This is a genomic window from Streptomyces sp. NPDC050738 (genome assembly GCF_040654175.1).
In the GTDB taxonomy this organism is placed as follows: domain Bacteria; phylum Actinomycetota; class Actinomycetes; order Streptomycetales; family Streptomycetaceae; genus Streptomyces.
This window is the reverse complement of the sequence record NZ_JBFAHN010000001.1, coordinates 698,389-754,756: the sequence shown is the minus strand read 5'-3', so window position 1 is coordinate 754,756 and position 56,368 is coordinate 698,389. Positions and strand designations below refer to the sequence as shown.

General features: G+C 70.2%; 52 protein-coding genes and 4 tRNA genes (2 of these 56 running past the window's edge). 30 read left to right on the top strand and 26 right to left on the bottom strand.

The window, feature by feature from the left end; all coding sequences use genetic code 11:
* Positions 1-776, bottom strand: partial view of a DUF2797 domain-containing protein gene (locus AB0H78_RS03715; RefSeq protein WP_363232575.1) — the 5' portion only. Its footprint begins 82 nt before the window's first position; the window shows 776 of its 858 coding nt (coding positions 1-776); the start codon lies at positions 774-776; the stop codon falls past the left edge of the window.
* 40 nt (positions 777-816) lie between these two features.
* Here AB0H78_RS03715 and AB0H78_RS03710 point away from each other — a divergent pair, with 40 nt between their 5' ends.
* Both AB0H78_RS03710 and AB0H78_RS03705 read left to right on the top strand, forming a co-directional pair.
* Positions 817-1,368: a putative glycolipid-binding domain-containing protein gene (locus AB0H78_RS03710; protein ID WP_363232574.1), complete on the top strand. Its 552-nt coding sequence runs from the start codon at positions 817-819 to the stop codon at positions 1,366-1,368.
* A gap of 122 nt (positions 1,369-1,490) precedes the next feature.
* Positions 1,491-2,429 carry a VCBS repeat-containing protein gene (locus tag AB0H78_RS03705; protein WP_363232573.1) on the top strand — a complete coding sequence of 313 codons (939 nt, stop codon included), beginning with the start codon at positions 1,491-1,493 and terminating at the stop codon, positions 2,427-2,429.
* A 137-nt stretch (positions 2,430-2,566) separates the two neighbouring features.
* Here AB0H78_RS03705 and AB0H78_RS03700 read toward each other — a convergent pair.
* Positions 2,567-2,639, bottom strand: a tRNA-Arg gene (locus AB0H78_RS03700).
* 152 nt (positions 2,640-2,791) lie between these two features.
* Positions 2,792-2,882, bottom strand: a tRNA-Ser gene (locus tag AB0H78_RS03695).
* 194 nt (positions 2,883-3,076) lie between these two features.
* Here AB0H78_RS03695 and AB0H78_RS03690 point away from each other — a divergent pair.
* On the top strand, positions 3,077-3,499 hold the full coding sequence (locus AB0H78_RS03690) for an SSI family serine proteinase inhibitor (RefSeq protein ID WP_363232572.1): 423 nt from the start codon (positions 3,077-3,079) through the stop codon (positions 3,497-3,499).
* A 143-nt stretch (positions 3,500-3,642) separates the two neighbouring features.
* Positions 3,643-7,101: a PAS domain-containing protein gene (locus AB0H78_RS03685; RefSeq protein WP_363232571.1), complete on the top strand. Its 3,459-nt coding sequence runs from the start codon at positions 3,643-3,645 to the stop codon at positions 7,099-7,101.
* A 110-nt stretch (positions 7,102-7,211) separates the two neighbouring features.
* Here AB0H78_RS03685 and AB0H78_RS03680 read toward each other — a convergent pair whose 3' ends face one another.
* The 9 genes from AB0H78_RS03680 to AB0H78_RS03640 all read right to left on the bottom strand — a co-directional run bounded on the left by AB0H78_RS03680 (position 7,212) and on the right by AB0H78_RS03640 (position 15,734).
* The gene (locus tag AB0H78_RS03680; protein WP_363232570.1) at positions 7,212-8,861 is read right to left on the bottom strand and encodes a long-chain fatty acid--CoA ligase; all 1,650 of its coding nucleotides are present in this window, start codon (positions 8,859-8,861) and stop codon (positions 7,212-7,214) included.
* Between the two features lie 115 nt (positions 8,862-8,976).
* The gene (locus AB0H78_RS03675) at positions 8,977-9,555 is read right to left on the bottom strand and encodes a SigE family RNA polymerase sigma factor (RefSeq protein WP_363232568.1); all 579 of its coding nucleotides are present in this window, start codon (positions 9,553-9,555) and stop codon (positions 8,977-8,979) included.
* A gap of 133 nt (positions 9,556-9,688) precedes the next feature.
* Positions 9,689-10,558 carry a DUF1906 domain-containing protein gene (locus AB0H78_RS03670; protein ID WP_363232567.1) on the bottom strand — a complete coding sequence of 290 codons (870 nt, stop codon included), beginning with the start codon at positions 10,556-10,558 and terminating at the stop codon, positions 9,689-9,691.
* A 52-nt stretch (positions 10,559-10,610) separates the two neighbouring features.
* Entirely contained in the window at positions 10,611-11,777 is a 1,167-nt protein-coding gene (locus AB0H78_RS03665; RefSeq protein ID WP_363232566.1) for a lipid-transfer protein, read from the bottom strand.
* The gene (locus tag AB0H78_RS03660) at positions 11,774-12,166 is read right to left on the bottom strand and encodes a MaoC family dehydratase (protein WP_363232565.1); all 393 of its coding nucleotides are present in this window, start codon (positions 12,164-12,166) and stop codon (positions 11,774-11,776) included. The genes AB0H78_RS03665 and AB0H78_RS03660 overlap by 4 nt, the downstream gene beginning before the upstream one ends.
* A complete protein-coding gene (locus AB0H78_RS03655; RefSeq protein ID WP_363232564.1) occupies positions 12,163-13,206 on the bottom strand; it encodes an acyl-CoA dehydrogenase family protein in 1,044 nt (347 codons plus the stop codon). The genes AB0H78_RS03660 and AB0H78_RS03655 overlap by 4 nt, the downstream gene beginning before the upstream one ends.
* Before the next feature lies 1 nt (position 13,207).
* Complete coding sequence (locus tag AB0H78_RS03650; protein WP_363232563.1) at positions 13,208-14,074, bottom strand: bifunctional MaoC family dehydratase N-terminal/OB-fold nucleic acid binding domain-containing protein; 867 nt, start codon at positions 14,072-14,074, stop codon at positions 13,208-13,210.
* Between the two features lie 14 nt (positions 14,075-14,088).
* Positions 14,089-15,252 carry an acyl-CoA dehydrogenase family protein gene (locus AB0H78_RS03645; protein ID WP_363232562.1) on the bottom strand — a complete coding sequence of 388 codons (1,164 nt, stop codon included), beginning with the start codon at positions 15,250-15,252 and terminating at the stop codon, positions 14,089-14,091.
* 176 nt (positions 15,253-15,428) lie between these two features.
* Entirely contained in the window at positions 15,429-15,734 is a 306-nt protein-coding gene (locus AB0H78_RS03640) for a hypothetical protein (protein WP_363232561.1), read from the bottom strand.
* A 297-nt stretch (positions 15,735-16,031) separates the two neighbouring features.
* On the opposite strand from AB0H78_RS03640, the gene AB0H78_RS03635 reads away from it, so the two are divergent.
* The gene (locus tag AB0H78_RS03635; RefSeq protein ID WP_363232560.1) at positions 16,032-16,931 is read left to right on the top strand and encodes a bifunctional DNA primase/polymerase; all 900 of its coding nucleotides are present in this window, start codon (positions 16,032-16,034) and stop codon (positions 16,929-16,931) included.
* On the opposite strand, the gene AB0H78_RS03630 is transcribed toward AB0H78_RS03635, so the two are convergent.
* The gene (locus AB0H78_RS03630; RefSeq protein WP_363232559.1) at positions 16,919-17,374 is read right to left on the bottom strand and encodes a DUF6344 domain-containing protein; all 456 of its coding nucleotides are present in this window, start codon (positions 17,372-17,374) and stop codon (positions 16,919-16,921) included. The genes AB0H78_RS03635 and AB0H78_RS03630 overlap by 13 nt on opposite strands.
* Positions 17,375-17,576: 202 nt before the next feature.
* On the opposite strand from AB0H78_RS03630, the gene AB0H78_RS03625 reads away from it, so the two are divergent.
* A complete protein-coding gene (locus tag AB0H78_RS03625; RefSeq protein WP_363232558.1) occupies positions 17,577-18,734 on the top strand; it encodes a phosphodiester glycosidase family protein in 1,158 nt (385 codons plus the stop codon).
* Between the two features lie 57 nt (positions 18,735-18,791).
* Here the strand turns inward: AB0H78_RS03625 and AB0H78_RS03620 are convergent.
* Both AB0H78_RS03620 and AB0H78_RS03615 read right to left on the bottom strand, forming a co-directional pair.
* Positions 18,792-18,878, bottom strand: a tRNA-Ser gene (locus AB0H78_RS03620).
* 20 nt (positions 18,879-18,898) lie between these two features.
* Complete coding sequence (locus AB0H78_RS03615; protein WP_363232557.1) at positions 18,899-20,353, bottom strand: trypsin-like peptidase domain-containing protein; 1,455 nt, start codon at positions 20,351-20,353, stop codon at positions 18,899-18,901.
* Positions 20,354-20,525: 172 nt separating this feature from the next.
* On the opposite strand from AB0H78_RS03615, the gene AB0H78_RS03610 reads away from it, so the two are divergent.
* The 3 genes from AB0H78_RS03610 to AB0H78_RS03600 all read left to right on the top strand — a co-directional run bounded on the left by AB0H78_RS03610 (position 20,526) and on the right by AB0H78_RS03600 (position 23,022).
* Positions 20,526-21,332: a glycerophosphodiester phosphodiesterase gene (locus AB0H78_RS03610; RefSeq protein ID WP_363232556.1), complete on the top strand. Its 807-nt coding sequence runs from the start codon at positions 20,526-20,528 to the stop codon at positions 21,330-21,332.
* A gap of 95 nt (positions 21,333-21,427) precedes the next feature.
* Positions 21,428-21,994: an ATP-binding protein gene (locus AB0H78_RS03605; protein ID WP_363232708.1), complete on the top strand. Its 567-nt coding sequence runs from the start codon at positions 21,428-21,430 to the stop codon at positions 21,992-21,994.
* A gap of 68 nt (positions 21,995-22,062) precedes the next feature.
* Positions 22,063-23,022, top strand: coding sequence for a DUF5926 family protein (locus AB0H78_RS03600; RefSeq protein ID WP_363232555.1), 960 nt, complete (start codon positions 22,063-22,065; stop codon positions 23,020-23,022).
* Positions 23,023-23,207: 185 nt separating this feature from the next.
* On the opposite strand, the gene AB0H78_RS03595 is transcribed toward AB0H78_RS03600, so the two are convergent.
* Both AB0H78_RS03595 and AB0H78_RS03590 read right to left on the bottom strand, forming a co-directional pair.
* Positions 23,208-23,744 carry a hypothetical protein gene (locus AB0H78_RS03595; protein ID WP_363232554.1) on the bottom strand — a complete coding sequence of 179 codons (537 nt, stop codon included), beginning with the start codon at positions 23,742-23,744 and terminating at the stop codon, positions 23,208-23,210.
* A 72-nt stretch (positions 23,745-23,816) separates the two neighbouring features.
* Positions 23,817-24,470 carry a bifunctional DNA primase/polymerase gene (locus AB0H78_RS03590; protein ID WP_363232553.1) on the bottom strand — a complete coding sequence of 218 codons (654 nt, stop codon included), beginning with the start codon at positions 24,468-24,470 and terminating at the stop codon, positions 23,817-23,819.
* A 477-nt stretch (positions 24,471-24,947) separates the two neighbouring features.
* Here AB0H78_RS03590 and AB0H78_RS03585 point away from each other — a divergent pair, with 477 nt between their 5' ends.
* Together AB0H78_RS03585 and AB0H78_RS03580 are read left to right on the top strand one after the other, a co-directional pair.
* Complete coding sequence (locus AB0H78_RS03585; protein WP_363232552.1) at positions 24,948-26,300, top strand: PP2C family protein-serine/threonine phosphatase; 1,353 nt, start codon at positions 24,948-24,950, stop codon at positions 26,298-26,300.
* Positions 26,301-26,388: 88 nt separating this feature from the next.
* Entirely contained in the window at positions 26,389-27,843 is a 1,455-nt protein-coding gene (locus AB0H78_RS03580; RefSeq protein ID WP_363232551.1) for an aminopeptidase P family protein, read from the top strand.
* Between the two features lie 45 nt (positions 27,844-27,888).
* On the opposite strand, the gene AB0H78_RS03575 is transcribed toward AB0H78_RS03580, so the two are convergent.
* The gene (locus AB0H78_RS03575) at positions 27,889-28,365 is read right to left on the bottom strand and encodes an ATP-binding protein (RefSeq protein WP_363232550.1); all 477 of its coding nucleotides are present in this window, start codon (positions 28,363-28,365) and stop codon (positions 27,889-27,891) included.
* A 226-nt stretch (positions 28,366-28,591) separates the two neighbouring features.
* On the opposite strand from AB0H78_RS03575, the gene AB0H78_RS03570 reads away from it, so the two are divergent.
* From AB0H78_RS03570 to AB0H78_RS03525, 10 genes are all read left to right on the top strand, one after another.
* Positions 28,592-29,401 (top strand): hypothetical protein, encoded by an 810-nt coding sequence (locus AB0H78_RS03570; protein WP_363232549.1) that lies wholly within the window; start codon positions 28,592-28,594, stop codon positions 29,399-29,401.
* Between the two features lie 155 nt (positions 29,402-29,556).
* The gene (locus tag AB0H78_RS03565; protein WP_363232548.1) at positions 29,557-30,282 is read left to right on the top strand and encodes a YcnI family protein; all 726 of its coding nucleotides are present in this window, start codon (positions 29,557-29,559) and stop codon (positions 30,280-30,282) included.
* 37 nt (positions 30,283-30,319) lie between these two features.
* The gene (locus AB0H78_RS03560) at positions 30,320-30,982 is read left to right on the top strand and encodes an SCO family protein (protein ID WP_363232547.1); all 663 of its coding nucleotides are present in this window, start codon (positions 30,320-30,322) and stop codon (positions 30,980-30,982) included.
* On the top strand, positions 30,979-31,434 hold the full coding sequence (locus tag AB0H78_RS03555; RefSeq protein WP_363232546.1) for a copper chaperone PCu(A)C: 456 nt from the start codon (positions 30,979-30,981) through the stop codon (positions 31,432-31,434). Before AB0H78_RS03560 ends, AB0H78_RS03555 begins: the two co-directional genes overlap by 4 nt.
* A 15-nt stretch (positions 31,435-31,449) precedes the next feature.
* On the top strand, positions 31,450-33,336 hold the full coding sequence (locus AB0H78_RS03550; RefSeq protein WP_363232545.1) for a copper resistance protein CopC: 1,887 nt from the start codon (positions 31,450-31,452) through the stop codon (positions 33,334-33,336).
* Positions 33,337-33,343: 7 nt separating this feature from the next.
* Positions 33,344-34,576, top strand: coding sequence for an iron uptake transporter deferrochelatase/peroxidase subunit (gene efeB / locus AB0H78_RS03545; protein ID WP_363232544.1), 1,233 nt, complete (start codon positions 33,344-33,346; stop codon positions 34,574-34,576).
* Positions 34,577-34,603: 27 nt separating this feature from the next.
* Positions 34,604-35,539, top strand: coding sequence for a prephenate dehydratase (gene pheA, locus AB0H78_RS03540; RefSeq protein WP_363232543.1), 936 nt, complete (start codon positions 34,604-34,606; stop codon positions 35,537-35,539).
* 564 nt (positions 35,540-36,103) lie between these two features.
* Positions 36,104-37,375: a serine--tRNA ligase gene (gene serS / locus AB0H78_RS03535; protein WP_363232542.1), complete on the top strand. Its 1,272-nt coding sequence runs from the start codon at positions 36,104-36,106 to the stop codon at positions 37,373-37,375.
* 27 nt (positions 37,376-37,402) lie between these two features.
* Positions 37,403-38,218, top strand: coding sequence for an HAD family hydrolase (locus AB0H78_RS03530; RefSeq protein WP_363232541.1), 816 nt, complete (start codon positions 37,403-37,405; stop codon positions 38,216-38,218).
* Positions 38,219-38,297: 79 nt separating this feature from the next.
* Positions 38,298-39,209: a serine hydrolase gene (locus tag AB0H78_RS03525; RefSeq protein ID WP_363232540.1), complete on the top strand. Its 912-nt coding sequence runs from the start codon at positions 38,298-38,300 to the stop codon at positions 39,207-39,209.
* Positions 39,210-39,226: 17 nt separating this feature from the next.
* Here AB0H78_RS03525 and AB0H78_RS03520 read toward each other — a convergent pair.
* Positions 39,227-39,314, bottom strand: a tRNA-Ser gene (locus AB0H78_RS03520).
* 83 nt (positions 39,315-39,397) lie between these two features.
* Entirely contained in the window at positions 39,398-40,153 is a 756-nt protein-coding gene (locus AB0H78_RS03515; RefSeq protein WP_363232539.1) for a rhomboid-like protein, read from the bottom strand.
* Positions 40,154-40,229: 76 nt separating this feature from the next.
* Here AB0H78_RS03515 and AB0H78_RS03510 point away from each other — a divergent pair, with 76 nt between their 5' ends.
* From AB0H78_RS03510 to AB0H78_RS03500, 3 genes are all read left to right on the top strand, one after another.
* Entirely contained in the window at positions 40,230-40,907 is a 678-nt protein-coding gene (locus AB0H78_RS03510) for a FadR/GntR family transcriptional regulator (protein WP_363232707.1), read from the top strand.
* Positions 40,908-40,947: 40 nt separating this feature from the next.
* Entirely contained in the window at positions 40,948-42,216 is a 1,269-nt protein-coding gene (locus AB0H78_RS03505) for an MFS transporter (RefSeq protein ID WP_363232538.1), read from the top strand.
* A 263-nt stretch (positions 42,217-42,479) separates the two neighbouring features.
* Positions 42,480-43,238: a hypothetical protein gene (locus AB0H78_RS03500; protein WP_363232536.1), complete on the top strand. Its 759-nt coding sequence runs from the start codon at positions 42,480-42,482 to the stop codon at positions 43,236-43,238.
* Positions 43,239-43,297: 59 nt separating this feature from the next.
* On the opposite strand, the gene AB0H78_RS03495 is transcribed toward AB0H78_RS03500, so the two are convergent.
* Genes AB0H78_RS03495 through AB0H78_RS03480 form a run of 4 tightly spaced genes read right to left on the bottom strand, consistent with a single transcriptional unit; the run spans position 43,298 to position 46,810 of the window.
* Complete coding sequence (locus AB0H78_RS03495) at positions 43,298-44,017, bottom strand: ABC transporter permease subunit (protein ID WP_363232535.1); 720 nt, start codon at positions 44,015-44,017, stop codon at positions 43,298-43,300.
* Positions 44,018-44,037: 20 nt separating this feature from the next.
* Complete coding sequence (locus AB0H78_RS03490) at positions 44,038-44,949, bottom strand: ABC transporter ATP-binding protein (protein WP_363232534.1); 912 nt, start codon at positions 44,947-44,949, stop codon at positions 44,038-44,040.
* Positions 44,946-45,848: an ABC transporter permease subunit gene (locus AB0H78_RS03485; protein WP_363232533.1), complete on the bottom strand. Its 903-nt coding sequence runs from the start codon at positions 45,846-45,848 to the stop codon at positions 44,946-44,948. Before AB0H78_RS03485 ends, AB0H78_RS03490 begins: the two co-directional genes overlap by 4 nt.
* On the bottom strand, positions 45,845-46,810 hold the full coding sequence (locus tag AB0H78_RS03480) for an ABC transporter ATP-binding protein (protein WP_363232706.1): 966 nt from the start codon (positions 46,808-46,810) through the stop codon (positions 45,845-45,847). The genes AB0H78_RS03485 and AB0H78_RS03480 overlap by 4 nt, the downstream gene beginning before the upstream one ends.
* A 249-nt stretch (positions 46,811-47,059) precedes the next feature.
* Between AB0H78_RS03480 and AB0H78_RS03475 the strand changes: the two genes are divergently transcribed.
* From AB0H78_RS03475 to AB0H78_RS03450, 6 genes are all read left to right on the top strand, one after another.
* A complete protein-coding gene (locus AB0H78_RS03475; protein WP_363232705.1) occupies positions 47,060-47,908 on the top strand; it encodes a M24 family metallopeptidase in 849 nt (282 codons plus the stop codon).
* On the top strand, positions 47,905-49,671 hold the full coding sequence (locus AB0H78_RS03470; protein ID WP_363232532.1) for an SDR family oxidoreductase: 1,767 nt from the start codon (positions 47,905-47,907) through the stop codon (positions 49,669-49,671). Before AB0H78_RS03475 ends, AB0H78_RS03470 begins: the two co-directional genes overlap by 4 nt.
* Complete coding sequence (locus AB0H78_RS03465) at positions 49,668-50,600, top strand: metal-dependent hydrolase (RefSeq protein WP_363232531.1); 933 nt, start codon at positions 49,668-49,670, stop codon at positions 50,598-50,600. Before AB0H78_RS03470 ends, AB0H78_RS03465 begins: the two co-directional genes overlap by 4 nt.
* 23 nt (positions 50,601-50,623) lie before the next feature.
* Positions 50,624-51,532 (top strand): MerR family transcriptional regulator, encoded by a 909-nt coding sequence (locus AB0H78_RS03460; protein ID WP_363232530.1) that lies wholly within the window; start codon positions 50,624-50,626, stop codon positions 51,530-51,532.
* Between the two features lie 135 nt (positions 51,533-51,667).
* The gene (locus AB0H78_RS03455; RefSeq protein WP_363232529.1) at positions 51,668-52,210 is read left to right on the top strand and encodes an RNA 2'-phosphotransferase; all 543 of its coding nucleotides are present in this window, start codon (positions 51,668-51,670) and stop codon (positions 52,208-52,210) included.
* 13 nt (positions 52,211-52,223) lie between these two features.
* Positions 52,224-52,682, top strand: a complete 459-nt coding sequence (locus AB0H78_RS03450) for a hypothetical protein (protein ID WP_363232528.1) — start codon at positions 52,224-52,226, stop codon at positions 52,680-52,682.
* Here the strand turns inward: AB0H78_RS03450 and AB0H78_RS03445 are convergent.
* Together AB0H78_RS03445 and AB0H78_RS03440 are read right to left on the bottom strand one after the other, a co-directional pair.
* Complete coding sequence (locus tag AB0H78_RS03445; RefSeq protein WP_363232527.1) at positions 52,679-53,578, bottom strand: LLM class flavin-dependent oxidoreductase; 900 nt, start codon at positions 53,576-53,578, stop codon at positions 52,679-52,681. The genes AB0H78_RS03450 and AB0H78_RS03445 overlap by 4 nt on opposite strands.
* A gap of 56 nt (positions 53,579-53,634) precedes the next feature.
* Positions 53,635-56,368 carry the 3' portion of a tetratricopeptide repeat protein gene (locus tag AB0H78_RS03440; RefSeq protein WP_363232526.1) on the bottom strand. The gene runs 143 nt beyond the window's last position, so the window shows 2,734 of its 2,877 coding nt (coding positions 144-2,877); its start codon lies off the right edge, out of view; it ends in the stop codon at positions 53,635-53,637.

The following is a 56,368-nucleotide window of genomic DNA, read 5'->3' as shown; positions in this document are numbered from 1 at the left end:
CACCCCCACATCAGCCGCGTATCGAGTACGACAACGCCCGCACTCCCCGCATCCACATGCAGATCGGGCCCGGCAGCGGCGACCAGCGTCCCCGCGACCACCCCGCCCGCAACGAGCTCGCTCACCACCCCCCGCGCTTCCGCAAGCCCCGCAAGCCCGAACACCCCCGCGTGGTCGACGACTTCGCACTCCACCCGCTCCAGGGACTCGGGCCACCCCGCCACCCCCACGGCCCGCGCATGCAGCGCGGCCACTTCGCCGGCCCGCTCCTCGACCCCCGGCAGCCGCGCCCGCACGGCCCGCTTCTCCGCGTACGGAACCCGGTCGGGCACCCCCAGCGCGGCCCGCAGCACCTCCTCGCTGCGCCGCGCGGCCATCAGCGGCCCCCGCCCCACCCAGCTGAAGGCGACAGCCCCCTGCTCCAGCAGCCGGTCGGCGCCTCGCGCTTCCCCGGTGATCCCCACCTTCACCAACCCGCTCCCGAACCAGGCCAGATACACCCGGTACGTCCGCGGGTCGTCAGCCATCCCGTCCGCGGCGACGGAGTGCAGCCGGTCCAGCCGCGCACACTCCCCGCACCGCGCCTGCGTACGCCTCCCCGGCACCACCGCCCCCACCGGACACGGATTCCCCCGCGCCCCCACGCAGCCGCGTTCCCCCACCACCCGGAACCCCACCCCGCCCCCGTACTCCAGCGGACGCACCACCCTCTCCCGCCCCTCCCACACCAGCGCGGGCCCCCCGACTCCCCACCTCAGCCCGCCATATCGCCACATCCCACCCCACTCCTCTCTCCTCAGGACCACACTGGCTCTCATGCACACCCTCACCTGGCAGGTCACCGAGAGCGGTGGCTACGAGACGTCCTGGATCACCCTCGCCTCCACCACCCTCACCGCCCGGGGCCGGATCTTCGGCGCGCTCCCGCACCCGTACTGGATCTCGTACGAGCTGGAGACCGACGAGAACTGGACCACTCGCAGAATGACAGCCACCACTGACACCGAGTCGTCCACACACCACCTGGACCTGCGCCGAGACGCCCGCACGCGCACCTGGACGGCGAACGGGACCCCGCTCCCCTGGGCGTCCGAGGCCCTCGACTGCGACCTGGGTCTCTCGCCCCTCACCAACACGATGCCGGTACTCCGCCACGACCTGCACCGCACCCCGGGCACCCACGACTTCCTGATGGCCTGGATCCGGGTCCCCGACCTGACGGTCCACCCCTCCCGCCAGACCTACACCCACCTGGCCGCGCGCCAGGTCCGCTACACCTCCAGCACCTTCCGCAGCGACCTCACCTACGACGAGGCCGGCCTGATCGTCGCCTACCCCGGGATGGCCCACCGCCTGCGCCCCGCATAGGGGCGCGTCAAGATACGTGGGGTGCGCATGTGACGTGTGGGGCGCATGTGAGAGAGTGCGGGAGATCTGTGGCACGGCCAGGTACTGACGTGCCAACCAGCAAGCCACCAGGGGGGCTTCACATGATCTTCGCCCATCGCAGACGCGCTCTGAAGCGCGCGCTCACCACCACCGCGATAGCCGCGACGCTGGCCGCAACGGCCGGCACCGCAACGGCCGCCGACCACCCCACCGGCGCCGAGAAGGCCCGCGCCGAGGCGGTCGCCAAGCTCCGCGCCACGTCTCCGCTCGCCGCCCCGCGCTCCGCCGCCGCGGGCCAGGTGCAGACGCCGACCTTCTCCATGGACGCCGTGGAGAAGACGACCCAAGAGCTCTACCTGTACTTCCCCGACCGCGCGGGCGGCTTCGACGCCCGCTACGACGTCGGCGTCACCTACGAGTTCGCCACCGCGTCCATCTCCATCGACAACGACAAAGACGGATACTCCGACGGCAGCTGGACCATCGACAAGAGCGGTCTGCTGACCTACACGAACGTCCACATGGACCCGGCGACCAGGGACATCGGCACGGGCTGGACGACCTACACCAAGGTCCTGTCCCCCGGAGATCTCGGTGGCACCACCGAAGCCGACCTCATGGGCGTGGACAAGACCGGCGTCCTGTGGACGTACGTCGGCCACTCGACCGGCCTGGTCGACGCGCGCGTACGCATCGGCAGCGGCTGGGACGCGTACACCGAGATCGCCGGCCAGAGCGACCTGAGCGGCGACGGCAAGGCCGACATCGTCGCCCGCGACAAGGCCGGAGCCCTGTGGCTCTACAAGGGCACCGGCGACATCAAGGCGCCCTTCGAGCCCCGCACGAAGGTCGGCACCGGCTGGAACGCGTACAACCGCCTGCTCTCGGTGGGCGACCTCGACGCCGACGGCAGGACCGACCTCGTCGCCCGCTCGACCACCGGCGACCTCTTCCGCTACTCGGGCACCGGCGACGCGGCCGCCCCGTTCGCCAAGCCGGTGAAGATCGGCTGGGGCTACAACATCTACAACCTCCTGTAAGCAGCACCCCCGCACAGAAGGAGAGGCCCCCGGGAGAAATCCCGGGGGCCTCTCGCCGATCCGGCGGCTGTACTGCGCTGCTTGCACATACGACGAAGCCCCCGCCCGGTTTCCCTGGCGGGGGCTTCGACCTGCTGTGCACTCGGCAGGATTCGAACCTGCAACCTTCTGATCCGTAGTCAGATGCTCTATCCGTTAAGCTACGAGTGCTTGGCGTTCCGGGCGTTTCTGCCCCGTCGGCGTTGCAAGAAGAACATTACATGACCTGCGGCCTCAGGTGAAATCGATTGCCCGCACCCGTGCTGAGCTGGGAAAACGACCGAAGCCCCGTCCTTGCGGACGGGGCTTCGGTGATCCTTCTGCGGAGGCGGGGGGATTTGAACCCCCGATGGGCTTTAAGACCCAAACCGCATTAGCAGTGCGGCGCCATAGACCGGACTAGGCGACGCCTCCAGCGCACCCGCGCGAACGCGATGTGGTGCGTGCAGATGATGACACAGCCTTGCGGGGTGTCACCAATCCGCCCCCACGGTACAAGGCGGATGGGCGGCAGGGCAAAGGCGTTCGTGTTGCGCAACGCCGGGCGCGGTGGAGCGTTAGAGGTGACGGAAGTTTTCCGTGAAGGTCCCGTTCCTGAGGAGTACGTCATGATGCGCCGCCTCCTGGCAGGGCTCGCCGTCGCCGGCGGTGCGTACGCCGCCCTCGTGCCTGCCGTCGCCTTCGCCGCTCCGGGGCCGGTCGCTCCCGGTGACCGGCTCACCGTCACCGTCTCGGATTCGGGCGGCGGGGACGGGACCTTCCAGCTCTTCTGCGGGCCCACCGGGGGCGATCACCCGCAGGCGCGGCAGGCCTGCGAGCGGCTGGACGAGCTGGCGCTGAGCGGGGGCGACCCCTTCGCGCCGGTGCCTCGCGATGCCCTCTGCACCATGCAGTACGGGGGCCCGGGCGCCGCGCACGTCACCGGTGTCTGGCAGGGGCGGAGCGTCGATGCCGCCTTCAACCGGGGCAATGGGTGCGAGATCGCGCGGTGGAATGCCATGGAGCCGGTGCTGCCCGCTGCGCGGGCCTGAGCTCCGGCGCGTGCGCCCGTACACAAATCCTTGGTGAGAGCTCCCCCTCATCCGCCGTCGCGCGGATTGCCACTGCCTTTAGACTCACTCCACAGTGCAGTGGCAGGCCGCAAGGTGCAGTAGTTCTGGGAGGAAGCGTCGTTGTGAGCAGCAGGCCATCCCGAGGCGCTGCTCGCCTCGCAGCCATACTTGACGCCCTTCCGGACGGGCTTTTGCTCGTCAATGCGAACGGCACGGTCGTCAACGCCAACACCATCGCCCTCGAAGCCTTCGAAGCGCCGGGCACGGCGCTCGTCGGCCGGGGGTTGCTCGATCTTCTGCCGGAGTTCGACTCCCGGCTGATCCCGGGCTCGATGCGACGGCCGGAGAGCGCGGACGAGCAGGGCAGGACCAAGCCGACGCGGATGCATGCGCGGCGTACCGACGGCAGTGAGTTCCCTGCCGAGGTGACGAGCGCGAATCTGGAGGACGGGCGCGAGGCCTATGCCTCGTACAGCGGGTACAGCGGTGATGAGCTGCTGATGCTCGTCGTGCGCGATCTTTCGGGGACCGTGGACACCGAGGCCGAGCTGGCCCGGTCGCAGCGGCAGACCGAGATGATCCTGCGCGCCGCCTCGGAGGGTGTGGTCGGGACCGACACCGAGGGGCGGGTCGTTCTCGTCAATCCGTCCGTCGCGCAGATCCTCGGCTTCCGGGCCAGTGAGCTCGGCGGCAAGGAGCTGCATCCGCTGGTGCAGCACTCGCGCGCCGACGGGGAGCCTTTTCCGTACGAGGACAGCGCGCTCGCCGACACCTTGAAGTCCGGGCGCAAGCACCGGGTGCGCGGGCAGGTGCTGTGGCACAAGGACGGCAGCGTGGTGCCGGTCGACATGACCACCGCTCCGGTACGCGACGGGGACCAGCTGGTGGGGGCCGTGCTGACCTTCGCCGACCGGCGGCCGTACGAGGCCCAGGTGAAGCTGCACGCGGCCGAGCTGAAGGAGCGCGACGCGCGCCACAAGGCCGATGTCGGGGAGCGTGACGCGCGTTACCAGGCCGCCGTCGAGGAGCGTGACGCGCGGATCGCCGCGCTGGAAGGACGCCACCGGCAGCTGACCGCCGTGCTGGGCGACTCGCTGCGCGGGCCGCTCGATGTGCTGCGCGGGGAGCTGGGGGCGCTCGCCGCCGATCCGGCCGGGCAGCTGTGGCCCGAGGCGAACCAGATCCTTCACCATCTGGCCGCCGGGTACGCGCGGATGACCACGCTCGTCGATGGCGTGCTGGCGTTCCAGCGGCTCGACGAGGGCGTCGACGAGCTGAAGAAGAGCAAGGTGATGCTCGATGCCGTGGTGGCAGCGGGCGTTGAGGGGGCAGTGGAGCTGATCGGGCCCGGTAGGGCCCAGTTCGCCGTGCACGCGCCGCCCATAGAGGCCGAGGTGGACGGGGAGCGGCTGGCGGCCGCGCTGGCACATCTCGTCGCCGATGTGGCGGGCGTGGATGCGACCGGGAAGACGCGGGTCGCTCCTGGTGGGGCGTACGTCGACTCGACGATCGTGGTGGCCGTCGCGCAGCGCGGTGAGACCGTACGGATCGAGGTGCGCGGCCCGTACAGCGGGGGAGACCCGGTGCACGAGCCGATCGTGCGGGGGATCGTGCGGGCGCACGGCGGGGTGCTGCAGACGCATGAGGTGCCGGGGATGACCGGCAGCGCGTATGTGCTCGAAGTGCCGCTGGGGGACGGGGCGGGGACCGTCGCGCCTCCGGAGGAGCCGGCGGCTGCTGCCGTTCCCGGGCAGCAGGGCGGCGGGCGGCGGCGGGCCCGGCGGGCTTCCACGGACGCGTTCCTGGACAGTCCGGCCGAAGCCTCAGGTGCTGCGGGCGCGGCCGCGAAGGAGCCGACGGGGCGGCGGCGGGCCAATCCGGCCGCCGGTGCCGCTGCCGGTGCCGCTGCCGTCGCGGTGGACATTCCGGCGCAGGCCGCCGAGCCGGCCGAGGGTTCTGTGGTGACCTCCTCCGAGGGCGCCGCGGGTCAGGCCGGTGGCGGGCGTGCGCCGCGGGGCGAGACCGTGCCGCCGCAGGGGGTGCCCGCCGACGGCGGGGGCGCTCCGGTCGGGCGCAGGGCGCGGCGGCCCGAAGGGGTGCTGGAGATCGAGAACGGTCGGCCTTCCGGGGCGCCGACGCCTACGCCGGCTGCCGTCGCGGCGCCGGACGCCGAGTCGGCCGCTCCGCAGGGGCAGCCCGGCGGGCGGCGGGCGCGGCGGGCGCTCGCCACGGCTCCGGCGCAGGGGTCGGGCGGGGCCGAAGCGGAGGCGCCGCGCGGCCCGTTCGCGCTGCCGCCGGCCGAGGCCGACCGCGGGCGCGACCTCGGTGACGTACAGCAGGCGCAGGAGCATCCCGCTCCGGCGGAGACGCCGCAGGCTCCGGAGGCCGCGGGTGTTCCCGCGGACGGCGGGACGCTCTTCGCCTCGCCCGAGGGCTGGGCCGGTGCGACGGAGTCGCCCGCTCCGGCCGCTCAGCCGCTGCCCGCCGAGGCTCCGGCGCCGATCAGCGTACGGACGCTGGGGCAGGGCGTGCCCTTCGTGCAGCAGCTCACCCAGCAGCAGAATCAGAGTCAGGGCGGCCAGGGGCAGAGCCTCGGGTCGGGTCGGCGGCGCAAGCTCCACGCGCCGCCGGAGGGCGACCGGACGGGTGCCGCCGCTGTCGCCGCCGCTCCGGCGGAGCCCGCTGCCCGGCCGCATCCGCAGCAGCGGATCCAGGCCGCGGCCGAGGGGCGTTCGTACGCCATAGGGAAGCCCGACGAGGGGGCCGAGGGTCCCGAGCCGCTGGACGGTCCCGGCGGTGCGGTGGAGGTCGCCAACCGGCCGCAGCCGCGCCCCGACGAGTTCGGTGACGACGAGCTGCCCCCGGAGCCGCTGGACAATCCGCGGCGACTGCTGGTCTGGCCCGCGCCTGACGTCTCGACGCAGCAGGCGCTGAGCGATCGCGGCTACCGGCCGGTGATCGTGCATTCGCGCGAGGAGGTCGACGCGCAGATCGCGGCCTTCCCCGCGGCGCTGTTCGTCGATCCGCTGACCGGGCCGATCACGCGTACCGCGCTGCAGTCCTTGCGGCAGGCGGCAGTTGCGGCCGAGGTGCCCGTGCTGGTGACGGCCGGGCTCGGGCAGGCGACGCGGGAGGCGGCGTACGGCGCCGACCCCGCCGTGCTGCTGAAGGCGCTCGCGCCCCGCGACAGCGAGCAGCACCCTTCCCGGGTGCTGCTGATCGAGGAGCACGAGGAGATCGCGCTGGCGCTGACCGCGACGCTCGAGCGGCGCGGGATGCAGGTGGCGCGGGCGGGCACGGATGCGGAGGCCGTGACGCTGGCCGCGCAGATGCGGCCGAACCTGGTGGTCATGGATCTGATGCAGGTGCGCAGGCGGCGGGCCGGAATCGTCGACTGGCTGCGCGCGAACGGGCAGTTGAACCGCACGCCGCTGGTCGTCTACACCTCGGCCGGTCTCAACCAGGCGGAGCTGCCGAAGCTCACGTCGGGCGAGACGGTGCTGTTCCTCGCGGAGCGGTCGACCAGCAGCGAGGTGCAGGGCCGGATCGTGGACCTGCTGGCGAAGATCGGCACCAACTAGCGGACCCCGTAAGGGGGTTCACCAATTCCCTTCGCACGGAACACAGTTGGCGAACTCACGGCCTTCGCCGGTGAGTTCGCCAACTGACGTGTTCCGTGGGGTGGTTGGCGTCAGAGCTGCGTGACATCCAGGTCGCCGTCCGCGTACTGCTTACGGATGACCTTCTTGTCGAATTTTCCGACCGATGTCTTCGGCACGGAAGCGATCACCGTCCACCGCTCCGGCAGCTGCCACTTGGCGATGGACTGGGCGAGGAAGTCCCGTAGCTCCGCGAAGCCGACGGCTGCCCCTTCCTTCAACACCACGGTGGCCAGCGGGCGTTCGCCCCACTTCTTGTCCGGTACGGCGACGACGGCGGCCTCCGCGACCTGCGGGTGGGCCATCAGCGCGTTCTCCAGGTCGACGCTGGAGATCCACTCGCCGCCGGACTTGATGACGTCCTTGGCGCGGTCGGTGAGGGTCAGATAGCCGTCGGAGGAGATGTGGCCGACGTCGCCGGTCTTCAGCCAGCCGTCCTCGCTGAACTTGTCGGCCGGGCGGAAGTCCTCGCCGTCCGCGCCGCCGTAGTACGACCCCGCGATCCACGGGCCGCGTACCTCCAGCTCGCCCGCCGACTCGCCGTCCCAGGGCAGCCGTTCACCGCTCGGGCCGATCAGGCGGGCCTCGACGCCGGCCGGGAAGCGGCCCTGGCTGAGGCGGTAGGGCCACTCCTCCTCGGCGGTCAGTCCGGCGGGCGGATTGGCGACGGTGCCCAGCGGCGAGGTCTCGGTCATGCCCCAGGCGTGGCAGAGCCGTACGCCCAGCTTGTCGTACGCCTCCATCAGCGAGGGCGGACAGGCCGAGCCGCCGATGGTGACGGACTTCATGCAGGAGATGTCGCGCGGGCGCGCGGTCAGTTCGGCGAGGAGGCCGTGCCAGAGGGTGGGCACGGCGGCGGCGTGCGTGGGCTGCTCGGCGACGATCATCTCGGCGAGCGGGGCGGGCTGCAGGAAGCGGTCGGGCATCAGCATGTTCACGCCGGTCATGAAGGCGGCGTGCGGCAGGCCCCAGGCGTTGACGTGGAACTGGGGTACGACGACGAGCGTGGTGTCGCGGTCGGTGAGGCCCATCGACTGGGCGGTGTTGACCTGCATGGAGTGCAGGTAGATGGAGCGGTGGGAGTAGACGATGCCCTTGGGGTCGCCGGTGGTGCCCGAGGTGTAGCAGAGGGCGGCGGCCTCGCGCTCGTCGATCTCGGGCCAGTCGTACGTCGTCGGGCGGCCCGCGATCAGGTCCTCGTACTCATGGACACGTGCGTGCGAACCGTCCAGGGCGCTGCGGTCGCCGGGGCCGCTGACCACGATGTGCTCGACGCTCTCCATACGGGACAGCAGCGGGGCGAGCATCGGCAGGAGCGAGCCGTTGACGATGATCACGCGGTCGGCGGCGTGCGCCACGACCCACACCAACTGCTCCGGCGGGAGGCGCAGGTTGAGGGTATGCAGGACCGCGCCCATGGAGGGGATCGCGAAGTACGCCTCGACGTGCTCGGCGTTGTTCCACATGAGGGTGGCCACTCGCTGGTCGCCGACGACGCCCAGCTCGTCGCGGAGCGCGTTCGCCAGCTGGACCGCGCGCCGGCCCGCCTCGGCGAAGGAACGGCGGTGCGGCTCCTGTCCGTCACCGGTCCAGGTGGTGATCTGCGAGCTGCCATGCACGAGCGTGCCGTGGGTGAGAATGCGGGTCACTGTCAGTGGTACGTCCTGCATGGTGCTCAGCACGGCGTCCTCCCGGGGGCAGCGTTGCCTACGCGACGGTAATGTCGCGCCATTCTGCGCGCGTACCAGGCGGTATGTCACTACCTCGAGAGCACCACAAACGATCGATCACCGCAGATCAGCGCACCGGCGTCAGTTCCGGGTCCTCGCGGAGCTTGCCGAGCGCGCGGGAGACCGCGCTCTTGACCGTACCGATGGAGACGCCGAGCACCTCGGCCGTCTGGGCCTCGCTCAGATCCTCGTAGTACCGCAGGACGACCATCGCCCGCTGGCGGTCGGGCAGTTTCACGATCGCGCGCCACATCGCGTCGCGGAGCGCCTGCTGCTCGGCGGCGTCGGGGGCGGGTGCGACCTCCGGCTCGGGGAGCTCGTCGCAGGCGAACTCGTCGACCTTGCGCTTGCGCCACTGGGAGGTGCGGGTGTTGAGGAGTGCGCGGCGGACGTAGCCGTCGAGTGCGCGGTGGTCCTCGATCCGTTCCCATGCGACATAGGTCTTGGTGAGCGCGGTCTGCAGCAGGTCCTCGGCGTCGCTCGGGTTGGCGGTGAGCGAGCGTGCGGTACGCAGCAGTACGGGGCCGCGCACGCGCATGTAGGTGGCGAAGGACAGCCGGGGGTCCGGGGGTGTTCCCCCGGAGAATGCGCTAGGGCTCGCCGCCTTCGATGCGCTGCTGCAGACGGGCTCCACGGTTGTGGTCATAGGTCCACGCTAGGAGCGGCCGCTGCTCCGGGGATCGGCCACAGGTGCCGAAGCCAGCTCCGCCTCAGGTTGTAGGGGTGGGGTTGTCTACACCTCCTGAAGGTGGAGAGGGACTCCGCGAACCTCAGGGTTTTCAGGGTTTTCCGATCCGGGCCACCGGGGCATCTGCCCTGCTGCGGTCGATGGTCAGCTTCCGTCCGCCGTGCGTCTCGGCCACATTTCCCGCGTACTGGTGGATACGGCGGTGGCCCCGCCAGCCGTCGGGGTGCAGCGACCGCTCTCCGTACAGCGTGGGCCTGGTGTGCCAGCGGGCGAACCAGATCACCGAAGGCAGATCCTGGACACCGGCGCGGCGGGCGCGTTCGATGTGGGCGACCCCTGAGTCCGCGCTGCTGTAGAAGCCCGGCAGATAGCCGTGCCGGCGCACTTCGCGGTTCCAGGCGCGGACGAAGGTCAGGGTGGTGTCCGCACACCGGCGGTTGCCCGTGTCGTACGCCTCCAGGTCGAGGTAGAGCGGGCTGCTCCTGCCCATGCCGAGCGCCTTCGCCCGGTGGACCGCCTGCCGTCCCTCGATCCTGCCCCGCCGCCAGGGATCGCGGCCGATCCGTACGTCCCTCTTGTGTCCGGCCCCGACGCAAGGGGCCTGCGAGCCGACGAACACCGGCAGCACCTGCCAGCCCATCCGGTGCACCTGCGCCACCCAGCGCCGGTTGAGGTTCGGCTGCCGCTGACACCCCCGGCCGCGCCCCGCGTAGTACACGCCGACGGCCCGGTACCGCGAGGAGAGCCAGGACCTCATCGTCTCGGCGGACGGGGTCTTGCAGGTGTCGAAGGCCCAGCCGCTGAAGTGGACGGCGCCTGCCGCCATCACCTCGTCCTGGTCCGCCGAATCGGCTGCCACCGCCTGTGCCTCCCTGGCCGGTACGAGCACGAGCAGGACGGCCAGCACCCTCAGCAGATGCGGCACGTATCGGGGAATCCACTTCCACAGCTCCAGTCGCATAGGCGCAGTGAACGGGTCCCGGCCGGGACCGGCCACCGCACAGCCGCCGCCCTCAGCCGTCCGAGCCCAGGATCAGCCCGGACGTGGGAACGCCGGTGCCCGCGGTCACCAGGGTCCTGGCCGCCCCCGGTATCTGATTCACCGAGGTGCCCCGCAGCTGCCGCACCGCCTCCGCGATGCCGTTCATCCCGTGCAGATACGCCTCCCCCAGCTGCCCGCCGTGCGTGTTCAGCGGCAGTACGTCCTCGGCGACGAAATCCGCAGCTTCCCCCGGCGGGCAGAACCCGAACTCCTCCAGCTGCATCAGCACGAACGGCGTGAAGTGGTCGTACAGGATCCCCACGTCGATGTCCGAGGGTGCGAGACCCGAGGTCCGCCAGAGCTGCCGCGCCACCACGCTCATCTCGGGCAGCCCGCTCAGATCGTCGCGGTAGAAGCTGGTCATCTGCTCCTGCGCCCGGCCCGCGCCCTGCGCCGCCGCGACGATCACCGCGGGCGGACGGCGCAGATCGCGGGCCCGCTCGGCACTGGTCACCACGATCGCCTGCCCGCCGTCGGTCTCCTGACAGCAGTCGAGAAGCCGCAGCGGGTCGACGATCCAGCGCGAGGCCGCATGGTCGGCGAGCGTGATCGGCTTTCCGTAGAAGTACGCGGCCGGGTTGCGGGCCGCATGGCGGCGGTCGACCACCGCCACCTGCCCGAAGGCCTCGGGGGTGAGGTTGTACGTGTGCAGATAGCGCTGTGCCGCCATCGCCACCCAGGAGGCGGGCGTCAGCAGCCCGAACGGCAGCGCCCACCCGAGCGCCGCCCCCTCGGCGGAGGGCTCGCGGTGCTGCACCCCGGACCCGAAGCGCCTGCCCGACCGCTCGTTGAACGCCCGGTAGCAGACGACGACTTCGGCCACTCCCGACGCCACGGCGAGTGCGGCCTGCTGCACGGTGGCGCAGGCCGCCCCGCCGCCGTAATGGATCCGCGAGAAGAACGACAGCTCGCCGATGCCGGCCGCTTGGGCGACGGTGATCTCGGGGCTGGTGTCCATGGTGAAGGTGACCAGACCGTCGACATCGGAGGGCGTCAGCCCGGCGTCGTCGAGAGCCGACTGGACTGCCTCCACGGCCAGTTTGAGCTCGCTGCGCCCGGAGTTCTTGGAGAACTCGGTCGCGCCGATGCCCACGATGGCGGCCTTCCCGCCGAGCGAGTCGCGCCGGAGCAGACTCATGCGCCCTCCCCCCTCACGCTGACCGTCACCGTGCCGGTGACGTGGTGCCCGATGCCATTGGCTCCCACGACCCGCACCTGGGCCGTGTCACCGTCGACGGCGGTGACCGTCCCGGTCAGCACCATGGTGTCCCCCGGGTAGTTGGGAGCTCCGAGCCGGATCGCGACCTTGCGCAGGGACGACCGCGCTCCGAAGTGGTCGGTGATGTACCGGCCGACCAGGCCGTTCGTCGTCAGGATGTTCATGAAGATGTCGGGGGAGCCCTTCTCCTTGGCCGCCTCGGCATCGTGGTGCACGTCCTGGTAGTCCCGGGAGGCCACCGCGCCCGCCACGATCAGCGTGCGGGTGATCGGGATCTCCAGCGGCTCCAGCTCTTCGCCGACCTTCATACCGACTCTCCCTCCTCAGCGATCAACTGCCCCAGCTCGGCGAGGACTTCGCCGCCACTCCCCAGATACGCGTCGAGCTGGCGCCCCCAGAGGAAGTGCCGGTGCACGGGGTGCTCCAGGTCGGCGCCCATCCCGCCGTGCAGATGCTGCCCGGCGTGCACGACCCGCCTCCCCGCCTCGGCCCCCCACCAGGCCGCGGTCAGCGCATGGCTCTCGTACGCGAGCCCCTCGTCGTGGCGCCAGGCGGCCTCGTACGAGGTGACCCGTATCGCCTCGGTGTCCATATACGCGTCGGCGGCCTTGAGCAGCACCCCTTGGTTGGTGGAGAGCGGCCGCCCGAACTGCTCCCGCACCGAGGTGTACGCGACGGCCCGCGCGAGCGATCCCGCGCACACCCCGGCCTGCAGCCCCGCGAAAGCGGTCCGGGCCGCGGCAAGCACCGGCGCATACGCGTCCCGGCCGCCGACCCGCTCGCCCGCTGTCCCGTCGAGCACCAGCCGCCCGGCCCGCCAGGGCGCGGTCAGGTCGACGGGTGCGACCTCCAGCCCCGCGGTCTCCACCAGGAAGCAGCCCACCCCCGCGTCCGGCAGAGCTGCCGGGACCAGCACATGACTCGCGTCCCGCAGCCACGGCACGGCGGCCAGGACCCCGCTCAACCGGCCCTCCCCGTCCGCTCGTACGCCACCCCGCACCGGGAACGCCCCGGTCGCCACCGCGCTTCCGTCCCGGAATCCGGGCAGCAGCCGCTCCCGCTGCTCCTCCGTCCCGTGCGCACCGACCGCAAGCAGGCCGTACGCCACATGCGCGGCGAAGGGCACCTGCGCGGTGACCCGCCCCATCTCCTCAAGGACCAGCACCAGTCCCAGCAGCCCGGTCTCTTCCACGGCCGCCACCAGACCGGCCGCGCACAGTGCCTTCCACAGCTCGGCGTCCGTCCCCGTCCCGGCCGCCGTCAGCCGCTCGTGCGTGGAGAGGTCTCCGAAGATCTGCGCCGCCAGTTCCTGTGCGGCGCCCTGTTCCTCCGTGGGCGTGAAATCCATCTCAGCCCTCACCCCCTCTGAAGACCGGCAGTTCCAACTCGGCGTCCACCCGGAGGAATTCGAGCTGCACCGGCATCCCGATCCGCACCTTGTCGGCCTCCACCCCCACCACATTGCTGACCATCCGCACCCCTTCGGCGAGCTCGATCAGCCCCACCGCATACGGCGGGTCAAAGGCAGGGAAGGGCGGATGGTGCATCACCACGTACGAATAGACCGTCCCCGCACCACTCGCCTCGACCGCTTCCCACTCCTGTGACCCGCACGCATTGCACCCGGGCAGCCAGGGAAATCGCAGCGTCCCGCATCCCGATCCCGCACACCGCTGAATCAACAGCCGGTGCTCGGAAACCCCCTCCCAGAAACCGGCGTTGTCGCGATTGACGACGGGCCGTGGACGCAGCCCCTTTGCCTTCTTCCGCTCAACCGGGGCGTACTTCAGGATCCGGAAGCGGTGCGTCCCCGCGAGCTCCCCATCGGCCCTGACGTCCATCCGCGTCGTGACGAAATGCCCGGTCCCCAGCTTGGTCGTCTTCCGCTCCGACACCGACTCGATCACCGCGTCGAAGGTGATCCGGTCCCCGGGCCGCAGGTCCCGCAGATACTCCTGCTCGCAGTCGGTCGCGACCACCGAGGTGTACCCCGCCCCGTCGAGCAGCGCGAAGAGCTCCTCGTACGCATCCGACCGGTCCGAATGCCCCGAGAGCCCGCCCATCGTCCAGGCCTGCAGCATCGTCGGCGGCGCGACTCCCGGATAGGCGGGATGGGCGTCCCCCATCGCCTCGCACCAGTGCCTGATCATCGCCTCGTTGACGACATCCTTGCCCACCCCGGCCACCGCGGCCGGCCGCCCTTCAAATGCTTTCAACTCCCCTTGGACATTCACCTCTTACGGCTCCTCATCCCGAGCCGCATCGTCGCCACGATCTCCCGCTGCACCTCGCTCACCCCGCCCCCGAAGGTATTGATCTGCGCCGCCCGGTTCATCCGCTCCAGCTCCCCGTCCCCGCTCCCGAAGCCCCCTGGCGACCCCGCCCTGACCATTCCCGCCTCTCCCGCAATTTCCTGACACATCTGGTACACCGCAACGGTCGATTCGGTTCCCAGAAACTTCACGCCACTTGCATCCCCCGGCGCGAGCGTCCCCGCTCCCACGTCCCCCACCAGCCGCCAGTTGAGCAGTCGCACCGCCGCGAGCCGTGCGTGGATCTCCGCCAGCCGCGCCCGCACCCACGGCTGGTCGGCCGGCCGCAGCCCCGTGTCCGGATCAACAGCCCGCGCATACGCGAGGACCGCCGCGTAGGCGTCCTCGGCCTGCATCCCGATCGCCGCGAGCGCCACCCGCTCATGGTTGAGCTGGTTGGTGATCAGCCCCCAGCCGCTGTTCTCCTCGCCCACCAGGTTCCCGGCGGGCACCCGTATCCCGTCGTAGTACGTGGCGGTCGTCGTCAGCCCGCCCACCGTCTCGATCGGCGTCCAGGAGAACCCCGGCGCATCCGTCGGCACCAGCACGATCGAGATGCCTTTGTGCTTGGGCGCCTCCGTGTCCGTACGGCAGGCGAGCCAGATCCAGTCCGCGTTCTGCGCGTTGGAGGTGAACACCTTCTGCCCGTCGATCAGCCAGTCCCCGCCGTCCCGCACCGCGCGCGTGCGCAGCGACGCCAGATCGGTCCCGGCCTCCGGCTCGCTGTACCCGATGGCGAAGACGACGTCCCCGCTCAGGATCCGCGGCAGGAAGAACGCCTTCTGCTCTTCGGTCCCGTACTTCATCAGCGTCGGCCCGACCGTGTTCAGCGTGACCATCGAGACGGGCGCACCCGCCCGGTAGGCCTCGTCGAAGAAGACGAACTGCTCGTCGGGGCCGCGCCCCTGTCCGCCGTACTCGACGGGCCAGCCGAGCCCGAGCATCCCGTCACCGCCGATGCGCCGCAGCAACGCCCGCTGTTCCGCGGGTCCTTCACCGGGCCCGTCCGCCATCACGTCATGGAAGTACGAACGGAGCTCGGCACGCAGCGAAAGCTGCCGCTCCGTAGGGGCAAGGTGCACGTCGACAGGCTCCTTCCGGAGCAAGGAGGCATACGGATCAGGGTTTCTGACTGTCCGTCAGATTCGCACTCCCTGTCAAGGCGCCAACGCAACGCAAAACAGTCCGGCGACGACACCGAAGTGCCGCCGCCGGACTGTCGTTCACCCCGTGACCCAGCCCCCCGTCGGGCCGCGGCTCACCAGAGCTGAGTGAAGTTCACCGTGGCGTTGGACTGGTCGATCGCGGTGAAGCCCGAGCCGTTCACGTTGGCCGTGTTGTTCTGGTTCGACGCGCCGGCTCCGGTGGCCACCTGCTGCGTGGTGGTGGAGTTGCCGCTGTTGTTGTGCCCGACGCCGCTGCCACTGACGGTGGCGACAGTCGCGTTGGATCCGTGGTCCGCGAAGGAGCCGTTGTCGGCGGAGGCCACGCCGGTGAAGAGTGCGGCTGCCAGGGGCAGGGCGGCAGCTGCGGCGATGACGCGGGCGGTACGGATGCTTGCCATGTGAATTCCTCCAGGAACCAGAAAAACGGCTTGTGCGGGAACGGTTGGCCGACCGCCCCGACGCTGTGTGCTCGACGTCGCGAATCCAGAATTGCCCACGCAACCCCCGGCGAACCACTCCAGAAGGCCTCTTTCCCTCGCAAGCGTGACGTTAAGTCGATAAACCCCCTTCACGCCCCTAAAATCCCAGCTCAAACCCGGTCAGGTCACCCGAACGCAGTCGCCCCAAGGGGCGAAGCGTTCCGTCAGGTCCCTTAACCTCTTCCCTTGCTCGAACATTCGTACGAACATAGAGGCATGGCCACCACCGACCGGCACTCCGCCACCCTGGCCCTCGCCCATGCGCTCTCCGCCGCCGAGCGTGGGCTCCCCGTCATCCCCCTGTCCCGTACGAAGCTCCCCGCGCTCCCCTCGCCGCACCGCGCGCCCCTCCAGGAAGCCCCCGCCGCGCCGGTCCTCTGCCGGGGCGAGTGCGGACGCACGGGCCACGGGGTCCACGACGCCTCCACCGACCCGGCCGTCGTCCGCGCACTCTTCGCCGCGGCCCCCTGGGCCACCGGCTACGGCATCGCCTGCGGCCGGCCCCCGCACCACCTCATCGGCATCGACCTCGACACCAAGTCCGAAACGGACTCCACGGCAGCGCTCAAGCACCTCGCCCTGCAACACCTCTTCACCATCCCGGAGACGGTGACCGTCCTGACGCCCAGCGGCGGCCGCCATCTCTGGCTCACCGGTCCGCCCGACGTGGTCGTCCCCAACTCCGCGAGCCGGCTCGCTCCCGGCATCGACATCCGCGGGGCAGGCGGGTACCTCGTGGGACCCGGTTCACTCACGGTCCACGGCATCTACCGCCTTGCTCCGGGCACAGCGCAGCTCGCGCCCGCACCCGTCCCGCACACACTGCTACGCCTTCTCACGCCACCTGCGGCGCGCAGCACGCACCACCTCACAAGCCGGTCCGCGCACGGAAGTGGCCTGGTGCAGTTCGTGCTCGCCGCCCACGAGGGACAGCGCAATACCCGTCTCTTCTGGGCCGCCTGCCGCGCCTACGAGAACGGTCTCGGCGACGAAGTCACCGACCTGCTCTGCGATGCGGCTGTGCGTACTGGACTCACCGAGCACGAGGCCCGTGCCACCATCGCCTCGGCAGCCCGCCTGACGATGGCTCCACTACGGCCTGATCAGGCCGGCTGAAGCTCCGACAGACGCTGCTCTGGCGACTGCTGGCCGTCCGACGGGCGCTGCTGGTCCGACGGACGCTGCTGCTCCGACACACGCTGGCCGGGCCGCAGTGCCGCAGCCGCAACGGGGGCGTCCTGCTCGACTGCCGCATCGTCCGTGGTGTCCGTGTCGAGCGGCATGTGGCGGGTCGAGGGCGAGGAACCGTGCGCTTCGGCGCGGATGCGCTGTTTCATCGTGGGCGGCAGTGCCCGGTCCTTGGGCATCGCCCACCACGCGACTGGCTCAAGCGCCTTCAGTGCGCGCGCCTCCGCCGCCGTCGGCTTGCAGGTTGCGGCCGTAGCGGTTACGGCCTGCGGGGTGGCGGCAGTGGCAGGGGTGGAGAAACCGAGCAGCGCGAAGAGCGCGAAGAACGCGGTGGTGAAGGCGGCCCACACCTTCTTGGCCTGACTGGTCATGACGGAACCTCACTTTTCGAGTGGAGCGATTTGCTTACTTTTCACATGATGTAGATGGATTCGTCGGAGCAAAGGACCGACGCCCCGGCCGCGCAGTTCTTCCGATGAACACCACCCGTATGGCCTCTCCGAGGTGCGCGGACCCCTGGGACGCGGTCCGCTGAACCCATCAGCTGATGCCCCGTCAGGAGAGGCCCTTTCCGTGTCCCAGCCCATGTCCCAGCCCGAGCCGAAGCCCCCGCGCCGCAAGCGCCGCCCCGTCATCCGCTACCTGCTCGCGGCGGGTCTGGTGCTGCTCGGCACGCTCGGCTGGTCGGTCGGCGAAGCCCTCACCTACCCCGGCGACGACTCCACGGCGGCACGGCTGGCCGGCTGGGCGCGCGAGCACGAGCTGGGCATCGTGGTCGACAAGCTCGAGAACCTGAAGTACGACCTCGACCCGCCGCAGGTCGGCGGCTCGCTCTCGGCCGAGGCCCAGGCCCGTATGAAGAAGGCCGCCGCTCCCGGCCCCGCTCCCGGCAAGCACGCAGCCGGCCTCGCCCTGCGCACCCCGATGCCCACCGCCGTCCGCCCGGCCCTCCCCGGCGAGGGCGTCTGGCGCGCGCTGGCCACCGCGCACGGCCGCCCGATCGTGCAGGGGACGTACGTACGCCCCGACGGCGACCACACCTCGTACGAAGCCGCGATCGCCTGGATCAGCACCAAGGACTCCCGCTTCCAGCTCCACCCGGGCCTGCGTGAGCCGGGCGGCAGCTTCTCCGTCCCGCCGAACGTGCCGCACGGCAAGCGCAAGAACCTGGTCGCGACCTGGAACGGCGGCTTCAAGATCTCCGACGGCGGCTCGAACGGCGGCTTCTACCTCAACGGCGAGCAGGTGGGCGACCTCCGCGACGGAGCCGCGTCCGAGGTCTTCTACCGCGACGGCTCCATCAAGATCGGCGTCTGGGGCCGCGATGTCCGTATGACACGCGACGTCGTCGGGGTACGCCAGTGCCTGGAGCTGATGGTCGACGGCGGCCAGGTCGTCCCCGACATCGACAACGACTCCAAGTGGGGCGCCACCGACCAGAGCCGGATGTACGTGGAGCGCTCGGGCGTCGGCGTCACGGCGAAGGGCGACGTCATCATGGTCGTCGGCCAGGCCCTCACCGCCCGTACCCTCGCCGAGCTGATGCAGAGCGCGGGCGCGGTGCGCGCGATGCCGCTGGACATGAACCGCGCCTGGCCGTCCTTCATGAGCTACGACGGCCGCAAGGACCCCTCGAACCCCAAGCCCACGAACATCCTCGACTTCGAGAACCCCGCGGAGCGCTACTACAACCAGGCGACCCGCGACTTCGTGGCGGTCTACGCCCGCTGACGGGGGCGAGGAACGCGAAAGGGGCGCCCCGGAATCGGGGCGCCCCTTTCAACTGGGCGGTGGGTGTGGGATTTGAACCCACGGTGACATCGCTGCCACGACAGTTTTCAAGACTGTTCCCTTAGGCCGCTCGGGCAACCCACCAACCCCCACAGCCTATCTGGTCAGCTGTCGCCCTTGCGTTCGCCCAGGGTGACCTGCGTCGTGTGCTCCTGGCCGCCGCGCGTGTAGGTGATCGTGACCTTGTCGCCGGGCTTGTGCGTCCAGATCGCGCTGATCAGGGTCTGGCCGCTGTCGATCACCGTGTCGTCGAGCTTCGTGATCGTGTCGCCCGCCTTCAGACCCGCCTTGTCGGCCGGGCCGTTCGGGCTGACCGCGGACGTGCCGCCGCTGCCCTGGGCGGAGATCTTGGCGCCCTCGCCCGAGGTGGCTCCGGTGGAGGAGTCGGCCATGGCGACCGTGGCGCCGATGATCGGGTAGACCGGCTCGTGGGTGGTGCTGGTGATCAGCTGCTGGGCGACCCTGGAGGCCTCGTTGATCGGGATCGCGAAGCCGAGGCCGATGGAACCCGACTGCGAGGTGCCGCTGCTGCTGCCGTTCGACTGGATCGCCGAGTTGATGCCGATCACCGCGCCGCCCGCATCGAGCAGCGGGCCGCCGGAGTTGCCCGGGTTGATGGACGCGTCCGTCTGCAGGGCGCTCATGTACGAGGACTTGGCGGACGCGCTGCTGTCGCTGGAGGAGACGGGACGATTCTTCGCACTGATGATGCCGGTGGTGACCGTGTTCGACAGGCCGAAGGGGGCGCCGATCGCGATGGTCGAGTCGCCGACCGCGACCTTGTCGGAGTCGCCGAGGGCGAGCGGGACCAGGTTGTCGGGGGCGTTCTTCAGCTTGATGACCGCGACGTCGTAGCCCTGGGCGCGGCCGATGATCTCGGCGTCGTACTTCTTGCCGTTGGAGAAGGTCGCCGTGAGGCTGCCGCCGTCGGCCGCGTCCGCCACCACGTGGTTGTTGGTGAGGATGTGGCCTTCCTTGTCGAAGACGAAGCCGGTGCCGGTGCCGCCGCCGCCGTCGGAGCCCTTGGACTCGATGGTCACCACGCTCGGCAGCGCCTTGGCGGCGACTCCGGCGACCGTGTTGGCCGCGCGCTTCACGTCCTGGGCGTTGCCCGAGGCGGAGACGGTGGTCGAGCCGTTCGACGAGCCGTTGCCGCCGTTGTCCTCCAGCTTGTAGCCGACCGCGCCGCCGACGCCGCCCGCGACGATCGCGGTCACCAGGACCGCTGCGAGCAGTCCGCCGATGCGGCGCTTGGGCGGCTGGGGCGCGTCCGCCACGGGTGCGCCCCACGGGGCGCCGCCACCGGCTCCGTACGAGGGGACGGCAGGCGGGGGCGGCGGCCAGCCGGCGCCGGCCGCCGACATCGCGGGTACGGGCTCGGGATGCGCCGGTACGGGCTCGGGCGCCACCGGGGGCTGCGCCAGGGTCTCGTCCTGTACGGATGCGGGCGGGCCGTCAGGAGCGGCGACCGGCACGGGAGGTGCGGACGGGGCCGACGGGGCGGCAGGGGCGTTCTCGGCCGCGGCGCCCTCGTTGGTGCCCTCGTTCTCGGTGCTCACAGCTCTGTCTCCTCGGGTCCACGTCGTCTTTGGTCAAGAGTCCGCTGTGCAAGTGTGTGCGGTCAGCTTTTCCCACAGCGCGTCAGGGCACTGTAAGCGGGACCTGTGGATCTGGCCCTCCTCCTTTATTTGGGTCGAAAAACGACAGCCCGAAAGGTGGCACCATGACGCGGTGACTCACGCACGGCAGCACAGCATCCAGGTCGTCGCCCACCGCGGGGCCTCCGAGGACGCCCCCGAGCACACTCTCGCCGCGTATCAGAAGGCGATCGAGGACGGCGCCGACGCACTCGAATGCGATGTACGCCTCACGGCGGACGGGCATCTCGTCTGCGTCCACGACCGCCGCGTCAACCGCACCTCCGACGGCCGCGGCGCCGTCTCGGCCCTGGAGCTCTCCGATCTGACCGCCCTGGACTTCGGTTCGTGGAAGGGCCACGACGACGACCGCGAGGCGCCCGACTGGGATCGCGATTCCACGTCCGTACTCACCCTGGAGCGCCTGCTGGAGCTCGTCTCCGACGCGGGCCGCCGGGTGGAACTGGCCATCGAGACCAAGCACCCCACCCGCTGGGCCGGGCAGGTCGAGGCCAAGCTCCTGGAGACGCTCGGCCGGTTCGGGCTCGATGCGCCGCCGCCGGGCGAGCCTTCGCCGGTACGGATCATGAGCTTCTCGGCGCGCTCGCTGCACCGGGTCGCGGCCGCCGCCCCAGGCATCCCCACCGTGTATCTGATGCAGTTCGTGACCCCGCGCCTGCGCGACGGACGGCTCCCGGCCGGGGCCAGGATCGCCGGCCCCGGGATGCGGATCGTGCGCAACCACCCCGGCTACATCGCACGGTTGCACCGGGCGGGACACCGGGTGCACGTCTGGACGGTGAACGAGCCGGAGGACGTGGAGCTCTGCGCGCGGCTCGGAGTGGAAGCAATCATTACGAATCGCCCCAAACAGGTCCTCGCTCAACTCGGCCGCGACTAGGGTCGATTACCTGGTGTGCTCCGGCGCGTTCGCTCCGTGTTCGATCGTTACGAATGCGTCACTGAGCGCCCTTTGGCCGGTTTCCGGTCCAGTCCATTGGGGCATCCACTCGATGGCGTGGGGCAAAGGAGGTCTCGGGGGTGGCGTTGGTGGTGGCACAGCAAGTGCCCACGTCGTCGAGCATGGCCGTTCCCCATGGCCCTGCGGGCGTGGGGGAAGCGCGACACCGTATGCGCGCGTCGTTGCGCAGCAGCGGGGTGTCCGACTCGGTCGTCGACGATGCCGTTCTGATCCTGTCCGAACTGCTCAGCAACGCCTGCCGGCACGGCAGGCCGCTGGGTGCGGCGGAGATCGGCGACGGTGACGTACGGGCAGCATGGCGGGTGGAGAAGGCAGGACGGCTGACCGTCGAGGTGACGGACGGCGGCGGCCCGACCCGGCCGGTTCCGGCCACGCCTTCGGTGACGGCACGAGGTGGCCGCGGGCTGAACATCATCAGCGCGCTGGCACAGGACTGGGGCGTACGGGACACCGCGGCCGGCGAGGTGACGGTCTGGGTGATCGTGACCGACGGCCAACTCGGACACCGCCGCGACGACTTCGCTACGCGCGTCGCGGGGCCCGGCACCGACTTCGCGGACGCCTTCGACGAACTGGACTGAGGAGTCCCAGCGGCTAGGCTCGCGCCCGACACCGTAAGCGCAGTATGCAGTCGGGAGAGAGCCGCACCATGGCCAAGAAGCGTCCGCAGGCCAAAGCCCCTCAGAAGACGAGCGGCGAGGTCCCTGTCGTCGGAGCGAGGGAGCCCTGCCCCTGCAACTCGGGCCGCCGGTACAAGGCCTGCCACGGGCGGGCCGCCGCGCACGCCGTGACCGAGCTGGTCCAGCGCCCCTTCGAGGGGCTGGCCGGCGAGGGCGACTGGGTCGCGCTGCGCGAGCTGGTCCCCGCCGCGACCGTGGAGCTCACGCTGAAGGGCGGGCTGCCCGAGGGCGTCCCCTCCGTCACGCTCGCGACCGTACTGCCGATGGCGTGGCCCGCGCTGCGCCGCGAGGACGGTTCCGTACTGCTCGGGCTGCAGAACGACACCCCGTCCGGCGACCTCAGCCGCGACCTCGCCGACACCCTGCAGCGCGCGCTGACCGCGGAGCCCGGTACGCCGGTCACCGCGCAGAAGGCGTCGGCCGAGGGACCCCGTCTGCAGGATCTGCTGGACCCGGCCGCCCCCTTCGAGCCCGTCGTGCACACCGGGTTCGAGTTCTGGGTGCCGGACGCGTCGAGCGCGGCCCCCGAGGTCGCCGCGTCGCTGGAGCGCGCCAACGAGGCCGCCATCCCCACCGTCAAGCTCGCCTCCGCGGACGCCGCGTACTGGTGCGAGACGCCGGAGAAGAACCACCTGCGCTGGGTCATGGAGATCCCTGAGGAGCAGCTCCTCGACGCGCTCGCCAGGCTGCACGCGGCGGGCACCTCCTCGCTCGGCGTCGGCACCCGCCTCGTCGGGTCCTTCCGCGCGCACGGGCTGACCGTGCCGGTCTGGGACCTGCCGAGCGTGATGGGCGCCGAGGAGTGCGAGAAGCCGGCGGCGGAGTTCGCCGAGCGGCTGAAGGGGGCCCTCGCCGCGGACGCACCGCTGTCGGCGGACGAGCGCCGGGCGCGCGGTGGGCTCACCAACCGGCAAGTGACGCTCAGCTGAGAGTGACGGCAGAACAGGGGTCTGGGTGACGCCGGTCACAACTCCGCGTATCGGTACGTAAATCGCTGTCCGAATACACCAGATCGAATTTGCGAACCGCAGATCTCTTGTTACCGTTCTAGAAGTCCGGTCGTTGGTGCATCCCCCGTCGCCAACGGCCGGACCTTTTTTATGTCCCGCTTACATCAACCCTCTTCGGGCGCCGCCGAGTTGCTCCCCGAGCGCAGCAGCAAGGGCCCGTCGCCGGGGCCCGCGAACTCCGCGACAGCCGTGTACCTGTCCGGCTTCCCGGCCGTCCGCTCGTGCGGCGTCTCGCACATCCCCGGCTCGTCGTCCGGGTCGACGGCGCAGTTCACCGTCACGGTTCTGCCGCCAGGGCCCATCACGGTGAGTACCGCGGTCAACTCACCGCCGGTCGCATTGCGGTAGTAGCTCCGGGCCCAGGTGGTGCCCGCTTCGCTCATCACGCAGGTCTGTGCCTCGACCCCTTCGGGGGAGGCGAGTTCGGGGCCGCACTGGGTGGACGTATGCGACAGAGCGCCACCGGTCACAGCAGATACGTCGATTCCGGACAGCAGTCCGGACGAGGAGGGTACGGGAGACGGCGCGGGCGCCGCTTCCCCGCCCTTTCCCTCCGCGGGCTCGGGTCCTGCGGTGGCGGTCAGGGGCAGCAGGACGGTGAAGACCACCACGGCCCCGAGTCCGATCATGCGGAGGTTCATTGGGGCGACGCTAGCCAGCGAAATGGGCGCGCAGCCTGCTGCGCGCCCATTTCCCTTACAACTGGGGCCTGCTCACACCCGTACGAGTGAGTCGACCAGTGCATCGACGACCGCCTCGATGTCCGGCAGCCAGGGTGCGGCCGAACCGGCCAGCGGTGCGCGCTCCCAGCGGACGGATCCCGCACCCGTCGTGGAAGGCGGCAGCACCAGATATCCGCCCTCGCCGTGGAAGCGGAGCGAATGCGGCACCTGGTCCTTGGCGTGCAGCAGTTCGCCGAGGCGCTCCAGGGAGTACGGGGCGACCAGCAGCATGAAGCGCTCGTCGGTCGCCACGACCGGGCCGAGCCGCATCCCCTTCACGTCGAGCGCGGCCAGCGCGATCGCGCCTGCCTCGGCGGGGAGGCTGACCGCGCAGGGTGCGTGGCCGCCGGTGGCCAGGACGACCGGTGCGCCGGGGCGGTTGGTCCACCACCAGCGCACCATGCGCTCGTCGGTGGTCGCCGCGAGGAGACCGGGGTCGAAGGGATGTGCGCCCGGCACGGCGCACTCGGGGTCGGGGCAGGCGCAGGCGCCCTTCCGGTCGCCGTCACCGGAGGCCGCACATCCCACACCGGGGAGTACGGGCCACTGCCAGTCGACGGCGCAGGTCAGAGCCGCGCCGAGTTGCTCAGGCCGACCATTGCGCCAAAGCCGGAGCCTGCGTCGCCTTCCGAGGATCTCGCGCATGAGCGCTCGTTCCTTTCCGTTGAACGCCGAGGGTCCACATGAGTCCGCATGACACCACGTGTGCATCGCTTCACTGCGTGTGCGTGCTCTGGGTTCATTACTCAAGCATGGCGAGGGGTGGCGCGTGCGTAGCGCGTAACTGTCCCGTGTACTCGACCCCGCCACTCGGGGATGGGGCGCGGCCGTCAGCAGATAAGACGCCCGGGCCACTCGCCAGGTTCCGGGGTCGTCCCAACTGCCCCTGGCCATCACCGATTACGTACCCAGCGTGCTTGCCCAGTCGACCCCCGGCCCGGCCCTGGGGGGATATTTTCCGGCCAACTCACCCATACCGCCAACACCAGCAGTCCCACTAAGCCAATACTGGACATTCCCTTACTTCTGCGTGTACATGTGGATCCATTGATAGCTGCGCAGAATGACATGGGGGTTTGCGATGCTATTGGACAGAACGCACCAGTCGAATAGCTGGTCGGCATGAGCACCCCACAGCTGCCGAAAGTGGCTGGAAACGATCCGTCGATTCCTTCTCCCGCGCACACTGCGGCAACTGCCGCACCGGGCGCACTGATCCAGGACCGCCTCGCAGGCTGGGTCTCGGATCTCACCACCCTGCACGAACTCACCGAGCGCCTCGTACGTACCGGCACCCTGACCGACGCGCTCCACGAGCTGCTGCGGGCGGGTGCCGCGCTGGTCGGAGCCCGTCGCGGCCTGGTCGTACTGGAGCCGGCCGACGGGCTCGGTCCGACCGACACCGTCGGGCTCGGGCTCGCCCACGCGGACCTCGGCCACATCGAGACGGTGCCGCGCAGCGCCACCTCGTACGGCCGGATCCTGGAGGGTCTGCCCGATGCAGCCGCCGTGGCCGTCCCCGACCTGCTGAGCGACACGGAGCTCGACCCGCGCCACCGCGAGGTCGCCGCACGCCTGGGCTACGCCGCCAGCTACGCCCTGCCGCTGACCGCCGAGATCTTCGGGCGGATCGGCGCTGCGGTCTGGCTGTACGACGAGCCCGCCGAGCCCACCGAGCGCCAGCGCCATCTCGTCGGGCTCTACGCCCGGTACGCGGGCGAGCACCTGACCCGTCTCCTCGAACTGGAGCGGGCCCGCACCAAGGTCGCCACCGTCGCCGAGGAACTGCTGCCCAGCCGGCTCCCCCGGGTCTCGGGCGTCCAGCTCGCCGCCCGCCACCGCACCGGGCCGCGCGGCGGCGGCGACTGGTACGACGCGCTGGCGCTGCCCGAAGGCGCGCTGGGCCTGGCCGTCGGGTCGGTCACCGGCTCGGGGCCCAGTGCGCTGGCCGCGATGGGGCGGCTGCGGGCCTCGCTCCGCGCGTACGCGGTGATGGAGGGCGAGGACCCTGTCGCCGTGCTCTCCGATCTCGAACTGCTGATGCGGCTGACCGAGCCGGCCCGTGCCGCCACCGCGCTCTTCGCGTACTGCGAGCCGGCCCAGCGCAAGATCGTCCTGGCCGGCGCCGGGCACACCCCGCCCCTGGTCATCGGGGAGCGGCGGTGCGAGTTCATCGAGACGTCGCTGTCGGCGCCGCTGGGGATGCTGGCCTGCTGGGAGGCGCCGAGCGTGGAGTTCTCGCCGCAGCCCGGAGAGACGGTTCTGCTCAGTACGGACGGGCTGCTGCACCGCACCGGGGAGCCCATGGACCGGGCGTACGCACGGCTCCACGCGGCGGCCGCGAGCGTGCCGCCAGGACTGCTCGACGACCCCGGGGCCATTGCCGATCACGTGCTGCACACGGTGCTCCCTGACGGGCTCGACGCGGTGGACAGCGCCGAGGACGTGGTGATTCTGGCGGCCCGGTTCGCGTAGAGCATGTAAGAGGTCCTCCGGCCCTGGACCCCCTTCCGTACGCCCGTACGATGGAGGGGGTCCAGTGCCGTATCGAGGAGTGAAAGCCATGTCCGAAGAGCTCATCACCGAAGAAACCCCCGAAGAAGAGCCGGTCAAGCAGCGCAAGAACGGCCTCTACGGCGGTGTCTCCGATGAGCTCGCCGAGAACATGAAGTCCGGCTGGGCCGACACCGAGCTGCACGGCCTGGAGCCCGACGCCCAGGCGCCGTACGCCGCCGCCCGCCGTGCCGCCCTCTCCGCGCGCTTCCCCGGCGAGCGCCTGGTGATCCCCGCGGGGAACCTCAAGACCCGCTCGAACGACACCGAATACGCCTTCCGCGCCTCCACCGAGTACGCGTACCTGACCGGCGACCAGACGGAGGACAGCGTCCTCGTCCTGGAGCCGACCGCCGACGGCCACGAGGCGACGCTCTACCGGCTGCCGCGCTCCAACCGCGAGAACGGCGAGTTCTGGCTCGACGGCCAGGGCGAGCTCTGGGTCGGCCGCCGCCACTCCCTCGCCGAGGCGGAGCAGCTGCTCGGCCTGCCCGCGAAGGACATCCGCGAGCTGGCCGCCGCGCTGGCCGAGGCGACGGGTCCGGTCCGTAACGTACGAGGCCACGACGCTTCCGTGGAGGCCGCGCTCACCGACAAGGTGACCGCCGAGCGCGACGAGGAACTGCGCGTGTACCTCTCCGAGGCGCGCGCGGTGAAGGACGCGTTCGAGATCGGCGAGCTGCAGAAGGCCGTCGACTCCACGGTCCGCGGCTTCGAGGACGTCGTGAAGGTCCTCGACAAGGCCGAGGCCACCAGCGAGCGCTACATCGAGGGCACCTTCTTCCTGCGCGCCCGCGTCGAGGGCAACGACATCGGCTACGGCTCGATCTGCGCGGCGGGCCCGCACGCCACCACCCTGCACTGGGTGCGCAACGACGGCGACGTGCGCTCCGGCGAGCTGCTGCTGCTCGACGCCGGCGTGGAGACCCACACCCTCTACACCGCCGACGTCACGCGCACACTGCCCATCAACGGCCGCTTCGGCGAGCTGCAGAAGAAGATCTACGACGCGGTGTACGAGGCCCAGGAAGCCGGTATCGCGGCGGTCAAGCCGGGTGCCGCGTACCGCGACTTCCACGACGCCTCGCAGCGCGTGCTCGCCGAGAAGCTCGTCGAGTGGGGCCTCGTCGAGGGCCCGGTGGACCGCGTCCTGGAGCTCGGCCTGCAGCGCCGCTGGACCCTGCACGGCACCGGCCACATGCTCGGCCTGGACGTCCACGACTGCGCCGCCGCGCGCACCGAGGCGTACGTCGACGGGACGCTCGAGCCCGGCATGTGCCTGACCGTGGAGCCCGGCCTCTACTTCCAGGCCGACGACCTGACCGTCCCCGCGGAGTACCGCGGCATCGGCGTCCGGATCGAGGACGACATCCTCGTCACCGAGGACGGCAACACCAACCTGTCGGCCGGGCTGCCCCGCCGCTCCGACGAGGTCGAGGCGTGGATGGCCGGCCTGAAGGGCTGATCCTCGAAGGCTCCTCCGAGGGCGCGCTCGCTCGCACCGCTTGTCTCAGGCGGCGTTGAGCAGCGCGTCCTCGCGCCATTTCAGGACCTTGGAGAAGCGCACCATCGCGCCCCGGCTGCCCGGCCTGTTGCGGAAGTCCGCGTGGTCGCAGAGCTCCTGGATCAGGCCGAGTCCTCTGCCGTTCTCGTGCTCGTGTTCGTTGGCTGTTTCCAGTTGTGCAACTGCTGCGGTGCGACGCCTGCGTCGTGCGGGAAAGCCCGGCCCCGAGTCGGTGACCTCGATACGGCACCTTTCGCCGTCCAGATACGCGGTCACGCGGTACGCCGCCGAGGACGGCCCCGAATCTTCTCCGTACCCGCCGTGTTCCACTGCGTTCGCACAGGCCTCGCTGAGCGCGAGGGACAGGTCGAAGGAGATGTCGGGGTCGACCCCCGCGGTCTCCATGGTGCCGAGCAGAAGGCGACGGGCGAGCGGGACGCTCGCGGCTTCGCGCCGCAAGTGGAGTGACCACCAGATGCTCATGCTCCAGCCTCCTGGCTGCGGCTCGACATACGGTTACCTATTGCCGCTATCAGGGCCCCGTAAGCGCCCAGTTGACGTGAGAGCGCCCATACGGCGGATGTGCGCACCCCGTGCGCCGGGGTAGAGCAGTCGCGGCACGGTCCCCAGAGGCCCCACAGGGGACGGATGGTGACCTTCCGGACCTGCCGTATGGGGCCCCCAAGTCCAGTGCGATGATGGCCCGGCCATGTCTGCCTCCCCACCCGGCCCGCGCGCCGGAACCGGCCTCCGGCTGCTGAGGGCTGCGGTGTTCGCCGCGGTCTGCACCGTGCTGTCCGCGTGCGGACACGTGCTGGCGGCCGACGCGACCGTGCCGTGGTGGACCCTGGCAGCCGGTTTCGCGGGCATGTTCGCCATCGTGGCTCCGCTTGCCGGACGCGAGCGCACTCTTCCTGGTATCGCTGCAGTACTCGCGAGTGGACAGCTGGCGCTGCACACGCTGTTCGGGCTCGGACAGCACTCCATGGCGTCGGCGTCCACGATGAAAATGTCCGACTCCGGGTCTCCCTCGCTGACCTCGCTCGCGGGCAAGTTCCTCTGCGGGGAGGGCACCAGGCCGCTGACCGCCGCACAGGCGCAGCGGCTCCTGGAGGCAGCGGGGGTCAATCCCTCGCACATGGCGCACATGTCGATGGCGGGCACGAGCCGGCCGCAGCCGTCCGCGATGGGGCTGCTGCCCACCGTGCCCATGCTCCTCGGCCACCTGCTCGCCGCCCTCCTCTGCGGCTGGCTGCTGCGGCGCGGGGAGGTCGCACTCTTCCGGCTCGCCCGCCTCTCAATGCAAGGGGTCGCAGAGGGGGCGCTCGTACGGCACCTGCGCGCCGCGCTTGCGCTGGCGCACGCCCTGCGGGCCGGGCTCGACGAGGCGGCGCCGCTGCCGGGGCCGCGCACCGGACTCGTACACCTTCCTGCCCCTCGCCCACTGGCCGAGCAGGCGCTGCAGCACACGGTGACCCGGCGCGGGCCGCCCTCGGTCGCGTACGACCTCGCCGCCTGACACGGCACCCCCCACACGGAAAGACAGAGCAGCCGGACGGAGTCCGGCTCAGCCTCCCGAAGCCTGCGAAGCAGTGCGAGGACGGCGTCCAGAAGGGGAGCGGTGCCGTGCTGCCCGCTCCTGCTTCATTCCTGCTCTCAGTGGAGTGTTCTGTCATGAATTCCGTACGCCGTTTCGCCGTCGCCGGATCCGTTGCCGCGGCCACCGTTCTGCTCGCCACCGCGCCCGCCTTCGCGCACGTCAGCGTCCAGCCGCAGGGTGCGGCGGCCAAGGGCGGCTACGCCACCGTCAACTTCAAGGTGCCCAACGAGCGCGACAACGCCTCCACCACGCAGCTCGAGGTCAACTTCCCCATGGACCACCCGCTCGCGTCCGTGATGCCGCAGCCGGTCCCGGGCTGGACCGCGACGGTCACCAAGTCCAAGCTCGCCAAGCCGCTGACCGTGCACGGCAAGCAGATCAACGAGGCCGTCTCCAAGGTCACCTGGACCGGCGGGAAGATCGCCCCGGGGCAGTTCCAGCAGTTCCCGCTCTCCATCGGCGCGCTGCCCACCGACACCGACCAGCTGGTCTTCAAGGCCATCCAGACGTACTCCAACAAGGAGGTCGTCCGCTGGATCGAGGAGCAGAAGAAGGGCGCGGAAGAGCCCGAGAACCCGGCGCCCACCCTGGCCCTGACCGCCGCCGAGGACGACGAGCACGGCGCGGCGGCCGCATCGCACGACGACAAGCCCGCGGCCACCGCCACCACGTCGACCGCGGCGGGCAGCAAGAGCAGCAGTGACAACACCGCGCGCGTACTCGGCATCGCCGGGATCGTCATCGGTGTCGCCGGTGTCGCCTTCGGTGTCCTCGCCGGACGCCGCCGCTCCAACGCCTGACCCCCACACACCCACCTCAACTGGGACGTTCCACTCCATGCGCAAGAAGAAGACCCTCGCGGCCGCCGCCCTCGCGGTGGCGGCCGCCCTCTCGCTCGCCGCCTGCTCCTCCTCCGACGGAGGCTCCGACCAGAGCCCGCCCGTCACCGATGTCTCCGCCGAGGCGAAGACGAAGGCCGCGACCGTACTCGACACGCCCTTCACCAAGCCGGACCTGGTCCTCAAGGACACCCACGGCAAGAAGTACGACCTGCTGAAGCAGACCAAGGGCAAGGCGGTGCTGATCTACTTCGGCTACACGCACTGCCCCGACATCTGCCCGCTCACCATGGGCAATCTCGCCGTCGCCAAGAAGGCACTGCCCAAGGCCGATCAGGACAAGGTCGACGTCGTCTTCGTCACCACCGACCCCGAGCGGGACACTCCTGCCGCTCTGGGCACCTGGCTCAAGTCGATGGACCCGTCCTTCACCGGGCTGACCGGTGACTTCTCCACCATCCAGGCGGGCGCCCGCCAGATCGGCATCGGGATCGACCCGCCGAAGAAGGAGAAGGACGGCACGGTCGTCTCGATGCACGGCGCCCAGGTCATCGCGTTCTCGCCGAAGACCGACAAGGGTTATCTGCTGTACGGCGACGACGCCTCGGTCGAGGACTACACCAAGGATCTCCCCAAGATCATCAAGGGGGAGAACCCGTGAGGCGCGGTGCCACCGCCCTCGCGATAGCCGCCGTCACGGGGCTGGCGCTGGCGGGCTGTTCGGATTCGAGCGGTTCCGGGCCCGAGCTGAAGGTCAGCGGTGCCTATATGCCGCAGCCCGTCGGCGACGGCGAGATGGCGGCCGGCTACGTCATCGTGAAGAACAGCGGCGATACGGCCGACAAGCTCACCTCCGTCACCAGCACGCTCTCCGGCGACATCACCATGCATGTCACCAAGGACCAGAAGATGGAGCAGGTCTCCTCGCTCCCGGTCCCGGCCAAGGGCGAACTGGACCTGGAGCGCGGCGGTAACCACCTCATGTTCATGGGACTCAAGACGCGGCCCGAGCTCGGCGAGAAGGTGGCCGTGGAGCTGCATTTCGAGAAGACCGACCCGATCAAGGTCGAGCTTCCCGTGAAGGAGACCACGTACAACCCGAAGAACAGCTGAGGGGCTGACCACACCATGAAGGCGACCACCTCTTCCCTCTCTTCCCTCCGACACCCTCGCATCGGGTCCCCCGTTGCCCGTCTGCTGCTCGTCGTGGCGGCGGTCCTCGGCGCGCTCTTCGCCGCGGCCGCCCCCGCGTCCGCGCACGCGGCGCTGACCGGGTCCGATCCGAAAGACGGGGAGGTGGTCGCCACCGCTCCCAAGACCGTCTCGCTCACCTTCTCCGAGGAGGTCGCGATGGACTCCAAGTCCATCCGCGTCCTCGATCCGACGGGCAAGCGCGCCGACACCGCCAAGCTCCGTAACCTCTCCAGCGGTTCGACGGTGACCTACGGAGTCGATCTGCACGCCGGGCTGCCGGACGGCACCTACACCGTCGCCTGGCAGGCGATCTCCGCCGACAGCCACCCCGTGTCGGGCGCCTTCACCTTCTCCATCGGCGCCCCCTCCAAGACCAGCGTCTCGGTCGACGGGCAGGAGGTCGGCGGCGGGCTCGCCGGGTTCCTCTACGGCACCGCGCGCTATGCCGCGTACGGCGGATTCATCGTCATGGTCGGCGGCGCCGCCTTCGTCCTGGCCTGCTGGCCGGCGGGCGCGGGAGCCCGGCCGCTGCAGAAGCTGGTGGTGCGCGGCTGGCTGACGCTGACCGCGGCGACCCTGGCGCTGCTGCTGCTCCGGGCCTCGTACACCGGTCAGAGCGAGCTGTCCGGTCTCTTCGATCTGACCGCGCTCAAGGGCGTACTGGAGACCAAGGCGGGCGCAGCGCTCGTCTCGCGGCTGATGCTGCTCGGGGCGTCCGCGCTCTTCGTCGCGGTGCTCTTCGGGGCGTACGCGAAGCGCGAGGAGGGGCAGGAGAAGAAAGACCTCACCTTCGGCCTCGCCATCGGCGGATCGGTCGTGGCCGCCGGGATCGCCGCCACCTGGGCCTTCGCCGAGCACGCGTCGACCGGGATCCAGCCGGGGATCGCCATGCCGGTGGATGTGCTGCATCTGCTGGCCGTCGCGCTCTGGCTGGGCGGGCTCACGGCTCTGCTCGTCTCGCTCTTCCGGGCACCGCACATCGAGCGGGCTGCCGTACGGCGGTTCTCGCGGGTGGCGTTCGGGAGTGTGGCGACGCTGGCCGCGACCGGGATCTACCAGTCCTGGCGGCAGGTCGGCTCCTGGTCCGCGCTGACCGGCACCTGGTACGGGCAGCTGCTGATGATCAAGGTCGGGCTCGTCGCCGTACTGATCTCGGTCGCCTGGATCTCCCGGCGGTGGACCGCGCAGCTCTCCGAGACCACCGCGGCTCCGGAGGCAGCCGCCTCCGAGCCGGTGACCGTACCCGAAAACCCCGAGCGGGCCGCCCAGTTGGCGCGCCAGCAGGCGGCGCGGACGGCCGTACGCGAGAAGAAGGTGCGGGACGCGGATCCGCAGCGCACCGGACTGCGCAAGTCGGTCCTGGCGGAGGCCGCGGTCGCCGTGGTGCTGCTGGCCGTGACGACCGTACTGACGACCACCGAACCGGGGCGCACCGAGGAGGAGGCCGGAAGGGCCACCTCCGCATCGGCCGCCGCCGCTTCCCCGACCAATGTCTCGATGCCCTTCGACACCGGCGGGGTGAAGGGGAAGGGGACGGTCAGGCTCGACCTCGATCCGGGGCGCACCGGCTCCAACTCGCTGCACGTCTTCGTCGACGGCCCCGACGGGAAGCCGTACGACATCCCCGAGATCAAGATCGCCTTCACCCTGAAGGCCAAGTCCGTCGGCCCGCTTCCTGTCGTGCCCGACCATCTGGCCGCCGGGCACTGGAGCGCCGACGGCGTCCAGATCCCGATGGCCGGCGAGTGGCAGATCGACGTGACCGTGCGGACCTCCGACATCGATCAGACGACGGTGTCCAAGAACGTGAAGATCGGCTGAGCAGAGCATGAGCGACATCTCCAGGAGGCGTCTCCTCGGGACCGCGGGCGCGGTGGGCGCGGGCGGGCTTGTCATCGGCGCGACAGCGTCCGGAATCGTGGCTGCCGCCGAGTCCGACCCGCCGGCCGCGCTGACCTCCCTGGGGTCGACGGGCGTCGCCTTCACGGGCGGCGCCCACCAGGCGGGCATCACCACGCCCGCCCAGTCCACCGGACACCTCGTCGCCTTCGACCTGGCACCGGGCGCGGGGCGCACGCAGGCCGCGGCGCTGCTGCGCCGGTGGTCGGCGAGCGCGGCGAAGATGATGGCCGGCGAGCCGGTCGGCGACGCGGACACCGACATCGCGCTGGACGCGGGCCCCTCCTCGCTGAGCGTCACCTTCGGCTTCGGGCACTCCTTCTTCGACCGTACGCAGCTGACCGCGCAGCGCCCCTCCCAGTTGGACCCGCTGCCCGACTTCTCCGGCGACCGCCTGGACGCGAAGCGCTCGGGCGGCGACCTCTGGGTGCAGATCGGCGCCGATGACGCGCTCGTCGCCTTCCACGCGCTGCGCCAGCTGCAGAAGGACGCCGGTTCGGCGGCCCGGGTGCGCTGGCAGATGAACGGCTTCAACCGCGCGCCGGGCGCCACCGCGTCTCCGATGACCGCGCGGAATCTGATGGGGCAGATCGACGGGACGGGCAATCCCAAGGAGTCGGACAAGGACTTCGACGAGCGGATCTTCGTGCCCGCTTCGGGGTCGGGGCAGCCGGCCTGGATGGCGGGCGGTTCGTACGCCGTCGTACGCCGGATCCGCATGCTCCTCGACAGCTGGGAGCAGCTCTCCCTGCACCGGCAGGAGCAGGTCATCGGTCGGCGCAAGAAGGACGGCGCCCCTCTTTCGGGTGGTACGGAGACGACCGAGATGGACCTGGACAAGCTCGGCGCGGACGGCAAACAGCTGGTCCCCGCCGACGCCCACGCACGGATCTCGGCGCCGGAGCAGAACGGCGGGGCCGCGCTGCTGCGCCGGCCCTTCTCGTACCACGACGGCATCTCGGCGGACGGGACGCCGGACGCCGGACTGCTCTTCGTCTGCTGGCAGGCCGATCCGCTGAAGGGCTTCGTGCCGGTGCAGCGCAAGCTCGACCGGGGCGATGCGCTGTCGGCTTTCATCCGACACGAGTCGAGCGGGCTTTTCGCCGTACCGGGAGGGCCGAAGGCCGGGGAGTACGTGGGGCAACGGCTTCTGGAAGCCTGACCACTTACGGCCTATTAAGGTGACCGTATGTCAGCCACGCGCTTCACCTATCTGGGTCCCGAAGGCACTTTCACCGAGGCGGCACTGCGCACGCTCCCCGAGGCGGCGACCCGGGAGCTGGTCCCGATGGTGTCGGTGCCGGCCGCGCTGGACGCGGTGCGGACCGGGGAGGCGGCGGCGGCGCTCGTACCGATCGAGAACTCCGTGGAGGGCGGCGTCACCGCGACCCTCGACGAACTCTCGGGCGGCGAGCCGCTGATGATCTACCGCGAGGTGCTGCTGCCGATCGCCTTCGCGCTCCTGGTGCGCCCGGGGACGCAGCTCAGCGACGTGAAGACGGTGACCGGGCACCCGGTCGCCCAGCCGCAGGTGCGGAACTGGCTGCGGGCCAATCTGCCCGAGGCGGTGTGGGAGTCGGCCGCGTCGAACGCGGACGGCGCACGGCTCGTGCAGGAGGGCCGGTACGACGCCGCTTTCGCGGGCGAGTTCGCGGCGGCGACGTACGGCCTGGTGCCGCTGGTCACCGAGATCCACGACGCGGCGAACGCCGAGACCCGGTTCGTCCTGGTCGGGCGGCCGGCGCGGCCCTCGTCGCCGACCGGGGCCGACAAGACCTCGGTGGTGGTCTGGCAGCGCGAGGACCACCCGGGTGCGCTGATGGAGCTTCTGCAGGAGTTCGCGATCCGCGGGGTCAACCTGATGGTGCTGCAGTCACGGCCGACGGGGGCCGGTATCGGCAATTACTGCTTCGCCATCGACGCCGAGGGCCATATCGCGGACCGGCGGGTCGGTGAGGCACTGATGGGGCTCAAGCGGATCTGCCCACAGGTGCGGTTCCTCGGGTCCTATCCGCGGGCGGGGGTCGCGCCCGGCGACGTACGGGAAACGCTGCCGGGGACATCCGACACCGCGTTCATGGCGGCTGCCGACTGGCTGGCGAGGAGCCAGGACGGGCGGGCCTGAGCGGCCTTTCCGCTCTTCCTACCTGCAGATTTGCACTGTCCACAGAAGTTATCCACAGGTCGCCGTCTCGACCTGGGGACAAGTCGACAGGATTGGGTGGGACGGTCGACAAATCGCCCTAGTGACGACACTTCCGTCCACAGGGGGGTGGGTTGGGCCGTGTCACCCCAATTCCATCGATCAACTCTTTAGAGCGAGCAATTCCCACTCGAAAGAGCGTGTGAAGGGGGTTTGACCGGGGAATCCTTCGCCCTGCATGCGGCTTTCGGAATGATCTATTCCGTCATCCACAGATCTCCCGCACAGCCTGTGGATAACTTTTTCCGGCTGTGGATTCCTGTGGACGAACCGCACCCAACTTCCGTCTGCCGCAAGGGGTGTGGGTCAACCGAACGGCGTCGCCGTGACCCGTTCCGGGGAATGGGACCGGCTTTATTGACGGAATACCGGGAAACTCCACCCTTACGTTCTCCCATTTCGGAGATATTGCCTCAATTCGGACAAAGTGACACGCAAGGCAATATCGAGTCGAGGGGCGCAACCCCGCACCGGTAGCCTGGTGGGGTGATTGACCTTCGCCTGCTCCGTGAGGACCCCGACCGTGTTCGCGCCTCCCAGCGCGCCCGTGGAGAGGACGTCGCGCTCGTCGACGCCCTGCTCTCCGCCGACGAGCGGCGCAGGTCCTCCGGACTCCGCTTCGACGAACTCCGCTCCGAGCAGAAGTCGCTCGGCAAGCTCATCCCCAAGGCCCAGGGGGAGGAGAAGGCCGAGCTTCTGAAGAAGACCGGCCAGCTCGCCGCCGCCGTCAAGGCCGCGGACGCCGAGCAGAACGAGGCGGACGAGGAGACCAAGCGTCTGCTGCTGCAGCTCGGCAACATCGTCCACACCGATGTTCCGGTCGGCGGCGAGGAGGACTTCGTCGTCCTCGAGACGCACGGCACGATCCGCGACTTCGAGAGCGAAGGCTTCGCGCCCAAGGACCACCTGGAGCTCGGCGAGGCGCTGGGCGCCATCGACGTCGAGCGCGGCGCGAAGGTCTCCGGCTCGCGCTTCTACTACCTGACGGGTGTCGGTGCTCTGCTGGAGCTCGCGCTGGTCAACGCGTCGATCGCGCAGGCGACGGAAGCCGGGTTCATCCCGATGCTCACGCCGGCCCTGGTGCGCCCGCGCGCCATGGAGGGGACGGGCTTCCTCGGCCAGGCCGCCGAGAACGTCTACCACCTGGAGAAGGACGACTACTACCTCGTCGGTACGTCCGAGGTGCCCCTCGCCGCGTACCACATGGACGAGATCATCGACGCGGACAAGCTGCCGCTGCGGTACGCGGGCTTCTCGCCGTGCTTCCGCCGCGAGGCCGGTACGTACGGAAAGGACACCCGGGGCATCTTCCGGGTGCACCAGTTCGACAAGGTCGAGATGTTCTCCTACGTCCACCCGGACGAGGCCCAGGCCGAGCACCAGCGGCTCCTCGACTGGGAGAAGCAGTGGCTGACCGCCCTTGAGCTGCCCTTCCAGGTGATCGACGTGGCCACCGGCGACCTCGGCTCCTCGGCCTCGCGCAAGTTCGACTGCGAGGCGTGGATCCCCACGCAGGGCAAGTACCGCGAGCTGACCTCGGCGTCGAACTGCGACGGGTTCCAGGCGCGGCGGCTCTCGGTCCGTATGCGCGAGGACAAGAAGGTCCAGCCGCTCTCGACGCTCAACGGCACGCTCTGCGCGGTGCCGCGGACGATCGTGGCCATCCTGGAGAACCACCAGCAGGCCGACGGTTCGGTGCGCGTGCCTGAGGTCCTCAGGCCGTACCTCGGGGGACGATCCGTTCTTGAACCCAAGTAAGTCCGCCAGTCTGGAGCTCCGCACCACGTGAGTACTTCGCCCCTCCCGTACAAGCTCATCGCCACCGACCTCGACGGGACGCTGCTGCGGTCCGACGACACGGTCTCGGCCCGTACGCGTGACGCACTCGCCGCTGTGACAGCGGCGGGTGCGGCGCACATCGTCGTCACCGGGCGGTCCGTCGCATGGACCCGGCACATCCTGGACGACCTCGGTTACGAGGGGCTCGCGGTCTGCGGGCAGGGCGCGCAGGTCTACCACGCCGGCGAGCACCGGCTGCTGACCTCCGTCACCCTGGACCGCCAGCTGGCCGGGATCGCGCTGGCCAAGATCGAGGCCGAGGTCGGACCGCTGGCGCTGGCCGCCAGCCGGGACGGGATCGACGGGGACGTGCTGGTCGGGCCGGGATACGTCGTACAGGAGGGGCCGCTTCCCGTGGTCCCCTTCGACGATCTGGCCGAGCTGTGGGCGGCGCCACTGAACAAGGTGTACGTCCAGCACCCGGGGCTGAGCGACGACGCGCTGGCGCAGGTCGCGCAGGAGTCGGCCGGGGGTCTGGTGGACGTCGTCATGGCGGGCGCCGGAGTCGTGGAACTGCTGCCGCTGGGGCTGTCCAAGGCGACCGGGCTCTCGCTGGCCGCGCGGCGGCTGAAGGTCACGCCGGCGGAGACCATCGCGTTCGGGGACATGCCGAACGACATCCCGATGTTCGGGTGGGCGGCGTACGGGGTCGCGATGGCCAATGCGCACGCGTCGCTGAAGGCCGTGGCGGACGAGATCACCACGTCGCACGACGACGACGGGATCGCCGTGGTGCTGGAGAGAATGCTCACAAGCGTCTGACCTGCACAAACTCCTTTCTCATTCGTCTCACAGACAATCCATAGGGTTCTGTCGACGTGGTCGTTTTAGCGTCGAAAGCATGGATGACGACCTCGGAAGGAAAAAGCGCCGCCGCCTGCGATACGTCGCAGTGACCGCGGTCGCTGGTCTGGCGACAGCCGGAGCGCTGACGGCTGTGGGCGCGCACTCGGGCACGGACCCGGGCCACGATGCGGCGCCGGTCGCCAAGGTCAGCGACACGCCTTCGGCCACCGCTGCCGCCTCCCCCGACGCCACGCTGACGCGCGCGCTGAACGCGGTGAAGGCGGAGGGCAGCTATCAGGTGGCCGCGCTGAATCTCGACTCCGGTGCGACGGCTTCGTACACGAGCGGCGACAGTGCCGATACGTACGACACCGCGAGCATCGTCAAGGTCGACATTCTGGCGACGCTGCTGCTGCAGGCCCAGGACAGCGGGACCACGCTCACCGCGGAGCAGCAGACGCTGGCGACCTCGATGATCGAAAACAGCGACAACGACGCGACGAACACCCTCTGGGGCCAGATAGGCGGGGCGTCCGGTCTGGACGCCGCGAACCGGACCTTCGGTCTTGCGGACACGGTCGCCGGCACCGACGGGGACTGGGGTCTGACGCAGACGACCGCCGACGATCAGCTGAAGCTGCTGCAGGTGGTGTACGGGGACGACGGCTCGGCGCTGAGTGCGGACTCGCAGGCGTACATCCAGGAACTGATGGGGAACGTCGAGGCCGACCAGCAGTGGGGTGTCTCGGCGGCCGCGGACAGCGGGACGTCGGCGGAGCTGAAGAACGGGTGGCTGCAGCGGTCGGCCACGGAGCTGTGGGACATCAACTCGGTCGGCGAGGTCACCGTGGACGGGGACTCGGTGCTGATCGCGGTCACGTCGGGCGGGGCGTCGACGGAGAGCGCGGGGATCGGGCTCGTGGAGACCGTCGCGGAGGCGGCGGGGGACGCGGTCGCGTCGACGTAGGTGCGTGAGTGCGTGGGCGGAGGATGCGCGGATCGAACGCGCGCGGGGTTTTCGGCCCCGACCAGGGCTTAGCAAGCCCGTGCCTTTCCACTCGGCCAATCCTCCGGGAGGGCGGCCCGTGCGCGATGCGCACGAGAAAGCCGCCCGGGCGGTTCGTCCGTGGGCGGCTCGCGGAGTGTGAGGTGGCGCTACCCCGGTGCCTGCCCCGTCCCGCCCTGCTGGGAGCTCGACGGACTCTGACTGTCGTCGTCGGTCATCGTCTCGCTCCTCTCCCGGTCCGGTGTGTGCTCAACCACTGTGCTCTGCCCGGGTGTTGGGCGCCACTCCTTTTTCGTGAGCGGCCAGCAGACAAGCCCGATGGCGAGCGCGGCCGCGTGGCCGAGGTCCGTGAAGGTGCCGCCGGTGACCAGCGGGATGCCGAAGAAGGCGAGCGTGCCGGCGAGGTAGAGCCAGCGCCAGTGGCCGTGCACGCGGTACGTGAGGATGCCGATCGAGGCGGCGAGGCCGTAGCTGACGCCGATGTCCACGACGTGGGCCATCCGGTGCGGCACCTCGTGGTTCTCGATGCTCATCAGGACGATCTTCTGGCTGATGAGGGTGGCGGCGATGTGCGCGACCGCCACGACGAAGAGCCAGCGCAGGGTGCCGAGCCAGCGCTCCACAGGGGCGTGGAAGGTCTCGAAGAGCACGATGTAGAGAAGGACCGAGGAAGGGTTCTCGATCCAGAAGGCGCTCAGGAACAGGGACTGCACGGGGTGGGCCGAGAGCTCCACGATGTTGCTGCTGTTGCGCTCCAGGAGGAAGCGTTCCAGGCCCTCGGTGGAGAGTGCGATGACGGCGCTGGTGATCACGATGACCAGCAGCCAGATGTGTGTGCCGGGCGTGGAGCGGATCCAGCTTCTGAGGGGGCGGGAGGGCTCTGGCTGCCCGGGTGGCGGCGTCACGGTCCCATCTTGGCGCATGGGGGTGCGCGGCAAGTTGTAGGATGATTGGGCAACCGGGTGAATGGAGACTGGCGTGATGGCGCTGCAGGCGGCGGGACGACAGTCCCTCGTGGACACCGTGGTCGAGCAGCTGCGGACTCAGCTGGCCGAGGGCGAGTGGGCGGTCGGGGACCGGATTCCGACCGAGCACGAGCTGGCCGAGCAGCTGGGCGTCGGGCGCAACACGGTGCGCGAGGCGGTGCGGGTGCTGGTGCATGCGGGGCTGCTCGAGTCGCTGCAGGGCAACGGGACCTTCGTACGGTCGACTGCCGATCCGGCCGCGGTGCTGCGGACGATGCGGCATGCGGGGGCCCTGGACGTACTGGAGCTGAGGGTCGCGCTGGAGGCCGAGGCCGCGCGGCTGGCGGCGGTACGGCGCGACGCGGCGGACCTGGAGCGGTTGCGCGAAGCGCTGCGGGTGCTTCGGGGGGAGGGGGACCGGGCGGCCGACGCGGACCTCGTCTTCCACCGGGCGGTGGTGGACGCCACACACAACGCGGCCTTCGTGGAGGTGTACCGCTTCTTCTCCACGCAGGTGCACGAGGTGCTGATCGAGGCGCTCGGGGACCGGGAGATGCCGCCGATCGACCTGGAGACGCACCGGGCGCTGGTCGACGCGATCGAGGCCGGGGATCCGGACGGGGCCGAGCGGGTGGCGCGGACGCTGCTGCAGGAGCCGATCGATGCGGTGAGTGCGCTGCTCGACGCTCGCTGACTTTCCTTACGTAACGCATGAGTTGAGAGAGGTGTTTGTTTTGTCACGCCCGGATTCTGGTCCTGGTCGGCTGGCGGTCATCGATGCGGAGGCCGATGTCAGGCCCTCCGTGGAGGGCGCGCGGGCGCGGCGGGCGCTGATCGCTCATCCGGTGCTGCTGCTGGTCGGGATCGTGCTGGCCTCGGTCAACATGCGGGCCGCGCTGGCGAGCATGTCGCCGCTGGTGACGCAGGTCGGGGCTCAGTTCGGGCTCTCCCAGACGGCGAACAGTCTGCTGACGTCGGTGCCTGTGCTCTTCCTCGGGCTCGGTGCGCTGGTGGCGCCGTGGCTGGGGCGGCGGCTGGGGAGCGAAGTGGTGCTCTTCGGGGCGCTGTTGCTGCTGGCCGGCGGGATCCTGGTGCGCGTGCTGCCTTCGGTGGGTGCGCTGTACGGGGGGTCGCTGCTGATCGGGACGGCCATCGCGCTGCTGAACGTGCTGATGCCGGGCCTGATCAAGCGGGACTTCCCGGATCGTGCGGCGTCGATGACGTCCGTGTACACCGGCGCGATGATCGCCGGGGCGACGGTGGCCGCGGCTGCTTCCGTACCGCTGGAGAAGGCTTTCGGGGGCAGCTGGGAGGCGTCGCTGGCCTTCTGGTCGCTGCTGGCCGTGGTCGCGGCGGTGGCCTGGCTGCCGCAGGTGCTCATCGCGCGGGGGCGTACGGGACACGAGGTGCGGACTGCGGTGGTCCCGCCGGGGAAGAGCGTGTGGCGCAGCGCGCTGGCCTGGCAGGTCACGCTCTTCATGGGGCTGCAGTCGCTTTGGTCGTACGTACTGATCGCCTGGATGCCGACGATCTTCAGCGACCACGGGATGAGCCGTTCGTCGGCGGGCGTCGTCTTCGCCTTCAACAACCTGATCCAGGTGGCCGGGGCCTTCGTGGTGCCGGTGCTGGCCGGCCGGATGCGGAGCCAGCGGCCGCTGATCGTGCTGGTGACGGGGATGGTGGCTGCGGGATATGTGGGGCTGATCATCGCGCCGGTCACCGGTGCGTGGGTGTGGGCCGCCGTGCTCGGGGTCGGGCAGGGAGGCGCGGTCGGGCTCGCGCTGACGCTGATCGTGCTGCGGTCGGGGGACGCGGTGACGGCGGCGCGGCTGTCGGGGATGGCGCAGACGGTGGGATACCTGCTGGCCGCGGTCGGCCCGTTCGCGGCGGGGGCGGTGTACGAGGCGACGGGAAGCTGGACGGTGCCGTTGTCGCTGGTGGTCGGGGTGTGCGTGGTGGCGCTGGGGGTGGGTCTTATGGCGGCTCGGGATCAGAAGGTGTGACTCCCATACGGGGAAAACTCGTTCGCACGTACCCATAACTTGTACGACTGTCCGACCGTTGTCACTCCTGCGTGGAGGCAACTGGGATCCGGGGCGTCGAGAGTTCGTGAATCTGGGGTTTGCCGGTGCGGGTACGGGATCGTAAGACCCGACGCGGCTGGTCATTGAGTCAGTGGGAATACATGAGCGACCTCCACCCCTGAAGCCCGGGGAGAGGGCCGTCCATCGTCATGCACCACTGACCATGAACGGGAGGCATTCCCATGCCAACCGAAGTCGCCCTGCTCGAATCGCGTGCGCTGCGCGCGGACCATCTGGGGCGTGTTGACGTCCTGGAAAAAGTGAAGGCGTTGCAGCTGCTGCCTGATGGGCTGCATGTGACCACCGAGGGTGTGGCTCAGTACTTCGCTGTCCACAGGGACGCTGTGCATAGTGTCGTCAAGCGTCATCGTGACGAGCTCGCCAGCAACGGAATGATCACCATTAGCGGGTCTGAACTGCGCGGACATGACGTGGCCAAAACGGCCACGTCATCCGGGAGTGCGGGTGAGAGTTATCCACAGGGGCGGCGTCATCAGCGCCTCTTCACCCGTAGAGCGATCCTCAACGTCGCCATGCTGCTGCGTGACAGCGACGTCGCCAAGTACGTCCGCACGTATCTCCTCGACACCGAGGAACTGCGCCAGGGCCAGATGACCGACCCCCGTTTCGACGGGCTCGACCGGCGGGTCACCAACCTGGAGGCCTCCATGGCCCAGGTCGGGCCCGCGCTGCAGGAGTTGGGGCCGGTGCTCCAGCGGATGTCTATGCGTCTGGAGCACATGGACCAGCGGCTGGAGACGATCGACCACCGGCTGGATTCGATGGACCGGCGGTTCGACGGCATCGACCGGCGGCTCGACGCCACCGACCGGGTCGTTGGCGCCATGAGCGTACGGGTCACCGATCTCAGCGAGGACATGGCCGAGATCAAGCGGCACCTGCATCTCAAGGCACCGCGCCAGAGGCGCCGTAAGCGCTGACGCGCAGGACCGTGGGGGCGCAGGCCGGGCGGCCTCCGTCCCCACGGGGTGTCCGCTGTTTACTCCTCGCCCGCCAGCTTCAGCGTCCTCAGCTTCTGGCCCGCGTACCAGGTCGCGGCAGCCGTGACGCCCGCCAACAGGACGATGCCCAGCGGGAGTCCGACGTCCGAGCTGATCGCGCCCGGGGTGGCGATCTTCTCGGCCAGGGAGAGCGACCACTGCTGGACGCTGAGCGTGCGCGCGCCCGCGACCAGATTGCCGAAGACGGTCTCCCAGACCAGGGCGTAGACCAGGCCCGCGACCACCGCGTGCCGGGTGATGGTGCCCAGGAGGAGGAAGATCGCCGCGTACGCGATCGAGGCGACCAGGGCCGCGACCGTGTAGGCCACCGCGATCTGCTGGCCGTTGCCGTTGAGGATCATGCCGGCGATGAAGGTCGGGATGGCGGAGAAGGCCATCGTCACGCCGACCGCCACGAAGAGCTTGGTGATGATGATCGTGGGGCGCTTCACCGGCTTGGCGAGGAGGTAGACGATCGAGCCGTCGTCGATTTCGGGGCCGATCGCTCCCGTACCGGCGATGACGCCGATCAGCGGGACCATCGTGGCCATGGCGAATCCGCCGAGCACATCGGTGGCGACCTGGTCGTCGGCGCCGCTGAAGGCGCGTACCGCCGCGGCGATGACGATGAGCAGCGCCGGGAGGATGAAGAGGATCGCGGCGCGGCGCCGGCCGAGCAGGGCCCGGTAGGTGAGGCGGGCGACAGTGGGGTTGTACATAGGGGAACTCACCGCTCCTTTCAGGCCGTTACTAGGTAGGAGAAGACCGACTCGAGGGATTCGTCCGAGGGCGAGACCGTGAGGAGGCGGATGTCTTTGGCGCGGGCGACTTGGGGGAGGAGTGCGGTGAAGCGGCCGAAGTCGACGGCCTGGATACGCAGGGCGCCCTCTGCGAGGTCGACCTCGATGCCCGCGGTGGACGGGTCCGCGATGAGCGCTGCCGCGAGTGCGCGGTCGTCGCTGGAGCGGACCAGGTAGCGGTGCGGTCGGTCCGTCATGAGGCGGCGGATCTTGCGGAAGTCGCCGGAGGCCGCGTGCCGTCCGGCCACGATCACCTCGATGTGCGAGGCGAGTTGCTCGACCTCTTCGAGGATGTGCGAGGAGAAGAGGACCGTGCGGCCCTCCGCGCCCATCGAGCTCAGCAGGTCCATCAGCTGCATGCGCTGACGCGGGTCCATGCCGTTGAAGGGCTCGTCGAGGAGCAGTACGGACGGGTCGTGGACGAGGGCGGAGGCCATCTTCACGCGCTGGCGCATGCCCTTGGAGTACGTGGCGATCTTGCGGTCCTGGGCGTACTCCATCTCGACCGTCGCCAGGGCGCGCTGCGCCGCGCGCTCGTCCAGGCCGTGCAACTCCGCGTTGGCGACGACGAATTCGCGGCCCGTGAGGAAGTCGTACATGCCCTCGCGCTCGGGGACGATGCCGAGCTTGCGGTAGATCGTCTCGTTGCGCCAGATCGTGTCGCCGTCGAGGGTGACCGTGCCGGTCGAGGGGGCGAGGAAGCCCGCCATCATGTTGATGAGGGTGGATTTTCCCGCGCCGTTGGGGCCGAGGAGCCCGGTGACGCCGGGGCCCACCGTCATGGTGATGTCGTTGACGGCGACCACATTGCCGAACCAGCGGGAGGTGTGGTCGATGTTGATCGTGGTCACAGTCCGACCTTCCGGTAGCGGCGCATCAGGACGGCGTACGAGCCGTAGATGAGGCCTAGTACGACGAGGACGTAGACCACGCCGGGGCCTGCGCCCGGGCCCGTCCCGCCCGGGTAGGAGGAGCTCGCCCCGAGGAACGCGGTCTGTACGCCGTCGATGAGCGTGATCGGCGAGAAGAGGCCGAGCCACTTCACCGCGCCCGGCGAGCCCTGGTCGAAGGCGATGGCCTGGACCGTGGAGACGGCACCGTAGGTGATGGTCATCAGCGCGATGACGGCGGCGACACCGAAGCCGCGGCGCGGGGTGAGCGCTGCCATCACCAGGCCGAGGCCGGCGAAGAGCAGGGAGAGCAGTGCCACGGAGACGAGTCCTTGTGCGAGGCCCTTGGTCTGATCCGCGAAGTCGAGCTTCGCGAGGAGGGACCCCACGTAGAGGATCAGCAGGGGTACGGCGGTGAGGATGAAGAGGGCCGAGGCCATCGCCGCGTACTTGGCGAGGACGTAGTCGGCGCGCTCGATGGGGCGCGAAAAGTACAGGGGGATCGACTTGAAGCGCAGGTCGCGGGAGACCGCCTGGGGGGCCTGGGCCGCGAGGTAGAGGCCGATGACGGCCTGGGTGAAGATCGCGTACCGGGTGTAGTCGAGGGGCAGTTCACTGGCCTTGGTGGCCACCGCGACCGCCACGATGATCGCCGCGGGCACACACATCACCGCGAAGAGGATCATCGGCAGGACCTTGGACTTGGCCGAGCGGCCGAGTCCGTAGGAGCCGCGCAGCGACTGCGAGAAGAGCGAGCGGCGGGCGTAGGCGCGGCCCAGGCGTTCGCCTTCGTAGTTGCGGTAGCCGATGTTGTGGATCTGGGTCTGGGCGGGCTGGGTCGGCTGGGTGGGCGTGCTCACAGTGCCTTCGCCTCCTGCTTCTGGTCCTGCGCCTCGGAGCGGAAGACCTCGGCGATGTGGTGGCGGCGCTGTTCCATGCGTACGAGACCGAGACCGAGGTCCGCGACGGTGTCGCGCACCAGGTCGTACGTCTCCTCGCCCGCGGCCTCGACCAGGAGGATGTGTCCGGCGCCCGGGAGGCCGTTCTCCAGGCCCTCGTGGAGGGTGACCCCGGCCGCGGCGAGCTTCTCGCGCAGGGCCTGTGCACCGTCGGGGTGCGTGTCGGAGTCGGTGACCTCGACGGCGAGCGTCGCCGTGGTCTGGGTGAAGTCGCTGGTGGAGCTGGAGCGCAGGAGCTTGCCGCCGTCGATGACGACGACGTGGTCGCAGGTGCGTTCCAGTTCGCCCAGGAGGTGGGAGGTGACCAGGACCGAGATGCCGAAGTCTGTGTGGATACGGCGGATCAGGCCCAGCATCTCGTCGCGGCCGACCGGGTCGAGGCCGTTGGTCGGCTCGTCGAGGAGGACCAGCTGCGGGTCGTGGACGAGGGCCTGGGCCAGCTTCACGCGCTGCTTCATGCCCGTCGAGTAGCCGCCGATGGGGCGGTACCTCTCCTCGTACAGGCCGACATGGCGCAGCGTGTCCGCGGTGCGTTCGCGCGCCGCGCTCGGCGGGAGTCCGGACATGCGCGCCATGTGGACGACGAACTCGGTGGCCGAGACGTCGGGCGGCAGGCAGTCGTGCTCGGGCATGTACCCGACGCGCTCACGGATCGCGGCGCCGCTGGTGGCGACGTCCATGCCGAGCACTTCGGCGCGGCCTTCCGTGGCGGGGGACAGTCCGAGCAGGATCTTGATCATGGTGGACTTGCCGGCTCCGTTGGCACCCACCAGGCCGGTCACGCCGGGCCCGATGTCCAGGGAGAGCCGGTCAAGCGCGGTCACCCGGGGGAACCGCTTGCTGAGGCTTTCGGTCACGATCACAGTCACGTATTCGAAGGTAGTGGCGCAGACCACATCGGACGTCAGCCCAGGCGGCTGGATGCGTGTCCGTCTCCAGATGTACGGACCCGTAGGGGGCCTTCGACCCGAGACGTACGCCCGAGAGTTATCCACAGGCTGGTGCACACCCCTTGACGCAGCCGCCGGGCATTGTCACATTCATCAGTGTCAAGTTACGAGCGCGTACCGCGACACAGGGCGGGTGGCATGACCTCAGCAGGTTCCAGCTCCATGGTCTCCATGGTGAAGAGCGAACTCCCGGCGGAACTGCGGGGGTTCAGAACGGTGCAGACCCTCGCATACGAATGCGCCGAGGCGGTCGCCGCGCAGCTCAAGCCGGGCGTGACCGAGCGCGAGGCGGCGCGGATGCAGCGCGAGTGGCTGCGCGAGCGGGGGGTGCGGGACTGGTTCCATCTGCCCTTCGCCTGGTTCGGGGACCGGACGGCCTTCGCCGGGTTCAAGGTGCCGCTGCAGTTCTTCCCGACGAACCGGCGGCTGGAGGCGGGGATGCCGTTCATCCTCGACATGGCGCCGGTCTACAAGGGCTACACGGCGGACATCGGCTACTCGGGCTGCCTGGGACTCAATCCCGTGCACGACAAGCTTCTCGCCGATCTGGAGGCGCACCGCGAGCTGATCCTGCGCGAGGTGCGCGAGCGGCGGTCGCTCCGGGAGATCTACGAGGACGTCGAGCGGCTGATGACCCGGCAGGGGTACGCGAACCGGCACCGGGCCTATCCCTTCGGCGTCATCGCCCACAAGGTCGACCGCGTGAAGGAGCGGCAGTTCGCACCGCGCGTCTTCGGCTTCGGTACGCAATCGCTGAAGGGCCTGGCGAGCGATGCGCTGCACGGGCACCGGGACGGCTGGTCTCCGCTCTGGAGCCCCTACAAATTCTCCGACCACCCGCCCCAGCCGGGGTTGTGGGCGGTCGAACCGCACCTCGGATTCCGGGGTATGGGCGCGAAGTTCGAGGAGATCCTCGTGGTCACCGACTCCACGGACCCCGAACAGAGCGCGTTCTGGCTGGACGACGATCTGCCGCATGTGCGGCGCTGGGCAGAGGAGAAGTCGGCGTGAGTCTCGACGGTGCGCGCGAGCGCTGGGTACGGACGGGCGGAATCGAGCTGTGCGTCGCCGAACTGGGCGACGCCTCCCAGCCGACCGTGCTGCTGGTGCACGGCTATCCGGACTCCAAAGAGGTGTGGAGCGAGGTCGCGGCGCAGCTCGCCGAGCGCTACGGATTGCATGTGGTGCTGTACGACGTCCGGGGGCACGGCCGGTCGACGGCGCCCGCGCCGCTGCGGGGCGGCTTCACCCTGGAGAAGCTGACCGACGACTTCCTCGCGGTCGCGGACGCGGTCAGCCCGGACAAGCCGGTGCACCTGGTCGGGCACGACTGGGGTTCGGTGCAGTCCTGGGAGTTCGTGACGGTGCCGCGGACGGAGGGACGGATCGCTTCGTTCACGTCCATGTCGGGGCCTTCGCTCGACCACTTCGGCCACTGGATCAAGAAGCGGATGGCGCGGCCCACGCCCCGCAGGGTCGGCCAGCTTCTGGGGCAGGGCGCCAAGTCCTGGTACGTGTACATGCTGCACACCCCGGTGCTGCCCGAGCTCGCCTGGCGCGGACCGCTCGGCAAGCGGTGGCCGAAGATCCTGCAGCGCCTGGAGAAGGTGCCCGCGGGCGACTATCCGACGCCCTCGCTGCCTTCGGACGCGGCCCACGGGGCGTGGCTGTACCGCGACAACGTACGGGCCCGGCTGCGCAGGCCGCGCGCGGACGCGTACGCGCATGCGCCGGTACAGCTGATCACTCCGACCGGGGACATCTTCCTCTCGGAGCGGCTGTACGACGAACTGGAGCACTGGGCGCCGGGAGTGGTGCGGCGCTCGCTGCCCGCCAAGCACTGGGTTCCGCGCACCCGCCCCGATCAACTGGCCGCCTGGATCGGAGAGTTCGTGACCACGCACGAGGAAGGGCTCCCGGCGAAGGACTCCAAGGCGAGCGGCCCGCACGCGGATCGCTTCGGCGGACAGCTGGTCCTGGTGACCGGCGCCGCGAGCGGCATCGGACGGGCCACCGCCTTCGCCTTCGCCGAGGCCGGGGCACGGGTCGTGGCCGTCGACCGGGACGCGGAAGGCGCTTCCCGTACGGCGGAGATGGCGCGGCTGATCGGCTCCCCCGAGGCCTGGGGCGAGGCGGTGGACGTCAGCGACGAGGCCGCCATGGAGAAGCTCGCCGAGAAGGTCGCCCGTGAGTACGGCATCGTGGACGTCCTGGTGAACAACGCCGGCATAGGGCTCTCCGGATCCTTCTTCGAGACCACGAGCGAGGACTGGAAGAAGGTCCTGGACGTCAATCTGTGGGGCGTCATCCACGGCTGCCGGATCTTCGGCAAGCAGATGGCGGACCGCGGTCAGGGCGGCCACATCGTCAACACCGCGTCGGCCGCGGCCTTCCAGCCCTCCAAGGCACTCCCCGCCTACTCCACCTCCAAGGCCGCCGTGCTGATGCTCAGCGAGTGCCTGCGCGCGGAGCTGTCCGACAAGGGCATCGGGGTGAGCGCGATCTGCCCCGGCATCGTGAACACCAACATCACCTCCACCGCGCACTTCGCCGGAGTCTCGGCGGACGAGGAGAAGCGCAGGCAGAAGAAGTCGGCGCGGCTGTACGGACTGCGCAACTACCCGCCGGAGAAGGTCGCTTCGGCCATTCTGCGGGCAGTGGTGCGCAATCAGGCCGTGGTGCCGGTGACGCCCGAGGCGCGCGGCGCCCACTTCATGTCCCGGTTCGCCCCCCGCACCCTGCGCGCGATCGCCCGATTGGAGCCGCCGCTGTGAGCACCGAACAAGGAGAGCAGACCGAGTCTTCTCACTACGCCATCGTCCCGCGCCGGGTCGCCTTCGACTGGGAGCGGACGCCACTGCACTGGATCCCCGGCGAGCCGACGGCGACCCATGTCATCAATGTGCTGCATCTGCTGCTCCCGGCGGGCGAGCGGTGGTTCGTCAAGGTCTTCAAGGAGGCCCTGCCGCTGGTCGACGACCCTCAGCTGCTGAAGGACGTCAAGGGGTTCATGGGGCAAGAGGCCACGCACAGCGTGCAGCACTCCCATGTGCTCGACCACCTGGCGGCGCAGCGGCTCGACACCGAGGCGTACACCCGGCACGTCGACTTCCTCTTCGAGAAACTGCTGGGCGAACAGCCGCCGTTCGGCGCTCCGATACCCACCCAGGAGTGGCTCCGCTTCCGGCTGGCCCTGGTCGCCGCGATCGAGCAGTTCACCGCGGTCCTCGGCAACTGGGTGCTGCACGCGGAGGCCCTGGACCACGCCGACAGCGACGAGGTCATGCTGGATCTGCTGCGCTGGCACGGCGCGGAGGAGGTCGAGCACCGGGCCGTGGCCTTCGACATGTACCAGCACTGCGGGGGCGAGGGGCTGCCGCGGTACGCCCGGCGGATCGAGGGCATGGTCGTGGTCGCCCCGGTGCTGCTCTGGCTCTGGGCGTGGGGGACCTCGTATCTGATCCGGCACGACCCGGAACTGGCGGGGAGCGGCATGCGCTACTCGCTGCGCGAGCACAACAAGGCGGTCGCCAAGGGGCTGCTGCCCAGCTGGCGTGAGCTGGGCGCGGCGATTCCGCGATACTTCCGGCGGTCGTACCATCCCTCGCAGGAGGGCTCGCTGCGCAAGGCGGTCGAGTATCTGGCGGCTTCGCCGGCGGCCCGGTCGGCGGCGGGAGCAATCGGGCGTGCGGCCCTTTCGTAGAGCAGGACGACTAGGGGGAGAGCGTGTCCGAAGCGGAGTACCGGATCGAGGATCTGGCCCACCACAGCGGTGCCACGGTCCGTACGATCCGGGCCTACCAGGACCGCGGGCTGCTCCCCACGCCCGAGCGGCGCGGGCGGGCCAATGTGTACGGGGACAGCCATCTGGCCCGGCTGCGTCAGATCGCCGACCTGCTCGACCGCGGTTACACCCTGGCCTCCATCAAGGAGCTGCTCGAGGCCTGGGACGCCGGGCGCGGTCTGGGCGGGGTGCTCGGTCTGGTCGCCGAGGTCCACGGCCCGTGGACGGACGAGGAGGCGGCCCGGATCTCGCGGGCCGAGCTCGACGAGCGGTTCGGGGGCGTGCCCGACGACGAGGCGGTCGAGGACGCGGTCGCCCTGGGCGTACTGGAGCGCATCGCCGGCCGGGACGACGAGTTCCTGGTGCCCAGTCCGCAGGAGCTGACGGTGGCGGTGGAACTGCACGCGGCCGGGGTGCCGCTGAAGGCGATCTCCGGGCATCTGAGGGAGCTTCGGGGGCAGGTCGAGCACATAGCGGCCCGGTTCCTGGAGTTCACCACGGAGCATGTCTTCGCCCGCTACCTCGGGCACACTCCGCCCACGGACACGGACGCCGCGGAGGCGGCCGCTCTCGTACGACGTCTGCGGCCGCTCGCCCAGCAGAGTGTGGACGCCGAACTGGCCCGTGCGATGCGGCTCTTCGCGACGCGGCATCTGCAGCAGCACCTCGGCCCCGCAGGCCCGCCCGCGCCGTACGACGACCCCCAGCCCGTCGCGGTGCCCGCCACGACACTGCGCGCCGTCGAGGACCTGGTGGGCCGGGACAATGCGGCGCTCTTCATCGCCGCGGCCACCGAACGGGAGCTCCAGGCAAGGACGTTGGACGCACTGACGCACCCCCGGAGGCCGTGAACACGGGCCGACTTATCCACAGCTCGGGCCAAATCCCCTGTGGATAAGCCGAGTTATCTGTGGATCATGGTGGATAAACCTGCGGAGAGAAGTAATTCGGATGCGCTCCGTCACACGCACCGCCACCCTGGCCCCATGGATGAAAGACGCACCGTCAAGGTGTCGAAGTACCTCTCCAAGCATCTGCGGCATCAGCCCGAGCGCATCGGCCTCACCCTCGACACCAACGGCTGGGTGGCCGTCGACGACTTGATGCGGGCCGCTGCCGCACACGGCTTTCCCTTCACCCGGGCGGAACTCGACCATGTCGTCGCCGCCAACGACAAACAGCGGTTCGCGATCGACGGCGTACGGATCCGGGCCAGCCAGGGCCACTCCGTCGAGGTCGACCTCGGCCTGCCCCCGGCCGAGCCGCCCGCGTACCTCTACCACGGCACGGTCGCCCGCACCCTGAAAGCGATCCGCACCGAGGGGCTGCGCCCCATGAACCGCCACCACGTCCATCTCTCGCCCGACCGCGAGACGGCGACCCGGGTGGGCGCACGGCGCGGTCGTCCCGTCGTCCTGAGCGTCGACGCCGGCGCCATGCACCGCGACGGCCACGTCTTCCGGGTGAGCGCCAACGGCGTCTGGCTCGCCGACGCCGTGCCGCCCTTGTACCTGCGCTTTCCCGGCTGACACCATGCCCGGCATGGCACATCCGAAGCTGGTCAGCACCGAGGCAGCCGTCGCCGCGGTCCGTGAGATCGCACGCGAGTACAACCTGGAGGCCGATGTCTCGCACGACATCGGCGCCGACCAGACCTCGCGGCGCACCTCGGCCGGAGTCGCCGTCACCACCGACCCGGACGGTTCGCTGCCGCACGAGGCGTACATCGAACTGGGCGGCAGGCCCGCCGTGGCCGTCCATCTCTACCCGGACGACGACGCGAAGATCACCGTCGACGAGGTCGAGTTCCACGACGTCCCCCGCGACTCCGTGCCCGCGTTCCTCCGCTCGGTCTACGGCGGACTCGCCCACGTCAAGGGCAGGCTCTTCCCGCCGGGCTACTGGCTGATCGTGGCACTGCCCGGCGACGAGACGTACAAAGAACTGGTCCTGCGCGGCACGACCCTCACCCCCTGGCTGACCGGCAGGATCCGGCCCTAACCCGCCAGTTGGGCCAGGCCCTCCGTCGCGATCTGCTCGAAGACCTTCTCGTCCGCCGCGAAGTCGGAGTCGGCGATCGGCGCGTGGACGACGATCTCCGTGATGCCGAGCACGAAGTGCCGGCCCGCGAAGTCCACGAAGGCGTCGAGGGATTCCAGCGGACGGCCGCGGTCGGGGGTGAATCCGGTCAGCAGGATCTTGTCCAGCTCCTCGACGTCCCGCCCGATCTCCTCGCAGGCGGCGCCCAGCTTGCCGATCTGTCCGGCGATCGCCTCGAGGGACTGCTCGGGCGTCCCGGCCTCGAAGAGCTTCGGGTCACCGGTCGTCACCCAGGCCTGGCCGTGCCGGGCCGCGAGCTTCAGTCCGCGCGGACCGGTGGCGGCGACGGCGAAGGGCAGCCTGGGCCGCTGTACGCAGCCGGGGATGTTCCGGGCCTCGACCGCCGAATAGTGCGTGCCGTCGTACGACACCGAGTCCTCGCTCAGCAGCCGGTCGAGCAGGGGAACGAACTCCCCGAAGTGGTCCGCCCGCTCGCGCGGGGTCCACGGCTCCTGGCCCAGCGTCGTCGCATCGAAGCCGTTGCCCCCCGCCCCGATACCGAGCGTGACGCGGCCACCGGAGACGTCGTCCAGGGTGATCAGTTCCTTGGCCAGGGTCACCGGATGCCGGAAGTTCGGCGAGGTGACCAGGGTGCCCAGGCGCAGCCGCGAGGTCACGGCCGCCGCGGCCGTCAGCGTCGGGACGGCCCCGAACCACGTCTTCTCGCGGAACGAGCGCCACGACAGGTGGTCGTAGGTGTACGCGGTGTGGAAGCCGAGGCTCTCGGCGCGCAGCCACTGGTCGCGGCCGCCTTCCGACCAGCGGCGGACGGGGAGGATCACGGTGCTCAGACGCATGTTCCGACTCTACGTCGGCCCACTGACACCTGAGCACCGCAGGGAATCACCGCAGGTCAGCCCAGGTGCTTCAGGTTGTTCTCCAGTTGCGGCAGCAGCTCGCGCGCCTCCGTGGTGTCCATCGACCGCACCTCGTCGGCGAAGCCCCGCAGCCGCTCGGCTCCGGCCTTTCCGCTGCCTCGCCGTCTGTCCAGCCAGGCCATCCTCAGCACACACTGGGCACGGTCGGCGAGCAGCTCGGGACCGAGTTCGCCGAAGGCTCCGGCGGCCTTCTCCCAGAGCTCCAGGACCTCCTCGCGTATCTCCTCGTCGTCCTCCCAGGTCTCGTCGTCCGGGTCCTCGCTGTCGATCTGTCCGCTCAGCACCTCCGCGAGCTGGGACCAGGTGCGCCCCCGCTCGAGCAGCAGCTCCGGGCCCTCCCCGGCCACGGCGTCCAGCGCCTGTCCCATCAGCTCTGCGGCGGCGGAGACGGCCTCGGCGGCGGAGAAGTCGTCGCTCACCTTCAGCCAGGCCAACGACCGCAGCGCACGCGCCAGTTGCACCGGCTCCCCGGCCGCCCGCCACAGCTCCACGGCCCGTTCGTACGCCGGCAGGGCCTGCTCCTCCATGCCCTGTGCCGCAAGGCATTCGGCGGCCAGCGTCGCCAGGCGTGCCTGCGGTGCCTGGTACTCCCAGCCTCTGGCCGCCTCGGCGGCGAGCAGGAACTGCTCGGCCGCGCCGCGCGGATCGCCGAGCGTGCGCAGCTGGTTGCCGAGGGTCTCGCGGGCCCTGACGGCGTGCTCCTCGCCCTGCTGCAGGAGGTCGGGCAGCGCGGACTCCAGCACCTCGGCGGACTCCGCCGCCCGGCCGAGCTCCCCGTACGCCTGGGCCAGGATCAGCCGGGCGTAGGCCCCGGCTCCCGCCGTCTCACCGGCCGCGTCGAACCAGTGCGCCGCCTCCAGCGCATAGCCGGCGGCCTCCTCGTCCTTGCCGTCCTGCCGGTAGAGCGCCTCGGCCAGAGCGAGCCGTACAGTGGCGATCTCCGCGGGGTCGGTGAGCTCGGCGCTGTGCTCCAGAGCCGTACGCACCGTGGCCTCGGCCTCTTCCGCGCGGCCCAGCATCTGCTGCAGCGACCCCAGCCGCGACAGCGGTTCTACGGCCTCCCAGGGGCGGCCCGCCGCGACGGACCGGCCGGCGGCCGAGGCCAGCAGGGCTTCGGCACGCGGCCAGTCCCTGCCGGCCCAGGCGCCCTGCGCCAGCATGGTCTCCGCCTCGGCGAGCAGATCAGCGATGTCCGGGTCGTCCCCGGGATATGCGGCGATGAACGCCGCCACGGCAGGACCGAAGTCCGCCTCCTCGTCCTCCCGCGCGGCAAAGGCCTCCAGCTTGATCCGGGTCAGCTCGACCGTCGCCAGCCTGCGCACGCGCAGCGGATCACCCGCATCGAGCGACTCGGCGGAAGCCGCCGCGGCCTCGGTCAGCCGCCGCACCGCCGCCGGGTCCGCGCCTTCCTGGAGCGCGGCCATGGCCACCCGGAGCTCGTTCAGCGCCGCCCGCCCGGGCTCTCCGGCCGCCCGGAACGCGGCGACCGTCTCCTCGAAGAGTGCACGCCCCGGCTCCCGCATCGCCCGATGTTCGAGCAGCTCGGCGGCGAGCAGCGCATCGGCGCTCTCCCCGCGCTCCCTCAGCACCTCCCCGACCCGGTCCCACGCCGCGTCCGCCCCGGGATGCCCGGCGTCACGCAACCGCCTTGCCTCCTGGGCCAGTTCGCGTACGTCCGTGACCGGGTGCACCGCTTGCGGCTTCGCCACGGGTACGGACACGGGCACGCCGGTGTCCAGGACTGCGGCGCGCACCCCCAGCGGCAGCGCGTCGAGCAGCGGCTGCCGGGCGAGCCGCTCCGCGAGCAGCCCGGACCTGAAGGCGTTGCCGTTGCGCGCGTCGAAGCGGAGCGCGATCGCGGTGGCGTCCGCGTACAGCTGCTCGTACAACTCCCGGACGCTGCGCCGGGTTCCCTCGTACGGGACGGCCGGCCGCTCCCCGTGACCGAGTGCGACGAGCCGCCCGAGCAGCACCAGCACACCGCCCGCCAGGCTCAGCTGGGAGTCCTGGTCGCCGATCGGCCCCAGATGTGCGGCGTGCTCGGCGAGGATCTCAAGACCCCGTGCCTCGTTGCCGGTGAGCGCGCAGAACTCGATGTGCAGCCCGATGCTGTTGAGCAGGCTTTCGTTGCCGCGCGCCATGCGGTAGCCGCGCAGATGGTGGGCGCGCGCCTCGTCGGTCCGCCCGAGCTCGACCAGGGACAGGAGCGACTTGGCGAGGACCCGGTGCGGCTCCTCCTTGCAGGTCAGCTGCCCGTCCAGGACCGGCTTCCAGACCTCGATGGCCTTCTGGTGGTTCTGCTTGCGCGTCCAGTACCAGCCCTGCGAGCCCAGTTCGCAGGCGTGGCAGTCGCTCATCCGGTCGCGGTCGGTGGCGCACCACGCGGTGAAAGCCGCGTCCGCGCGCCCGGTGTCGCCGGTCTCGACCGCCAGATAGAACTCCGACTGGTGCACGGCCCGCTCGGTGTATCCGGCGAGGCGGTAGCGGCGGCGCATCTCCTCGCGCCACTTCTCGATGGAGGCCAGGGGGATCTCGGGGAGGTCGAGCATTCCCGTACTGACCCACTTGAAGCGCCAGTGCAGGCTGTGGACGTCCTGCTCGTCGAAGCCGGACGGATCGCGGTCCCACTCCTGGAGCAGCCGGGCGAAGGGCACCATCATCTTGCCGCTCTCGGTGCTGTACTCGTAGGCATCGATGAGGGCGAAGAGG

Excerpts from the sequence above, each read along its gene's own strand:
- AB0H78_RS03450 (WP_363232528.1), top strand. The coding sequence starts at position 52,224 with ATGGCACATCCGAAGCTGGTCAGCACCGAGGCAGCCGTCGCCGCGGTC.
- AB0H78_RS03495 (WP_363232535.1), bottom strand. The coding sequence starts at position 44,017 with ATGTACAACCCCACTGTCGCCCGCCTCACCTACCGGGCCCTGCTCGGC.
- AB0H78_RS03585 (WP_363232552.1), top strand. The coding sequence starts at position 24,948 with ATGAGCACCCCACAGCTGCCGAAAGTGGCTGGAAACGATCCGTCGATT.
- AB0H78_RS03525 (WP_363232540.1), top strand. The coding sequence starts at position 38,298 with ATGGATGACGACCTCGGAAGGAAAAAGCGCCGCCGCCTGCGATACGTC.
- AB0H78_RS03655 (WP_363232564.1), bottom strand. The coding sequence starts at position 13,206 with ATGGATTTCACGCCCACGGAGGAACAGGGCGCCGCACAGGAACTGGCG.
- AB0H78_RS03595 (WP_363232554.1), bottom strand. The coding sequence starts at position 23,744 with ATGAACCTCCGCATGATCGGACTCGGGGCCGTGGTGGTCTTCACCGTC.
- AB0H78_RS03670 (WP_363232567.1), bottom strand. The coding sequence starts at position 10,558 with ATGCGACTGGAGCTGTGGAAGTGGATTCCCCGATACGTGCCGCATCTG.
- AB0H78_RS03665 (WP_363232566.1), bottom strand. The coding sequence starts at position 11,777 with ATGAGTCTGCTCCGGCGCGACTCGCTCGGCGGGAAGGCCGCCATCGTG.
- AB0H78_RS03445 (WP_363232527.1), bottom strand. The coding sequence starts at position 53,578 with ATGCGTCTGAGCACCGTGATCCTCCCCGTCCGCCGCTGGTCGGAAGGC.
- AB0H78_RS03565 (WP_363232548.1), top strand. The coding sequence starts at position 29,557 with ATGAATTCCGTACGCCGTTTCGCCGTCGCCGGATCCGTTGCCGCGGCC.
- AB0H78_RS03590 (WP_363232553.1), bottom strand. The coding sequence starts at position 24,470 with ATGCGCGAGATCCTCGGAAGGCGACGCAGGCTCCGGCTTTGGCGCAAT.
- AB0H78_RS03600 (WP_363232555.1), top strand. The coding sequence starts at position 22,063 with ATGGCCAAGAAGCGTCCGCAGGCCAAAGCCCCTCAGAAGACGAGCGGC.
- AB0H78_RS03660 (WP_363232565.1), bottom strand. The coding sequence starts at position 12,166 with ATGAAGGTCGGCGAAGAGCTGGAGCCGCTGGAGATCCCGATCACCCGC.
- AB0H78_RS03475 (WP_363232705.1), top strand. The coding sequence starts at position 47,060 with ATGGTCTCCATGGTGAAGAGCGAACTCCCGGCGGAACTGCGGGGGTTC.
- AB0H78_RS03575 (WP_363232550.1), bottom strand. The coding sequence starts at position 28,365 with ATGAGCATCTGGTGGTCACTCCACTTGCGGCGCGAAGCCGCGAGCGTC.
- efeB (WP_363232544.1), top strand. The coding sequence starts at position 33,344 with ATGAGCGACATCTCCAGGAGGCGTCTCCTCGGGACCGCGGGCGCGGTG.
- AB0H78_RS03630 (WP_363232559.1), bottom strand. The coding sequence starts at position 17,374 with ATGACCAGTCAGGCCAAGAAGGTGTGGGCCGCCTTCACCACCGCGTTC.
- AB0H78_RS03690 (WP_363232572.1), top strand. The coding sequence starts at position 3,077 with ATGATGCGCCGCCTCCTGGCAGGGCTCGCCGTCGCCGGCGGTGCGTAC.
- AB0H78_RS03570 (WP_363232549.1), top strand. The coding sequence starts at position 28,592 with ATGTCTGCCTCCCCACCCGGCCCGCGCGCCGGAACCGGCCTCCGGCTG.
- AB0H78_RS03510 (WP_363232707.1), top strand. The coding sequence starts at position 40,230 with ATGGCGCTGCAGGCGGCGGGACGACAGTCCCTCGTGGACACCGTGGTC.
- pheA (WP_363232543.1), top strand. The coding sequence starts at position 34,604 with ATGTCAGCCACGCGCTTCACCTATCTGGGTCCCGAAGGCACTTTCACC.
- AB0H78_RS03500 (WP_363232536.1), top strand. The coding sequence starts at position 42,480 with ATGCCAACCGAAGTCGCCCTGCTCGAATCGCGTGCGCTGCGCGCGGAC.
- AB0H78_RS03550 (WP_363232545.1), top strand. The coding sequence starts at position 31,450 with ATGAAGGCGACCACCTCTTCCCTCTCTTCCCTCCGACACCCTCGCATC.
- AB0H78_RS03455 (WP_363232529.1), top strand. The coding sequence starts at position 51,668 with ATGGATGAAAGACGCACCGTCAAGGTGTCGAAGTACCTCTCCAAGCAT.
- AB0H78_RS03705 (WP_363232573.1), top strand. The coding sequence starts at position 1,491 with ATGATCTTCGCCCATCGCAGACGCGCTCTGAAGCGCGCGCTCACCACC.
- AB0H78_RS03675 (WP_363232568.1), bottom strand. The coding sequence starts at position 9,555 with ATGACCACAACCGTGGAGCCCGTCTGCAGCAGCGCATCGAAGGCGGCG.
- AB0H78_RS03560 (WP_363232547.1), top strand. The coding sequence starts at position 30,320 with ATGCGCAAGAAGAAGACCCTCGCGGCCGCCGCCCTCGCGGTGGCGGCC.
- AB0H78_RS03635 (WP_363232560.1), top strand. The coding sequence starts at position 16,032 with ATGGCCACCACCGACCGGCACTCCGCCACCCTGGCCCTCGCCCATGCG.
- AB0H78_RS03710 (WP_363232574.1), top strand. The coding sequence starts at position 817 with ATGCACACCCTCACCTGGCAGGTCACCGAGAGCGGTGGCTACGAGACG.
- AB0H78_RS03580 (WP_363232551.1), top strand. The coding sequence starts at position 26,389 with ATGTCCGAAGAGCTCATCACCGAAGAAACCCCCGAAGAAGAGCCGGTC.
- AB0H78_RS03640 (WP_363232561.1), bottom strand. The coding sequence starts at position 15,734 with ATGGCAAGCATCCGTACCGCCCGCGTCATCGCCGCAGCTGCCGCCCTG.